The 57,671-nt window shown below is 50.8% G+C and carries 49 protein-coding genes and 1 rRNA gene (1 of these 50 running past the window's edge); 23 read left to right on the plus strand and 27 right to left on the minus strand.

Going from position 1 to position 57,671, the window contains the following annotated elements; all coding sequences use genetic code 11:
* Positions 1-104 (plus strand): 5S ribosomal RNA (rrf, locus tag ACYVJG_RS07315); the annotation flags it as partial.
* Between the two features lie 114 nt (positions 105-218).
* A complete protein-coding gene (zapE, locus tag ACYVJG_RS07320) occupies positions 219-1,367 on the plus strand; it encodes a cell division protein ZapE (protein ID WP_460430473.1) in 1,149 nt (382 codons plus the stop codon).
* Positions 1,368-1,370: 3 nt separating this feature from the next.
* Here the strand turns inward: zapE and ACYVJG_RS07325 are convergent, their stop codons facing one another.
* Positions 1,371-1,895, minus strand: a complete 525-nt coding sequence (locus ACYVJG_RS07325) for a GNAT family N-acetyltransferase (protein ID WP_460430474.1) — start codon at positions 1,893-1,895, stop codon at positions 1,371-1,373.
* Positions 1,896-1,975: 80 nt separating this feature from the next.
* Here ACYVJG_RS07325 and flgA point away from each other — a divergent pair, with 80 nt between their 5' ends.
* The 5 genes from flgA to ACYVJG_RS07350 all read left to right on the plus strand — a co-directional run bounded on the left by flgA (position 1,976) and on the right by ACYVJG_RS07350 (position 5,993).
* Positions 1,976-2,641: a flagellar basal body P-ring formation chaperone FlgA gene (flgA, locus tag ACYVJG_RS07330; protein WP_460430475.1), complete on the plus strand. Its 666-nt coding sequence runs from the start codon at positions 1,976-1,978 to the stop codon at positions 2,639-2,641.
* A gap of 140 nt (positions 2,642-2,781) precedes the next feature.
* Positions 2,782-3,087 (plus strand): flagellar biosynthesis anti-sigma factor FlgM, encoded by a 306-nt coding sequence (gene flgM / locus ACYVJG_RS07335; RefSeq protein WP_460430476.1) that lies wholly within the window; start codon positions 2,782-2,784, stop codon positions 3,085-3,087.
* Positions 3,088-3,119: 32 nt separating this feature from the next.
* Entirely contained in the window at positions 3,120-3,587 is a 468-nt protein-coding gene (locus ACYVJG_RS07340; protein ID WP_460430477.1) for a flagella synthesis protein FlgN, read from the plus strand.
* A 113-nt stretch (positions 3,588-3,700) separates the two neighbouring features.
* Positions 3,701-4,630 (plus strand): CobD/CbiB family protein, encoded by a 930-nt coding sequence (locus tag ACYVJG_RS07345; RefSeq protein WP_460430478.1) that lies wholly within the window; start codon positions 3,701-3,703, stop codon positions 4,628-4,630.
* A 46-nt stretch (positions 4,631-4,676) separates the two neighbouring features.
* Complete coding sequence (locus tag ACYVJG_RS07350) at positions 4,677-5,993, plus strand: DEAD/DEAH box helicase (RefSeq protein WP_460430479.1); 1,317 nt, start codon at positions 4,677-4,679, stop codon at positions 5,991-5,993.
* A gap of 58 nt (positions 5,994-6,051) precedes the next feature.
* Here ACYVJG_RS07350 and ACYVJG_RS07355 read toward each other — a convergent pair whose 3' ends face one another.
* From ACYVJG_RS07355 to ndk, 15 genes are all read right to left on the minus strand, one after another.
* A complete protein-coding gene (locus ACYVJG_RS07355; RefSeq protein WP_460430480.1) occupies positions 6,052-6,828 on the minus strand; it encodes a ferredoxin--NADP reductase in 777 nt (258 codons plus the stop codon).
* Between the two features lie 153 nt (positions 6,829-6,981).
* A complete protein-coding gene (locus ACYVJG_RS07360; protein ID WP_460430481.1) occupies positions 6,982-8,274 on the minus strand; it encodes an adenylosuccinate synthase in 1,293 nt (430 codons plus the stop codon).
* Between the two features lie 21 nt (positions 8,275-8,295).
* Positions 8,296-9,447: an ATP phosphoribosyltransferase regulatory subunit gene (locus ACYVJG_RS07365; protein ID WP_460430482.1), complete on the minus strand. Its 1,152-nt coding sequence runs from the start codon at positions 9,445-9,447 to the stop codon at positions 8,296-8,298.
* 98 nt (positions 9,448-9,545) lie between these two features.
* Positions 9,546-10,439 (minus strand): protease modulator HflC, encoded by an 894-nt coding sequence (hflC, locus tag ACYVJG_RS07370; protein WP_460430483.1) that lies wholly within the window; start codon positions 10,437-10,439, stop codon positions 9,546-9,548.
* Positions 10,440-10,441: 2 nt separating this feature from the next.
* Positions 10,442-11,638 carry an FtsH protease activity modulator HflK gene (gene hflK / locus ACYVJG_RS07375; RefSeq protein WP_460430484.1) on the minus strand — a complete coding sequence of 399 codons (1,197 nt, stop codon included), beginning with the start codon at positions 11,636-11,638 and terminating at the stop codon, positions 10,442-10,444.
* A 21-nt stretch (positions 11,639-11,659) separates the two neighbouring features.
* A complete protein-coding gene (hflX, locus tag ACYVJG_RS07380; protein WP_460430574.1) occupies positions 11,660-12,778 on the minus strand; it encodes a GTPase HflX in 1,119 nt (372 codons plus the stop codon).
* A 38-nt stretch (positions 12,779-12,816) separates the two neighbouring features.
* The gene (gene hfq / locus ACYVJG_RS07385) at positions 12,817-13,065 is read right to left on the minus strand and encodes an RNA chaperone Hfq (protein WP_027405211.1); all 249 of its coding nucleotides are present in this window, start codon (positions 13,063-13,065) and stop codon (positions 12,817-12,819) included.
* 103 nt (positions 13,066-13,168) lie between these two features.
* A complete protein-coding gene (der, locus tag ACYVJG_RS07390; protein ID WP_460430485.1) occupies positions 13,169-14,545 on the minus strand; it encodes a ribosome biogenesis GTPase Der in 1,377 nt (458 codons plus the stop codon).
* 9 nt (positions 14,546-14,554) lie between these two features.
* A complete protein-coding gene (gene bamB, locus ACYVJG_RS07395; RefSeq protein WP_460430486.1) occupies positions 14,555-15,709 on the minus strand; it encodes an outer membrane protein assembly factor BamB in 1,155 nt (384 codons plus the stop codon).
* 2 nt (positions 15,710-15,711) lie between these two features.
* On the minus strand, positions 15,712-16,350 hold the full coding sequence (locus tag ACYVJG_RS07400; RefSeq protein ID WP_460430487.1) for a YfgM family protein: 639 nt from the start codon (positions 16,348-16,350) through the stop codon (positions 15,712-15,714).
* Positions 16,350-17,648, minus strand: coding sequence for a histidine--tRNA ligase (hisS, locus tag ACYVJG_RS07405; RefSeq protein WP_460430488.1), 1,299 nt, complete (start codon positions 17,646-17,648; stop codon positions 16,350-16,352). Before hisS ends, ACYVJG_RS07400 begins: the two co-directional genes overlap by 1 nt.
* 49 nt (positions 17,649-17,697) lie before the next feature.
* Positions 17,698-18,963, minus strand: a complete 1,266-nt coding sequence (ispG, locus tag ACYVJG_RS07410; protein WP_460430575.1) for a flavodoxin-dependent (E)-4-hydroxy-3-methylbut-2-enyl-diphosphate synthase — start codon at positions 18,961-18,963, stop codon at positions 17,698-17,700.
* A 3-nt stretch (positions 18,964-18,966) separates the two neighbouring features.
* A complete protein-coding gene (locus ACYVJG_RS07415) occupies positions 18,967-19,947 on the minus strand; it encodes a helix-turn-helix domain-containing protein (RefSeq protein ID WP_460430489.1) in 981 nt (326 codons plus the stop codon).
* 127 nt (positions 19,948-20,074) lie between these two features.
* Positions 20,075-21,166, minus strand: coding sequence for a dual-specificity RNA methyltransferase RlmN (gene rlmN, locus ACYVJG_RS07420; protein ID WP_460430490.1), 1,092 nt, complete (start codon positions 21,164-21,166; stop codon positions 20,075-20,077).
* A gap of 75 nt (positions 21,167-21,241) precedes the next feature.
* Complete coding sequence (gene ndk / locus ACYVJG_RS07425) at positions 21,242-21,667, minus strand: nucleoside-diphosphate kinase (RefSeq protein WP_460430491.1); 426 nt, start codon at positions 21,665-21,667, stop codon at positions 21,242-21,244.
* 145 nt (positions 21,668-21,812) lie between these two features.
* Between ndk and ACYVJG_RS07430 the strand changes: the two genes are divergently transcribed.
* Genes ACYVJG_RS07430 through recG form a run of 6 tightly spaced genes read left to right on the plus strand, consistent with a single transcriptional unit; the run spans position 21,813 to position 27,517 of the window.
* Positions 21,813-22,577: an SPOR domain-containing protein gene (locus ACYVJG_RS07430; RefSeq protein WP_460430492.1), complete on the plus strand. Its 765-nt coding sequence runs from the start codon at positions 21,813-21,815 to the stop codon at positions 22,575-22,577.
* A gap of 23 nt (positions 22,578-22,600) precedes the next feature.
* Positions 22,601-23,557, plus strand: coding sequence for a molybdopterin-binding protein (locus ACYVJG_RS07435; protein ID WP_460430493.1), 957 nt, complete (start codon positions 22,601-22,603; stop codon positions 23,555-23,557).
* A 4-nt stretch (positions 23,558-23,561) separates the two neighbouring features.
* Positions 23,562-23,924: a 2Fe-2S iron-sulfur cluster-binding protein gene (locus ACYVJG_RS07440; protein ID WP_460430494.1), complete on the plus strand. Its 363-nt coding sequence runs from the start codon at positions 23,562-23,564 to the stop codon at positions 23,922-23,924.
* 12 nt (positions 23,925-23,936) lie between these two features.
* Entirely contained in the window at positions 23,937-24,605 is a 669-nt protein-coding gene (locus ACYVJG_RS07445) for a cytochrome b/b6 domain-containing protein (RefSeq protein ID WP_245556756.1), read from the plus strand.
* 17 nt (positions 24,606-24,622) lie between these two features.
* Positions 24,623-25,480, plus strand: coding sequence for a DMT family transporter (locus ACYVJG_RS07450; RefSeq protein WP_460430495.1), 858 nt, complete (start codon positions 24,623-24,625; stop codon positions 25,478-25,480).
* Between the two features lie 15 nt (positions 25,481-25,495).
* Positions 25,496-27,517 carry an ATP-dependent DNA helicase RecG gene (gene recG, locus ACYVJG_RS07455; RefSeq protein WP_460430496.1) on the plus strand — a complete coding sequence of 674 codons (2,022 nt, stop codon included), beginning with the start codon at positions 25,496-25,498 and terminating at the stop codon, positions 27,515-27,517.
* Here recG and ACYVJG_RS07460 read toward each other — a convergent pair.
* The 3 genes from ACYVJG_RS07460 to ACYVJG_RS07470 all read right to left on the minus strand — a co-directional run bounded on the left by ACYVJG_RS07460 (position 27,514) and on the right by ACYVJG_RS07470 (position 32,510).
* Positions 27,514-30,189: a hybrid sensor histidine kinase/response regulator gene (locus tag ACYVJG_RS07460; protein ID WP_460430497.1), complete on the minus strand. Its 2,676-nt coding sequence runs from the start codon at positions 30,187-30,189 to the stop codon at positions 27,514-27,516. The two genes, recG and ACYVJG_RS07460, sit on opposite strands and share 4 nt — an antisense overlap.
* Complete coding sequence (locus tag ACYVJG_RS07465; protein WP_460430498.1) at positions 30,190-30,981, minus strand: response regulator transcription factor; 792 nt, start codon at positions 30,979-30,981, stop codon at positions 30,190-30,192. It lies immediately after the preceding gene.
* 425 nt (positions 30,982-31,406) lie between these two features.
* Positions 31,407-32,510 carry an alkene reductase gene (locus ACYVJG_RS07470; RefSeq protein WP_460430499.1) on the minus strand — a complete coding sequence of 368 codons (1,104 nt, stop codon included), beginning with the start codon at positions 32,508-32,510 and terminating at the stop codon, positions 31,407-31,409.
* A 137-nt stretch (positions 32,511-32,647) separates the two neighbouring features.
* On the opposite strand from ACYVJG_RS07470, the gene pgeF reads away from it, so the two are divergent.
* The 3 genes from pgeF to ACYVJG_RS07485 all read left to right on the plus strand — a co-directional run bounded on the left by pgeF (position 32,648) and on the right by ACYVJG_RS07485 (position 36,104).
* A complete protein-coding gene (pgeF, locus tag ACYVJG_RS07475) occupies positions 32,648-33,433 on the plus strand; it encodes a peptidoglycan editing factor PgeF (RefSeq protein WP_460430500.1) in 786 nt (261 codons plus the stop codon).
* Positions 33,411-35,576, plus strand: a complete 2,166-nt coding sequence (locus ACYVJG_RS07480; RefSeq protein ID WP_460430501.1) for a SulP family inorganic anion transporter — start codon at positions 33,411-33,413, stop codon at positions 35,574-35,576. The genes pgeF and ACYVJG_RS07480 overlap by 23 nt, the downstream gene beginning before the upstream one ends.
* A 108-nt stretch (positions 35,577-35,684) precedes the next feature.
* Positions 35,685-36,104, plus strand: a complete 420-nt coding sequence (locus ACYVJG_RS07485) for a hypothetical protein (protein ID WP_460430502.1) — start codon at positions 35,685-35,687, stop codon at positions 36,102-36,104.
* Positions 36,105-36,350: 246 nt separating this feature from the next.
* On the opposite strand, the gene ACYVJG_RS07490 is transcribed toward ACYVJG_RS07485, so the two are convergent.
* Entirely contained in the window at positions 36,351-37,100 is a 750-nt protein-coding gene (locus ACYVJG_RS07490) for a LysE family translocator (RefSeq protein ID WP_460430503.1), read from the minus strand.
* Positions 37,101-37,172: 72 nt separating this feature from the next.
* Here ACYVJG_RS07490 and aroC point away from each other — a divergent pair, with 72 nt between their 5' ends.
* From aroC to ACYVJG_RS07510, 4 genes are read left to right on the plus strand one after another with little or no spacing between them, the layout of a single operon-like run.
* Positions 37,173-38,261: a chorismate synthase gene (gene aroC, locus ACYVJG_RS07495; RefSeq protein ID WP_460430504.1), complete on the plus strand. Its 1,089-nt coding sequence runs from the start codon at positions 37,173-37,175 to the stop codon at positions 38,259-38,261.
* 12 nt (positions 38,262-38,273) lie between these two features.
* On the plus strand, positions 38,274-39,329 hold the full coding sequence (locus ACYVJG_RS07500) for a microcin C ABC transporter permease YejB (RefSeq protein WP_211213682.1): 1,056 nt from the start codon (positions 38,274-38,276) through the stop codon (positions 39,327-39,329).
* A complete protein-coding gene (locus tag ACYVJG_RS07505) occupies positions 39,326-40,366 on the plus strand; it encodes an ABC transporter permease (RefSeq protein ID WP_460430505.1) in 1,041 nt (346 codons plus the stop codon). The genes ACYVJG_RS07500 and ACYVJG_RS07505 overlap by 4 nt, the downstream gene beginning before the upstream one ends.
* The gene (locus tag ACYVJG_RS07510) at positions 40,363-41,940 is read left to right on the plus strand and encodes an ABC transporter ATP-binding protein (protein WP_460430506.1); all 1,578 of its coding nucleotides are present in this window, start codon (positions 40,363-40,365) and stop codon (positions 41,938-41,940) included. The genes ACYVJG_RS07505 and ACYVJG_RS07510 overlap by 4 nt, the downstream gene beginning before the upstream one ends.
* Here the strand turns inward: ACYVJG_RS07510 and ACYVJG_RS07515 are convergent.
* Positions 41,917-43,167 carry a YihY family inner membrane protein gene (locus tag ACYVJG_RS07515; protein ID WP_460430507.1) on the minus strand — a complete coding sequence of 417 codons (1,251 nt, stop codon included), beginning with the start codon at positions 43,165-43,167 and terminating at the stop codon, positions 41,917-41,919. The genes ACYVJG_RS07510 and ACYVJG_RS07515 overlap by 24 nt on opposite strands.
* A 364-nt stretch (positions 43,168-43,531) precedes the next feature.
* Here ACYVJG_RS07515 and wrbA point away from each other — a divergent pair, with 364 nt between their 5' ends.
* On the plus strand, positions 43,532-44,128 hold the full coding sequence (gene wrbA, locus ACYVJG_RS07520) for an NAD(P)H:quinone oxidoreductase (protein ID WP_460430508.1): 597 nt from the start codon (positions 43,532-43,534) through the stop codon (positions 44,126-44,128).
* A 104-nt stretch (positions 44,129-44,232) separates the two neighbouring features.
* Positions 44,233-44,664, plus strand: a complete 432-nt coding sequence (locus tag ACYVJG_RS07525) for a DUF2147 domain-containing protein (protein ID WP_460430509.1) — start codon at positions 44,233-44,235, stop codon at positions 44,662-44,664.
* Between the two features lie 120 nt (positions 44,665-44,784).
* Here ACYVJG_RS07525 and ACYVJG_RS07530 read toward each other — a convergent pair whose 3' ends face one another.
* From ACYVJG_RS07530 to ACYVJG_RS07540, 3 genes are all read right to left on the minus strand, one after another.
* Positions 44,785-48,216, minus strand: coding sequence for a type ISP restriction/modification enzyme (locus ACYVJG_RS07530; protein WP_460430510.1), 3,432 nt, complete (start codon positions 48,214-48,216; stop codon positions 44,785-44,787).
* Positions 48,216-51,401, minus strand: coding sequence for a helicase-related protein (locus ACYVJG_RS07535; RefSeq protein ID WP_460430511.1), 3,186 nt, complete (start codon positions 51,399-51,401; stop codon positions 48,216-48,218). The genes ACYVJG_RS07530 and ACYVJG_RS07535 overlap by 1 nt, the downstream gene beginning before the upstream one ends.
* A 127-nt stretch (positions 51,402-51,528) precedes the next feature.
* Positions 51,529-53,667, minus strand: coding sequence for a helix-turn-helix domain-containing protein (locus ACYVJG_RS07540; RefSeq protein WP_460430512.1), 2,139 nt, complete (start codon positions 53,665-53,667; stop codon positions 51,529-51,531).
* A 506-nt stretch (positions 53,668-54,173) separates the two neighbouring features.
* On the opposite strand from ACYVJG_RS07540, the gene ACYVJG_RS07545 reads away from it, so the two are divergent.
* Complete coding sequence (locus ACYVJG_RS07545; protein ID WP_460430513.1) at positions 54,174-54,509, plus strand: YkvA family protein; 336 nt, start codon at positions 54,174-54,176, stop codon at positions 54,507-54,509.
* 151 nt (positions 54,510-54,660) lie between these two features.
* Here ACYVJG_RS07545 and dcd read toward each other — a convergent pair whose 3' ends face one another.
* The 3 genes from dcd to thiD form a co-directional block, all read right to left on the minus strand.
* Positions 54,661-55,236, minus strand: a complete 576-nt coding sequence (dcd, locus tag ACYVJG_RS07550) for a dCTP deaminase (protein WP_460430514.1) — start codon at positions 55,234-55,236, stop codon at positions 54,661-54,663.
* A gap of 71 nt (positions 55,237-55,307) precedes the next feature.
* Complete coding sequence (locus ACYVJG_RS07555; RefSeq protein WP_460430515.1) at positions 55,308-56,834, minus strand: fumarate hydratase; 1,527 nt, start codon at positions 56,832-56,834, stop codon at positions 55,308-55,310.
* Positions 56,835-56,948: 114 nt separating this feature from the next.
* A protein-coding gene (gene thiD / locus ACYVJG_RS07560) for a bifunctional hydroxymethylpyrimidine kinase/phosphomethylpyrimidine kinase (protein WP_460430516.1) crosses the window boundary here: on the minus strand, positions 56,949-57,671 show its 3' portion. Its footprint extends 84 nt past the window's final position; only the last 723 of its 807 coding nucleotides appear in the window; its start codon lies off the right edge, out of view; the stop codon is at positions 56,949-56,951.

A 57,671-nucleotide genomic window follows, 5' to 3' on the forward strand; every position in this document is an offset into this window, starting at 1 on the left:
CATAGCGAGTTGGTACCACCCCTTCCCTTCCCGAACAGGACCGTGAAACGACTCAGCGCCGATGATAGTGCAGATCCCTGTGTGAAAGTAGGTCTCCGCCAAGCCCCCAACATCAAACCCCCTGCTACCAAGTAGCAGGGGGTTTTGTTTTTATGATCTTTTTTATCTGTTTAACTATCTGTGTTAAATTACTTTCTTTGTATTTTGGTACATAAGATATGTCTCAGCATGCTTTCTCTCCTGATAAAAACAAGGTAACCACACCAAAAGCTTGGTATGAGCACGCATTACAAAAAGACGGGTTTATTTACGATCCTGCTCAAGCTGCTGCTATTGAGGTATTAGAAACCCTTTACAAAGAGCTTATTGCTTTTAAAGAAAAGCGAAATCGTTTTCTTGGTCGCAGTTTTCGTAGCCCAAATCCACCAAAGGGTTTGTATTTTTGGGGTGGTGTGGGACGTGGAAAGAGTTTTTTAATGGATGCATTTTTTTCTTGTGTGCCATACAAGAGAAAACGTAGGATTCACTTCCATCATTTTATGATGGAGGTACATCAAGAATTGCGCATTGTAGCGAACGAACCTGATCCATTGATTGCTGTTGCTAAGCGTATTGCTGCTAAGACACGCTTATTGTGCTTTGATGAATTTCATGTATCAGACATTGCTGACGCAATGATTTTAGGACGTTTGTTAAAAGAACTATTAGCGCGGGGTGTCATCTTTGTGATGACTTCAAATTACAAGCCAGATGATTTGTATCCTAATGGTTTGCAACGTGCTAACTTTTTGCCAACAATTGAGTTGATCAAGCAGTCAATCAATATTTACAACTTAGATGGAGGTAATGATTACCGTCATCGTGCTTTAACCCGAGAACCTCTATATATTTATCCATTAAAAGAGAGTCAGCCAAAATTATTTGCTTTATACCAAAGTTTACACTGTGGTAAAGAAATGAAGCATGAGTTACAAATTTTGGGACGTACGATTCAGTGTGTGAAACATTCTTTAGGCGTTGTATGGTTTGATTTTGCTGAGATTTGTGGTGGGCCACGTGCACAAACTGATTATTTAGAAATTGCTCGTGCTTATCATACGGTTTTAGTTTCAAATATACCTAAACTATCTGCTGCACAATCCGCAGAAGCCCGACGTTTTACTTGGTTAGTGGATGTTTTTTATGATTGTCGGGTTAAACTCATTTTAAGTGCTGAGGTTGCAGCAGATCAAATCTACACTGAAGGTATTCAAGCCAGTGAATTTTTCCGTACCGCTAGCCGTTTAAATGAAATGCAAACTAGCGAGTATTTGGCTTTGCCGCATCAATCTTTAGATGAGCAAATGGCAGGTATTACTGAAACTTGATTTTTATGGGCACTCATTGGGGTTTTCTGGTGTAAGCAGTGTTTTTTGATATAGCTCAACATCTAACCAACGCCCAAATTTAAATCCAACCTGTTTTAAGGTACCTGCGTGACTAAAGCCAAATGATTGATGTAACTTAATACTGTTTTGATTGCTGCTATCAATTGCAGCAATCAAAACATGGTAATTTTGTTTCTCTGCATATTCTATCAATGCTGCTAACAAACATTTACCTAGGCCTTGTCCCCTAAAATCTTGATGGATATAAATAGAGTGTTCGACTGTGTATTGATAAGCCGGCCAAGCGCGGAATGTGCCATAACTGGCAAAACCGGCAAGCTGGTTGTTATCTGTGATTAATCCAATTACTGGAAAGCGTTGCAGACTCTTTTGTGAGAACCAATTTTCGATGGTTTCTAAACTACGTGGTTGATAATCATATAGTGCTGTTGAGTGAACAATAGCGTCATTGAAAATGCTTTGGATTGCTGTACCATGATCGGCGAAATTACACTCGATAATACGCATATTGCCCTTATATCTAAAAACGACTGTGACAGTTGTTGAGGGGAGAAACCGTGGGGAATTTTACAAGGTATCGTGTTGGCGTGGTATGGCTTGCTTTGGGTGTGTTGCCAATCACATCAATAGCAGCACCAACTCATCATAATTTGGCTGCCCTAGAAGCACAGGCACAGCAATTTGTGCAGAATGAATGGGCAAATACGCCGCACCGAGTTGAATTTGGCAAGCTTGATAGCAAGCTAAAAGTAGCAAATTGCCCAGCACCACAGATAGACTGGCTCAATAACAAACGCTCTGGTCCAACTGCTGTTGTGTTACGTTGTAATTCGCCTACATGGTCATTGCGTTTGCCCGTGGTAATCGAGCCAAATTTGATGATTGTTGTGAGCAAACGGGCATTGAGTGCGGGGGAAGTATTGCGTGCTGAAGATTTGGAGTTAAAGCCTGCGCCTGCTGGCTATAATGCACAACGTGCTATGCTGAATGTGCGAGATGCTGTGGGAAAAGTGGTCACTTTTTCGGTGGCGGCTGGTTTGCCATTGCGCCCTGAACACTTAAAAGGGCAACAGGTGATTCGCGCAGGACAAAAAGTCAGAGTCTTGGCGCAAGATGCAGGCTTTTCAGTTTCTGCAGAAGGGATTGCCACTCGCGCTGCTATGGCAGGTGAGGTGGTTGTGGTAAAAATGCAGGGGGGGCGGACCGTATCCGGTGTTGCGCAAGCGGATGGAACAGTGTTGATTACTCTCTAAATAACGCACCACCCTTCTAATTTTATTGGAATAATAGTTTTTGTTAAAAACCGCTGTTGCTTCAACCGCGTCACTAAAGTTTTGTGAATTTTGACCGATGTTTGCTAGCAATAAACTCAATTTTTTGTATAGAAAATGCCATGAAAATTCAGTCCAATAATCCTTCGGTGGCGAATTCTGCAGCGGTGAGTAACAAAACCCGTCTTGCACCCTCCTCCACCGCAAGTGCACCCTCACAGGTGCGTCCTGTTAACGTTGCCATCAACCCACTGGCAAATCAGGTGGCAGCACTCGAACAATCGGTACAACAACAACCTGTGGTTGATTCTGGGAAAGTTGCCGCCATTAAACAAGCGATTGCCGAGGGTAAATTCAGTATCAACCCTAATGCGATTGCTGATGGTTTGATTTCGTCCGCTCGTGAATTACTCGCCGGACGGGAATAGTCCCAACTTTTTGAGAATAAATGGAAGCGACCATGCCTGCTTATGACCAAGCTTTAAGTGAACTGATTGAGCGAGAAATTCAGTTATATGAAATGCTCAATGAGGCGCTGGCTGCTGAGCAGGCGGCGTTGGTGCACCAAGCGATTGCTGACTTGGAACGCCTTGCCGTGCAAAAGCTCAATACCCTAGAACAAATTGACCAATGTGTTAAACAACGTACCGACATTCTAAGAACACTCGGTTGTCAGGAGCGCGGCGTGTTTATGCAATGGCTATCTGATAAAGCGCTGTTGCTGAAAGCATGGTGTCAGCTTGAAACACTCTGTGCCCGTGCGCAATCGATCAATCGTGTCAATGGTCAACTGATCGCTCGTCATTTGGCCGATACGCAAGAGGCATTGGATATTTTGATGGCCAGTCCTCAAAGTACTATGGCGTATAAACGTGACGGTGGCGCGCGCTCTGCTATCGCCGGTGGCCGTACACTGGGCCAAGCCTAATTTAATCCCACTGAAATTGTGCGGTTCCCTTCTGCTCAATGCTGCGAGTTAGCACGCTTTGTGCTATCGTGGCTATCCTTTTTTATTTTCTTCAGAAAGTTTTTTCTCTTGCCATGACCCTGCTCGCGATTATCCTCGCGCTTGCGCTGGAGCAAATACATCCCTTAGGTAATCGAAACCGCGTTCTATTGGTGTTTACGCGTTATGCCAACTACCTAGAGCGCCACTTAAATGCAGGTCGTAATCGACATGGCGTGTTGGCATGGTGTCTGGCCGTTTTGCCATTGGCAGGATTCGTGTGGTTGATACATGGACTGCTATACAAAGTGACGCCTGCGCTGGCCTTAATTTGGGATGTAGCGGTGTTATATCTCACGATGGGGTTCCGTCATTTTTCCAGTGCCTTGACTGAGATCTCCGTCGCTTTGGCAGAGAATCGTGTGGTCGATGCTCGCTCAGCGTTGGCTCGTTGGTCTGGTCAACCGACTTCTGAACTTGAAGTGAATGAAATCTCTCGTTTGACCATTGAACAAGGGGTGATCGACAGCTATCGCCATGTCTTTGGCACCATGTTTTGGTTTGCTGTCTTGCCTGGCCCTGCTGGTGCCGTGATGTATCGCATGTCAAATATGCTGTACCAAAAATGGGGTGGTCGTGAGGAAGTGTTAGGCGAAGCCTTTGGCCGCTTTGCGCGCCGTTTTCATGAGGCTATTGATTGGCTGCCTGTGCGTTTAACGTCGGCCAGTTTTGCGGTGATGGGCGATTTTGAAGATGCTGTATTTTGTTGGCGTTCACAAGCGATTGCTTGGGGACACTACGCTTATGGAATTTTATTGGCATCGGCTGCAGGTGCAATTGGCGTGAAGCTAGGCGATCCGCTTCGTCAAGATTATACCGTTAAGTATCGTCCTGAATTGGGCGTCGGCGATGAGGCCGATCCTGATTATTTGCGCCGTGCCGTGGGGTTGGTGTGGCGGTCGGTGGTGCTGTGGTTGGCTGTGATTTTGTTGTTAACCCTTGTTCAATGGTTATCTTTGTCTTAAATGGTGCGTGTTAAGTTGATCGCATCATCCATTTTTAGGAGTTGTTATGTCGTTTGCTGAGCTTGGCTTAAGCCCTCTTATTCTTCGGGCTGTTGAGGAGCTAGGCTACCGTGAGCCGACACCTATTCAGCGTCAAGCGATTCCTGTTGTGCTGGCAGGGGGAGATATCCTCGCTGCGGCACAAACCGGAACAGGTAAAACAGCGGCATTCACCTTGCCCGTTTTAACCCGTTTAATGGGCTATGCCAATAGTAGTGCTTCACCCGCAATGCATCCGGTCCGAGTGTTGGTGTTGACTCCAACACGAGAACTGGCAGACCAAGTAGCTGATAGTGTGCGTCAATATAGCCAACATAGCCAATTGCGTTATGCTGTGTTATTTGGTGGGGTCAGTATCGATCCACAAAAAGAGCAGTTGCGCCGTGGTATTGAAATTGTTGTTGCCACCCCTGGTCGCTTGCTCGACCACGTAGAACAAAAAACAATTCAGCTAAATCGAGTTGAAATTTTGGTGATGGATGAGGCGGATCGAATGCTCGATATGGGCTTTTTGCCTGATATCCGCCGTATTTTGACCTTATTGCCTAAAACACGACAAACGCTCTTGTTTTCTGCCACCTTCTCGCCAGAAATCAAAAAATTGGCGGCTGAGTTTATGAAACAGCCTCAGTTGATTGAAGTGGCGCGGCAAAATGCCACCAATGCCAAAATCGAGCAAACCATCTATGCCGTTGATAGTCATCGTAAACGGGCGTTATTAGTGCGCTTACTGCAACAGCGTGATATGTCACAGGTCATTGTGTTTTGCCGTACCAAACAAGGGGCAGATCAACTAACCCGTGAGTTAAAGCGCGAAAATATCTCTGTGGCCGCTATTCATGGCGATAAAGCACAACAAGCTCGCATTGAAACTCTTGCTGCTTTTAAAGCCGGCGAGGTGCGCGTGTTGGTCGCAACGGACGTGGCTGCACGTGGTTTAGACATCTCAGATTTACCATTTGTGGTTAATTTTGAACTGCCAAAAGCACCCGAGGATTATGTCCATCGGATTGGCCGTACAGGGCGGGCGGGGAGCTCTGGTGTGGCGATTTCATTGATGGCTGAGGATGAACAAAAAGCCCTTGCCAACATTGAAAAATTGACCCGACAAACGTTAAAACCTGAAATGATGACCGGTTTTTGGCCGAGTTGGATGGAACATCCCAAACCGCATCCTTCGACTTTTCATCAGGCTTTTGTCACACCGGCACGGCCTTCACCTTTGGCGCATTTAATGTCGGGTAAGGCATGGCGACATCCACTTAGCCAAGCACCGCGTGAAATTCCCGCTTTGTTAATGCCGCCACGCTACAACAAGCATTAAAAAAACAGCCAAGCAAAATATGCTTGGCTATTTTTTTGGATTGTGTCTCTATGGCTGCTTAGCTTTCAACGAAGGCACGCTCGATGACATAGTGACCTTGTTGACCTTGGCGTGCCTCTTCTAAACCATATTCTTTTAACAAGGTGCAGGTTTCTTTCAACATCGAAGGACTGCCGCATAACATGGCGCGGTCGGTATTGGGGTCAAGGCTAGGTAAACCAAGGTCTTGGAACAATTTGCCACTGCGAATCAAATCGGTTAACCGACCTTGGTTGACATAAGGTTCACGCGTCACCGAAGGATAGTAACGTAATTGATTTTTGACCATCTCGCCTAAGAACTCATGTTCTGGCAAGGTTTCGGTGATGTATTGCTGATACGCCAATTCGCTGCAATAGCGCACGCCGTGGAACAAAATGACTTGTTCATAACGTTCGTACACTTCTGGATCTTTAATCAGGGACATAAACGGGGCGAGGCCGGTGCCGGTGCCGAACAAATACAAATTGCGCCCACCCGGTAACAAGTCGTCAATAACCAACGTTCCTGTTGGTTTTTTGCTGACCAACAGATTATCCCCCGGTGTCAGATGTTGCAGGCGAGAGGTCAGCGGGCCATCGGGCACTTTAATGCTAAAAAACTCTAGATGTTCTTCATGATTTGCGCTGGCAATGCTGTAAGCACGCATCAGTGGTCGGCCATTGACTTCCAGACCAATCATCACAAAGTGTCCGTTTTCAAACCGCAACCCTGCATCGCGGGTGGTTTTAAAACTAAATAAACTGTCATTCCAATGGTGAACGCTTAGGACACGTTCAGCAGAAAAAGCGGCCATGCGAGTTCTCATTTCAAGCTGAAGAATATCAATGGCGCTACAGTACGAGAATTTTCTTTTTTGGAAAATCAGTTTATTTTTGATTTGTTTTACGGAAAAACCGTAAAAGAAGCGCAGTAAAATCCCCTGCCAAGACAGGGGATTTCTACGCGATTAAGCAAAGGGATGACGTAATACGATGGTCTCTTCGCGATCTGGACCCGTCGAGATAATATCAATTGGCGCTTCGCAGACTTCGGCGATCCGTGTCAGATACGCTTTAGCATTGGCCGGCAGTGCGTCATATTCTTTCACACCAACCGTTGAGTCGTGCCAACCGGGCATGGTTTCATAGATTGGCTCACAACCGCTCACTGCTTCTGAACCAAAGGGCAGAATGTCGTATTCAACGCCATCTTTACGATAGCCAACACACAACTGGATCTCGTCCATACCATCCATCACGTCTAGTTTGGTCACACACAAACCAGATACGCCATTGATTTGAATCGAGCGTTTCAACGCTGCCGCGTCAAACCAACCACAGCGGCGGGGACGACCGGTGACGGAACCAAATTCATTGCCACGTTTGGCGAGGTAGGCACCAGTGTCATTACACTGTTCCGTTGGGAAGGGGCCAGACCCCACACGGGTGGTGTAGGCTTTTACAATCCCCAACACATACTGCAACATCTGTGGCGCAACACCTGCACCAGCAGAGGCAGCACCGGCAACACAGTTACTCGATGTCACGAATGGGTAGGTACCGTGGTCGATATCCAATAATGTGCCTTGTGCGCCTTCAAACAACAGCGGTTTACCCGCTTTGTTGAGTTCGTACAAGGTACGAGACACATCTGCCACCATTGGCTTAATGCGTTCTGCCAATTTCAAGGTTTCTTCCAAGGTAGATTGGAAGTCTACTGTGTCAGTCTTGAAGTATTCTTTTAACAAGAAGTTGTAATAAGCCAAGTTTTCGCCGAGTTTGGCCGCAAAACGCTCTGGATAGAACAAATCTTGCACACGAATCGCGCGGCGTGCCACCTTATCTTCATAAGTTGGGCCGATACCACGGCCAGTGGTGCCGATTTTGTTCTCGCCTTTGGCTGCTTCACGCGCTTGGTCTAGAGCGATGTGGTACGGCAAAATTAATGGGCAAGACTCAGAGATCTTCAAGCGTTTGGAAACATCGATACCTGCTGTTTCCAATTCATCAATTTCTTTCAGTAAGGCTTCTGGAGAAATCACCACACCGTTACCAATGAAACACTCTTTACCGGCATGCAAAATCCCAGACGGAATCAAGCGCAACACGGTTTTTTTACCACCGATGACCAAGGTATGACCGGCATTGTGGCCACCTTGAAAACGCACAACCCCTTCGGCATGATCTGTCAGCCAATCGACAATCTTACCCTTGCCTTCATCACCCCATTGTGTGCCGATCACGACAACATTCTTGGACATGGAAAAACCTCTTCACAAAAATCAATGAAACGGGACGACTTGCCAGTCGCCGTCACGGAAAACCAATTGCCGATCACAGTTGAGTGCGGCGGCTGATTCATTTAAGTAGTCGATTACGACAATCTCGCCCTCGGCGCGCAAACGCGTCGCCGAGCTTGTTGCAGCGGCATGGTCTGCTGCGGCAAGACGAATTCCTTTTTGTGGACTGGTCTTGGGCAAAATTCGCAATAAATCGCGCAAATCTAGACTAAAGCCGGTGGCTGGACGGGCGCGGCCAAACTTGCGACCAACATTGTCATAGCGTCCACCGCGTGCTAATTCGGACGCCCATCCTTCGGCATAGACAGCAAAGATGAGACCGGTATGGTAGTGCGTACCGCGTAATTCAGTAAGGTCGTAATACACTTGAACTTGTTCTTGCTCAAGCGATTGGCCGATTTGTTCTAACTGAGCCAAGGCTTGTTCAAGTGCAGGCAAGGCAGGCAAATGCTGACGTGCAAGGCGTAAGCAATCTGGACCAAACAATTCAGGCAAACGTAGTAAAGCACTGCGGTAGGGATCAGCAACACAGGTCAATTCTTCTCGCAGACTGGCGACATCCTTGGCTTGCAGTAGCTGTAGCAGGTTGGCGATGTGTTTCTTTTCCAAGCCAGCGGCATTGACTAAGGCGTAGAAGACACCGAGATGACCAAGATCGAGTGTCAATTGATCGATGCCTACAGTACGCAAAGTCGCCAACATCAGGTGGATAATTTCCAAATCGGCGCCGGTGTCGGCACATCCATATAGCTCTGCTCCAATTTGCAAGGGCTCACGAGAGGCGGTCAAGCTATCTGGGCGGCTGTGGACAACACTGCCAGCATAACAAAGACGGGTCACCCCTTCGCGAGAGCCGAGAAGATGGGCATCAATACGGGCAACCTGTGGGGTGATATCAGCACGCAGCCCCAATTGGCGGCCGCTGAGTTGGTCATCAAGTTTGAAGGTTTTTAAATCTAATGCCGCATCGCCATCAGAAACCAGCGATTCAACATATTCAATCAATGGCGGACATACCAATTCATAGCCATGAGTTCGAAACAGTTCCAGCATACTGGCCTTGGCTGTTTCGAGTTGTCTGGCGCTGGCTGGCAAAATATCAGCAATATTTTCGGGTAATAGCCAATTACGCATATCGGTTCACGAACGCTACACAAGAAAAGGGGCGGGGAGTCATTCCCCGCCCGAGGAAGCTATCACCACCTTGACGTGCAAGGTGGCTTGCCAATTAGTTATTTACCAGTTCCTTCGGCTCCTACACGCCCATTTGGGTTTTTCAGGTAGCGGAAGAAGCTTGCGCTTGGGTCTAACACCAACACATCGTTCTTATCACGGAAGCTTTGACGATAGGCTTCCATGCTACGCCAGAAGGCATAAAACTCTGGGTTACGACTGAACGCTTCATTATACAGTGCCGAGGCCGCTGCATCGCCTTCACCTTTCAAGGCTTGTGCTTTGCGATACGCTTCAGCAATGACCACTTCACGTTGTTTATCGGCATCAGCGCGAATCCGTTCGGCTTCTGCTGCACCTTCAGAACGCAGCTGGCTGGCCACAGTACGACGTTCAGAACGCATCCGGTCATAAATCGAAGTGCTGATTTTATCTGGAAAATCGACGCGTTTTAAGCGCACATCAATAATTTCTACACCGATACGGCGCGCATCTTGGTCAGCACGGGTGCGTACACTGCTCATGATGTCTTCACGTTTACCGGAGATAACTTCAGGTATCGTTTTTTGACCGAACTTAGCGCGCAAACCATCATTGACGGTTTGTTTCAACCGTGAGACAGCAATTGCTTCGTTGCCCCCAACACTTTTGTAGTATTGCTCGACATCCACCACGCGCCATTTCACAAAACTGTCCACCAACAGGTTCATTTTTTCGCGGGTGTTGTAGAGTTCGGGCGATTCGGGGTCAATGGTCCGAATCCGGCGGTCGAAGAAACGCACGTTTTGTAAGAATGGGATTTTGAACTGCAACCCCGGTTCTTTTACCACACGGACCACTTCACCAAATTGAAACACCAAGGCATATTGCCGTTGGTCAACGGTAAACAGGCTCATGCTCAACAGCATGACACCAGCAAATAAAGCAACAACGGTGGGAATCAATCTATCCATTATTATCTTGCTCCCAAATCACGGTTGCGTACCACATCGCGGCCTGTGTTGGCAGCAGCGGGTGCGGCAGCTTCGCCTTCGTTTTGTGGCACTGTTTCGTTATTTGCCGCCGGTGCGGTCGAGGTGGGGCCCGGTTTTGCTTGTTGCATCAACTTATCGAGCGGCAGATAAAGCAGGTTTTGCCCATTTTTCTGATCGACAAAGACTTTGCTGGTCGAAGCAAGAATATCCTGCATGGTGTCGAGATACAGACGTTCCCGCGTAACTGCTGGGGCTTTCTGATATTCAGTTAACACACTGCTAAAGCGTTGTGCTTCACCCTCGGCACTGGCAATCACACGCTGTTTATACCCTTCGGCTTCTTGCATCAGACGTGCTGCCACCCCTTGGGCTTTCGGGATGACATCGTTAGCATAGGCTTGGCCTTCGTTGCGTAGCTTGTCTTTGTCTTGCCCCGCTTTGACTGCATCATCAAATGCCGCCAACACCGGTTCTGGGGGTTGTACGTTATTGATGTTGACTTTACTGATGCGAATGCCAAGTTGATAACGGTCAACGATTTGTTGAATCAACACTTGTGTATCGCTGGCGATCTTGGCGCGGCCTTCGTTGAGGACAAAGTCGACTTGATTGCGGCCAACGACTTCACGAATAGAAGACTCGGCGATTTGTTTCAGGATATCTTTACAGTCACGGTCGGCACAGGCATTTTCAAAAAGAAAATTGCGGGCACTGAGCACGTCATATTGCACTGATAATTGCACATCGATGATGTTGAGGTCTGAAGTGACCATCAATGCTTCTTCACTGACACGATTTTTATCGTTGCCACGGTAGCCAATTTCGAGGCTGCGGACATCCGTTAAACTGACGACTTCAACCTGTTCAATTGGATAGGGAATATGCCATTGCAAACCAGCATCAGCACTGCGATGGTATTCACCAAACCGAAGTACGACCCCTTCTTCGCGGGCATCAATCATATAAAAGCCGCTCGCTAGCCACAGGGCTGCAAGCACGCCACCAATCGCGACGATACCCCCTTTGAAGCCACGGCCACCGCTTGGAAAGCCATTGCCGTCTCCACCCGAATGATTACCGCGAAATTTACGGGTCACATTGCGGAAAATCTGTTCGAGGTCTGGCGGCCCGTCGTTACCACGGTTACCGCCTCCCCATTGCGGGTCGTTTTGGGACATGATTTTTCCGTGAATTTTGATCTATGAATGAGAAAGCTCGTCGTGTGGTTGAGCCAACTGTAGTCGTTCGGCAATTGCTTCACGTAACAGTTCAAGTCCGCTACCGGTTAATGCCGACACGCGGACAGCCACAACATGGCCATGTTCATCGCGTTCGATGGCAGCGTCTTGCCCTTTAATGTCGATTTTATTCCACACTATCAACTGAGGAATGGTGTCAGCCCCGATCTCTTGCAAGACCTTGTTGACTTCTTCGATTTGGCGTTCGCGGTTATCGCTGGCACTGTCCACCACATGTAACAGTAAATCGGCACGGACGGTTTCTTCCAATGTTGCACGGAAGGCTGCAACCAAGGCGTGGGGCAAGTCACGAATAAAACCAACGGTATCCGACACAATGATGGAATTGCGCCCACCTAGATAAAGCTTGCGGCTGGTGGTATCGAGGGTGGCAAATAGCTGGTCGGCGGCATAGGCTTTCGCTTTAGTCACGCTATTAAACAGTGTTGATTTGCCAGCATTGGTATAGCCGACAATTGACACGGTGGCGATGCCGGTACGCTCACGTCCACGCCGTTGCACTTGACGCTGTTTTTCGACTTGAGCGAGGCGATCTTTCAGCATCTTGACCCGTGCACCTAATAAACGGCGGTCGGTCTCGAGCTGGGTTTCACCAGGGCCGCGTAAACCAATCCCCCCTTTTTGCCGCTCGAGGTGAGTCCAACCACGGACTAAGCGAGTGGCAAGATGTTCAAGCTGTGCTAATTCAACCTGCAATTTACCTTCATGGCTTTTTGCCCGTTGGGCAAAAATGTCCAAAATCAGGCTATTCCGGTCAATTACCCGACATTCGAGGGTACGCTCTAAATTGCGCTGTTGGGCTGGTGAGAGAGCATGGTTAAAAATCACCACCGATGCCTCTTGTGCGGTTCGTTCAAGGCCAATTTCCTCGACCTTACCTTTGCCGGCAAACAAAGCGGCATCGGGGCGTTGGCGTTTACCCAACACCACACCACGCACTTCCACCCCTGCGCCACGGACCAACTCGACGCATTCGGCCACGCTATCAGCAAAATCGGGTTCGCCAAAATCGAGGCAAACCACGATTGCCTTATCACCTAAATCTGGGCGGTCAAACACAATCACACCGCTTTCGTCTCAGCTGAATAGAAGGGATGTTAGGCATCCGCATTGCCTGTTGGTGCCTCGTGTGGAATCGACACTGGGCGAGATGGCACGACCGTTGAAATGGCGTGTTTGTAAACCATCTGGGTGACCGTGTTTTTGAGCAACACCACGTATTGATCAAAAGACTCGATTTGGCCTTGTAATTTAATGCCATTGACCAAGTAGATCGATACTGGCACGTGTTCCTTACGCAGGGTATTCAGGAACGGGTCTTGTAGCATTTGCCCTTTCGCGCTCATCGCGGGGTACTCCAAAGTAGATTTAAGAGAAAAACTGCTGAGGTGGCAGCAGGTGAGGTCTTTTTACCATCTTTCTAGTCTCCTGCCCCCTCTTATTTCGCGTTTACTTGCGATTTTTACCACGTCGTTGGCCAGGATCGCTTGGACGTGCCGCCGTTTTACGACGTTCGAGGAAAGGATTCTCGGCACTGCGGTATTCCACCCGCAGGGGCGTTCCCTCTAGTTTGAACGCTTTACGGAAGCAATGTTCCATATAGCGGGTATAACTATCAGGAATTTTATCTAATGCACTGCCATGAATGATCACGATGGGTGGATTCATCCCCCCTTGGTGAGCATAGCGCAGCTTAGGCCGTACCAGACCGACACGTGGCGGTGCCTGACGCTCTTGGCTGATTTCTAGCACACGGGTTAATTTTGGTGTAGGCAGTTTCACCATCGCTGCAGCATAGGTGGCATCAATCGAGGCAAATAAATCGCTGACCCCGCGCCCCTGTAGCGCTGAAATGTAATGGAAACGTGCAAAATCCAAGAAAGATAACTTACGGGCAATATCGCGTTTGACTTGGTCGCGGCGTTCTTGATTGGTGTTATCCCATTTATTCACGGCAACAACCAAGGCGCGTCCTGCTTCGAGGGCAAAACCTGCAATACTGGCGTCTTGATCGGCGATATCTAAGCTGGCATCCAACACCAAAACAACGACGTTAGCATCTTCAATCGCTTTGAGGGTTTTCACCACAGAAAACTTTTCAATTGCCTCATCGACTCGGCTTTTTCGCCGTACACCAGCGGTGTCAATAATCGTGTACGACTGACCATTGCGCTCAAAATCGATATAGATACTGTCGCGGGTGGTGCCGGGCATATCAAAAGCAATCACCCGTTCTTCGCCCAAAATAGCGTTGACCAAGGTGGATTTCCCCACATTGGGGCGGCCAATAATGGCAAAACGCGGATGGCGGCTGGCTTCTTCTTCTGCTTCCTCGGGGAAAGGTTCTAATACGGCCTCGAGTAATTCACGCACGCCATCGCCGTGTGCGCCAGAAATTGCCCACGGATCGCCCAAACCGAGTTCGTAAAACTCGGCCGCAACCAGATCACGGCGCATCCCTTCGGCTTTATTCACCACCAGAAACACCGGCTTATTTAATTGCCGCAGGCGGTTAGCAATGACCTTATCTTGGGGGGTCATACCCGTACGAGCATCCACCAAAAAGATCACAGCATCGCCTTCATCCACCGCTTGCAAGGTTTGACGAGCCATTTCAAATAAAATACCGCTGTCGGCAATCGGCTCAAAACCGCCGGTATCGACGACCAAATACGGCTTATTACCACCACGGCCATGACCATAGTGGCGATCACGGGTTAGACCGGGTAGATCAGCAACCAGCGCATCACGACTCCGCGTGAGGCGATTAAACAGTGTCGATTTGCCGACATTCGGCCTTCCGACTAATACAACAGTTGGCTTCACGCCATCTCCTTAACGGCCTAAGGCCAAAATACGTCCATTTTCGGTTTGCAGTAAGACCCGTTGTGCCGACACATTCAGTGGGCGGCCTTGCAGTTCGTTACCACCAGTGGCAAGACGACCGACAAGGCTGCCATCTAGGCTTGATAACAGATGAGCATAACCTTCTGCATCATAGACTAGGACCTGTCCATTCAGTAGCGCAGGTGCAGACACACCACGATAGCGCAACCCTTCTTGCTTCCACATTGGGGTACCGCTGTAGCGATCAAAAGCATGGATAGTGCCATCATCTGCTGTGACATACAGCAAACGCGCATCAAAAGTTAAACCACGACTGGACGACAATTCGCGTGACCACAGTGGTGTGCCGCTTTTGGCATCTAAACATGCCACACGGCCTTGGAAAGCCACAGCACATACCATATTGCCGTCAAACACCGGTGGGCTGGCAACATCGGCAATCCGTTCTAATTCGGTGGCACCACGTGGCAGGGTGACGGCAGACTCCCAAATCAATTCACCACTGGCAAGATTGAGCACCCCCAAGCGGCCCCCTGACATGCCCAACAAAGCGACTTCACCACCGAGGGCTTGTAGCGAACCACTATGGCGGACGGTCAAAGCGGGTAGATTATGTTGATACACCCAAAGCTGGCGGCCATCGCGGCTGTCAAAGGCACTGACACGGCCATCTTGGGTTTGCACAATCACCTTATCACCCGCAACTTGGGCGGGGCTGGTGGGGAGACTCGATAAGGTGACAGTCCAACGTGCGCTGCCGTCAGCACGCAAATGTGCCATCAGTTTGGCTTGTTTGGTAATCACGTAAAAGTGATCGGCATTGGCAGCAATCCCTGCTGCCAAATCTTGTTTGAGCGTAAGACGTTGAATCACGCGTCCACTGTCGCTGTCTAACTCGAGCACCTCGCCGTTTTCACTGCTGACCCACACCCGATCGGCGATCACTGCTGGCTGAAAAACCCCTTCAGCACTGTTTTTTGCGACATCAACCCGCCATAACAATTCGGGGTTTTGTGACTGGCTGAGGGTTGTGAGCGGCGTGGGTTGTGGACGGCCATCGCCACTGAACCAACTGGCACAACCCGTTAAGGCGACACTGGCACATAAAGCAGCAGATAAAAGGCGTAAGCGAGGTGCAGTCATGTTTATTCAGCTCCTAGCGCATCGAGTTTAATCTCGGTTAAAGACCGAGAGGGCGACGCGCTTTTTTCTAGTTTTTGTAAAGCGGCACGATAGGCGCTGCGGGCGGCGGCAATATCGCCTTTCGCCACTAACACATCACCTTTTAAATCTAAAAAGCTACCTGCAAAGCCATCGGTATGCGGTTTGGCCAATTCGGCTAAAGCGCGGTCGAATTGTTTTTCATCGAGCAATACCGCCGCTAACCGCCAACGTGCTAAATCGCGAATGGCGTCTTCTTTGGTGTGTTCAATCACCCATTCCAAACTGCCACGGGCTTGTGCAAATTGGCCCGCTTCAAAGGCCAAACGGGCCTCGATTAAAGCGGCACGATTGGCGTAGGCTGTACTGCCATACTCTTGTTTCAGGGATTGAAACAAGGGGGCCAATTTATCTTGCTGGCCGCGTTCGAGATGACTTTCGATTTGGGCATAGTATTCACCTGCAGCAGCGGCCTGCTTACGTTGATACATCTGCCAACCTTGAAAGCCAAGATAACCGAGGCAAACAAAGGTCAATGCCAGTGCAATCCAGCGTCCCCAGCTGTGCCAAAAGCTACGGATTGCCTCGATTTGCTCTTGTTCTTGTAGATCAAACGCCGCCATCAGTCGGTTTCCTTTTGGGCTTGAATTTGTTGCAACAGAGTGCGAGCAGTGGTGGCTACTTCAGCAAAGGCCACAGTCTGTTGTGCTAGCCCGCCATGCAGAGGTTTTAATACCACATTGTTTTCTGTTACTTCATTGGCCCCGATAATCACTGCTCCATACGCACCGCTGGCATCCGCTTTTTTCATTTGTGATTTAAAGCTGGCCTCACCCATGTGTTGCACAACGCGCAATCCGGCTTGGCGCAATTGTTGCGCAACGCGTAAAGCATAGCGTGCGGTACCCTCGCCTTGGTGAATCACAAACCAGTCTGGCACATCAGCCGCAGGCAATAAGTTCTTCTCGCCCAATAACAACATCAAGCGTTCGACCCCCATCGCAAAACCAACGGCTGGGGTGGCTTGACCGCCGAGTTGTTCAATCAAACCATCATAACGACCCCCGCCACACACCGTACCTTGTGCGCCGAGTTCTTGTGTTACCCATTCAAACACCGACAGATTGTAGTAGTCTAAACCACGCACTAACCGTGGGTTTTCGACATACGGGATATTGGCATCGCGGATCATCTGTCGCCATTCATCGTAATGCTGGCGCGAAGCCTCACCGAGATAATCCAACAAGCGGGGGGCTTGTTCACAAATGGCTTGCATCGAAGGGGTTTTGCTGTCCAACACGCGCAGAGGGTTGGTGTAAAGACGGCGCTTGCCATCTTCATCTAACGCATCTTGATGCTGTTCGAGGTAGGCAATCAATGCTTGGCGGTGAGCGGCGCGTTCTTCACTGGAACCAAGCGTGTTGATTTGCAGTTGCAGATAGGGAGTTAAGCCTAAGCGTTGCCATAAATCAGCCAACATAATGACGATTTCAGCATCTACATCCGGACCACTGAAGCCGAGTGCTTCCGCACCAATTTGGTGAAACTGGCGATAGCGCCCTTTTTGTGGCCGTTCATGACGGAACATCGGGCCGATGTACCACAGGCGCTGTGTTTGTTTATACAACAAATTATGTTGCAGTGCCGCGCGTAAACACGAAGCGGTACCCTCTGGCCGTAGTGTTAGGCTGTCGCCATTGAGGCTGTCGGTGAAGGTGTACATCTCTTTTTCGACAATATCGGTGGCTTCACCAATCGAACGCACAAACAACCGTGTATCTTCCACAATTGGGGTGCGAATATTTTTATAGCCGTAGTCCTTGAGCCATTCACGGACGGTATGTTCAAAAAATAACCACTGATGCGAGGTGTCGGGCAGGATGTCATTCATCCCACGAATTGCTTGAATTTTTTCTGCCATGTTTCTGTATTCGTTAAAGTTACGCGAGTTGGCGTGTATCAATCAAAAATTAAATGGGTTTCAGTGGAATGACCTTGCGGCGTTTACTGCCCCCCTCGCCATAACGGGAATGAACATATTGTTCGACCAACGCCTGAAATTCGCTGGCGATTTGTTCACCTTTGAGGGTGACCGTTTTTTCACCATCCACATACACCGGTGCCACCGGAACCTCACCCGTGCCGGGGAGTGAGATACCAATATCGGCTAATTTACTTTCGCCCGGGCCATTCACCACACAGCCCATGACTGCCACATTCATACTTTCGACACCCGGATAGGCCAAGCGCCAAATCGGCATGTTATCGCGCAAGAACTGTTGAATTTGTGCAGCCAGTTCTTGGAAGAAGGTGCTGGTGGTGCGGCCACAGCCCGGACAGGCCGTTACCAATGGCGTAAACGAACGCAGCCCCATGGTTTGTAACAGCTCTTGTGCGACAATCACTTCTTTATCACGCGGTGCACCGGGTTCTGGTGTGAGCGAGATGCGGATGGTGTCACCAATTCCCTCTTGTAATAGCACCGCCAACGCTGCGCTTGATGCAACGATGCCTTTCGAGCCCATGCCTGCTTCGGTGAGACCAAGGTGAAGCGGCCAATCACAACGCGCCGCCAAAGAACGGTACACTGCAATCAGGTCTTGCACATGCGACACTTTGCACGACAAGATAATTTGATTTGATGGCAGGCCAAGTGCGACGGCTTTCTCTGCACTTTCCAGCGCCGAAACGATCAACGCTTCGCGCATCACCGCTTCAACTGGCCAAGGTTCGCTGCGGCGGGCATTTTCATCCATCAACCGAGCAGCCAAACTTTGATCGAGGCTGCCCCAATTGACCCCAATTCGCACTGCTTTGCCAAGTTCTGCCGCTGTTTTCACCATATAGGCGAATTTTTCGTCGCCTTTACTGCCTTTGCCTACGTTACCGGGGTTGATGCGATATTTTGCTAAAGCGCGTGCACAATCGGGATAGTCACGTAATAGGCGATCACCGTTAAAGTGAAAATCACCCACCAACGGTACGTTACAGCCTTGGTCATCAAGCTGTTGTCGAATCGTGGCCACTTGGGCGGCGGCTTCCGCACTGTTGACGGTAATACGCACTACCTCAGAACCGGCACGCGCTAATTCCAACACTTGGGCGACGGTGGCAGCAGCGTCTGCTGTGTCGGTATTGGTCATCGATTGAATCACAATCGGGGCATCACCCCCGACCGGAACTTGTCCCACCATCACTTGTTGGCAGGCACGGCGAGTTGGATAGTGAGAAGAAATCACCTATTGCAGCTCCAGTTTGGCAGTGGTGCCTTTTTTGATATGTTTTTTCAGATCAATGGCTTGATTGTTGTGGAACAGTTCGACTTCTGTGGCATTGCCAATGGTCATTTTGAACGGTGGTGTACCTTCGACAATCCGTTCCTTACCCGCTTTTTGCGTACCGAATACCACTCGTTCGCCTTTGCTATCCAAAATTTCCATCCACGAGTCTTGCTTCATCACTAAACGCAGTTGATGGTTGCCGTTGGAGGGAAGCGCAGGTGCCGCCGTAGCGGTTGTCGTGGTTGCCACTGGTGTTGGGGGCGTCACTGCTGGCGCTGCTGTGGTCGCGGTAACAGGGGGGGGAACAGCCGGTGTCGCAGCAGCACTTGGTGGTGGTGTCTGAGGGGCCTCAGCAGGTGGGGCTGGCGGTGTTGCTGCCGTTTCTGCCACTGGTGGTGTCGTTGCAACCGGCGCTTTTGCTACCGCTTCAGCGGGCGCTGCTGCTTCTGTATTGGCTTCAGTGGCTTCGCTGGGTTGTGACTGATACCACACGAGACCTGCACCGACGAATAACAAAGGCAGCAGCCATTTCCAGATCCCACTACCGGTATCTGCATTTGCTGTAGCCGGTGTGGCAGGAGCAGTGTCTTTTTCTTTGTGGCTCTCTGTTGATGCTGTTGTGCCTTGTGGCGTTACAGCAGCGGCAGGGCGTGCATCTGGTGCGGTGTTAGGTACTTGGCTATCTAACCACGCCATAATTGGTTCGAGGTCTAGCTCTAAAAACTTGGCGTAATTGCGCATAAAGCCACGGACAAACGTTGTCCCGGGCAGACTGCTGTAGTCGTCGTTTTCTAATGCCTCGACTTGTTTACGAGACAACTTTAAATAATCGGCGGCTTCTTGAATAGAAATGCCGCGCTTGACACGTTCATTGGACAGCAAGACGCCGGCCGAGACTAATGATTGGGATGAGCCCGGAACTTGGATTTCACTGCTCATGGAGTGTGCTCCACTCTAAAAAATAAAGGGCTTGCTTAAACAAAGAGTTAGGCATGATACCCCGTATTGCGGGGTCGCCATATCGGTTTTTACTCCGCCGCATTGTACGCTGCACAACTTTATTGGACTAGGCATCCGTGGTTGGGCGGTCTTGCCATTGTATTGTGCGACGGGTTTTATCTTGTACTTTCCCCGCTAATTGACCACAGGCAGCGTCGATATCATCGCCCCGTGTTTTACGAACCGTCACCACAAAACCGGCCGCTTGTAAAATTTCGCGGAAAGCGCGGATGCTGTTATTGCTCGAGCGCGCATAGCCAGAATGAGGAAAAGGATTAAATGGAATTAAATTAAATTTACAGGGCAAATCGCGTACTAAAGCAATCAACTCTTGTGCGTGGTGTGGACGATCATTCACACCATCTAACATCACATATTCAAACGTTACAAAATCACGAGGGGCTTTTTCTAAGTAGCGTTCACAAGCCGCCAGCAGCGTACGCAGAGGATATTTTTGATTGATGGGGACTAATTCATCGCGCAACGTATCGTTGGGGGCATGTAAAGACACCGCCAATGCGACAGGGCAATCTTCACGCAAACGGTCGAGTGCTGGGACAAGGCCCGAAGTGGATAAGGTCACGCGGCGGCGGCTAAGGCCATACGCATGGTCATCCAACATAATAGACATGGCATTGACCACATTATCGTAGTTTGCCAACGGTTCACCCATGCCCATCATCACGACATTGGAAATCACTCGTTCATTTTTTGGGGTCACGCCCATCGATTTATTGGCCCACCACAGCTGGCCAATAATTTCTGCTGTCGATAAATTACGATTAAAGCCTTGACGAGCGGTGGAGCAAAACGTGCAATCGAGTGCACAACCGACTTGCGAGGATACGCATAACGTGCCACGGTCGTCCTCTGGAATAAAGACGGTTTCAACACCGTTGCCGGTGCCGACATCTAACAACCATTTACGTGTTCCGTCATCCGAGGCTTGGCCGGTAATCAGTGCCGGGACTTTGACCTCGGCATTGGCGTTGAGCTTTTCGCGTAGGCTCTTGGCCAAATCGGTCATGGCATCAAAGTCGGCCTCGCCCATTTGATGAACCCACCGCATGACTTGCTTGGCACGAAATGGTTTTTCGCCTTGTGCTGCAAAATGATCAAGTAGTTGCGGCAGGCTAAAGTCGAGCAGGTTGGTTTTCATGGATGAATTCAGAACAGATGGGATGCAATAAAAAAAGAATAGCCTCTACCACACGGTAGAGGCTCACAGGCGGGATTAGCGGCTGTACACTTCAGAAGAAGGGAAGAAGTAAGCGACTTCGATAGCTGCGTTTTCGGCGCTGTCAGAACCGTGAACAGCGTTGGCGTCGATCGAATCAGCAAAGTCGGCGCGGATGGTACCAGCGTCGGCTTTCTTTGGATCCGTCGCGCCCATCAATTCGCGGTTTTTCGCGATGGCGCCTTCGCCTTCTAACACTTGGATCATCACAGGGCCAGACACCATGAAATCGACCAGATCTTTAAAGAAAGGACGCTCTTTGTGTACCGCGTAGAAGCCTTCTGCTTCGGCGCGCGACAGGTGTTTCATTTTTGCTGCGACGACTTTCAAACCAGCTGCTTCAAAGCGAGCGTAGATTTGACCAATGACGTTTTTTGCAACGGCATCAGGTTTGATGATTGACAGGGTACGTTCGATTGCCATAAAAGTCTCCACAATGATGAGGGATATTCAAAAATCAGGCTTTATGCTGCTGTAGCAGTCTGATGACTACTTGGTGCAAAAAAGCAAGGTAACCGAGCATTATAGCTAGAAAAATTTTTCTTTGCTGCACATTATTTGGGGTTCCATGCCAAAATCAACCACGCCCGTTCGGCCCGAATTCCCCGCAGGGGATCCTTTTGCCGGACAATTAAAAAAGCGTTTGCTGATCGCAATCTTAATTGTGCTCGCTGCAGGGGGCGCTTTGCCGCTATACCATGCCCTAACGGCTGAACCTAAACCATCGGCGAACCCTCCACCAGCGGCACCGGCTGTTGCAGAGGGGCGGATTGCACCTGCGGCTCCTCAGCCCGATGCAGCCACGCCGCCACCGCCTGTTGTTGCCGGTACACCGATACCACTTGCGCCGCCGCCACCCCCGCCGCCGCCGGTTGCTGCTGCGCCGATCGCCCCGCCGCCTCCGCCACCACCCGCGAAACCTAAGACCGAGCCGCCGCCCCCACCGCCACCAGAAGCGGCGACTAAAGCACCGCCACCTGCGCCGCTGCCTCAACCTGCATCCATCGTCCCCCCAATGGCGCCGCCTCCCGCAGCACAGAAACCAGCGGTTGCTGCACCTCCACCGCCGGTCTTTGCGCCGCCACCGCCGATTGCACCGGCTCCACCCCCCTCCCATGCTTCGGTGGGGTATCAGGTGCAACTGGGTTTATTTAGCAATCTGGATAATGCCGCCCGTTTGGTAGAAAAATTACAACGTCAAGGCATTACAGTAAAAACAGAAACGCGGGTCCACGTTGGACCATTTCAAAGTCGTGCCGAGGCAGAAGAGGCCATGACAAAATTAAAAGAGTTGGGTTTATCGCCGTTATTAGCGCCGGCTGGCGCCCGTTAATGTTGTTATAACAAGGAGAAATGATGAGTGCGATTGCCGTAGAGACGTTAGCACATGCCCTAGAAAAATTATTGTCTGGTCTGACTGTTTTGACCGCACAAGAAGATGGGATCGAAGAACGGCCACTTAAAAATTGCCGTGGTAGCGTGTTGGCACAATCAGTGGCAATTGAGGCCGAATTGTTGTCCCAACTCGGTTTTTCGGCAGAACATCAGCTACCCGCTGGTTTGTGGCTGACGCCGGTGCATACTGGCTTGGCCGCCGCCCTCGGTTTACCGACTTTACCCGTGTGGCGGCCCTTAAAAGTCTCGGTTTTTTTCAGTGGTGAGGATTTAACCGAGCCCGGTGAAGTGTTACATGCTGATCGTCGCTATAACAGCCATCGCTATTGGTTGCGTGGCGCTTTGGTGGCGATGGGGTGCGAAGTGCGCGATTTGGGTGTGGTGCCCGAGAGCGTTGCCGCGACTCGTTTAGCGTTGTCGAATGCCGCAGAGAACAGTGATTTAATCATCACTTGTGGTGGCGTAGAAGAAGACTATGTGCAACAGGCGATCACCCGTGAAGGGGTATTGCAACAAGCGCAGATTGCCATGAGTGGTTTACCGGTGTTGAGCTGGGGTAAGGTTGCCAGTGCCGACTTTATTGGTCTACCGAATGCCATGTTGCCGGCGTATCTGTTGTTCTTGTTGGCGGTGGCGCCAGCACTACAGCGGATGCGTGGTTTGGATTGTGCTCGTTATGCCAGCCCATGTTACCGTTTGCCCTTGACCACCGAATTGGCGGCACAGGAATATGAGCAGGTGTTACCAGTGCAGGTCATTAAAAATGAACAACAACAGGCTATCGCTGTCCAACTAAGCCCTGCGGCACCGCACTTGTGGTCGTGCTTACAGTCACAAGGGTTGATTCGTGTACCGGCTGGGCAGGCTGTGGCTGCGGGTGAAACCGTTGCGTTTTATACTTTTGAGCGTCTGTTGTGATGGTATGCCAGCATTGAGTTTTGTGGGAGGGGCCTTAACACAGCCCCTCACTGTCGTCGCTACACTAGATGAACCCATTTTAGATTTGGTGCGCCGTTGTGATGATTTACCCCTGTCGTGGCGTTGTGGTCGTGGCACCTGTGGTACATGTGCTGTCCGCGTCAGTCATCAGCAACAACCACAACCGCTACTGATGTCACGTAAAGAGCGCAATGTGTTAGTGCGCCATCGCTACCTGCCGCAATCTGCTTTGCAACAAGACACCTTTATTGATTCGCCTGCGCTGTGGCGGCTTGCCTGTTATTTGACGGCTAACCAGCCGTTAGTCATCTCTCTCGACCCGCCCAGCAGCGAAGACGTGTCCTAACAAAAAAGGAAAATGATGAAACAGAATGTCAGGGTATGGGATGCCCCAATCCGCTTATTTCATTGGGCCTTGCCCCCGCTAATTGGTTTTATGTGGTACTCGGGTGAACAAGGCGGTGAGTGGTTGTTGTGGCATATTCGTGTTGGTTATGTGGTTGCCACTTTATTGTTATTCCGCCTGATTTGGGGCCTGATTGGCAGCCAAACCGCACGATTTACCCAATTTATTCGCGGCCCCAAAGCGATCTTGGCCTATATGCGTGGGCAATTACCAGAAGATCAAATCCCCGGCCACAACCCATTAGGCGCGTTGATGGTGATGGCGCTGTTGGCTGCGCTGTTGTTTCAGGTGGTGTCGGGGATGTTATCGAGTGATATTGACTCGTATATGTATGATGGCCCGTTAATTCATTTGGTCGGCAGTGAATGGTCAGAACAAATCACCGTTTGGCACAAACAAGGCATTAACTATTTATTGGCGTTGATTGCTGTGCATGTTGGGGCGGTGTTGTTCTATCTGTGGGGTAAAAAAACCAATCTTATCCGCCCAATGGTGACCGGAATTAAACCGATTGACAGTGATGCCGAGTTAGACCGTGTGGAGTTTATTCCACCAATTATTGCCTTGGTCACACTGGTGGTGTCTGCTGGCGCGATTTATACGTTGGTAACGCGATTGTGAGCGCGGCACGTTTGCCTATGTTGTCACCATTATGGTCAATTCACCTTGCTGTGTTGTTGTTTGGTTTGGCTGGGTTATTTGGCAAAGCTGTGGCGCAACCGGCATGGGTGATTGTATTAGGACGGACGGTGTTTGCCGCGTTGGCGGTGGCTTTGTTGGCGGTGTGGCGACATCGTTTGTCTGTACTGTGGCAAGTCAAATCGTCGCAACGCTGGCGCTTATTGTTGGCCGGTGCAGTGTTGGCATTGCATTGGACAACCTTCTTTGCGGCGGTGCAATACAGTACGGTGGCGATTGCGCTGTTGGGGTTTGCCAGTTTTCCAGTGTTTGTCGCATTGTTAGAACCATACTGGTTTGCCGAGCGGATACAGCGGCAAGAGTGGGCGATGATTGCCTTAGTGACCATTGGTTTATTGTTAGTCGTCCCAGAATGGCGGTTTGAAGCCAGTGCAACACAGGGCTTGTTGCTAGCGGTATTGTCCGGCGCCTTATTTGCTGTATTGGCTTTATTAAATCGCAGTATCGGCGCGTTGTCGGTGTTATCCAGCACCTTTTGGCAAAATGCGGTGGCGGCTGGGGTATTGTTACCGCTGTGGTGGTGGTTGCCGCCGGTGGCCTTAACGCTACACGAATGGTCGGCCTTGCTTTTTTTGGGCGTGGTGTGTACTGCTTTGGCACATGGTTTGTTTATTGCCAGCTTGGGCGTGTTGCCGGCGCGGCAAGTTGCGGTGATTACGGGGTTAGAACCGGTGTATGGGATTGGTTTTGCTTGGTACGTCTTTCATGAACAACCAACTTGGCTGGCATTGGCGGGTGGCGCGTGTATTGTGGTGGCGACAGTTTGGGCTTCATTGGCTAAGCCAAAGCACGGTTAAACGGTGAGATTGACGATGGCGCTTGCCCCTGCAATTGAAAAAAAACTCAGCAAACTGGGTATTCAACAGCCCTCTGATTGGTTATTACACTTGCCGCTGCGCTACGAAGACGAAACGCAGTGTTTCGCTATTGCCCAAGCACCGTTGGCACAATCCGTCATGGTGGAAGGCATTGTGCAGCATTGTGAGGTGAAACAACGTGGTGGGCGGGGGCAACTGCGGGCAGTGATTGCTGATGCCAGCGGACAGCTGGTATTGCGTTTTATCCATTTTTATCCGAGCCAAATCAAACAATGTAGTGTTGGTCATCGTTTACGGGTGTTTGGTGAAATTCGCCAGAATTTTTTTGGTCAGGCGGAAATGGTGCACCCAAAATGCCGTGTGGTGGCCAGCAATACCCCGTTATCCACCCACCTTTCCCCTATCTATCCCGCCACCCAAGGGATTACCCAATCGCAACTACGTAAATGGATTGATGCTGCCCTTGAACAGATCCCACTCGATGACACTTTGCCCCCCGCGATGTTGCAAACATTGGGCTTGCCGAGTTTTTCCGAGGCGGTGTTGACCCTGCATCATCCTCCCGCTGGCAGTGAAGTTGCTGTATTGCAATCACCGCAGTTTCCGCCGTGGCAGCGGATTTATTTTGATGAGCTATTAGCACAACAGCTATCGATGCGTTTGGCTTATCGGGCACGACAGCGCAAATCGGCGCCGATTTTACAGGGAAATGGCCGGCTGACTTCGGCGTTGCTACAACAGCTGCCCTTTGCGTTAACCGCTGCACAGCAGCGAGTCTGGCAGGAAATCCAACAAGATTTACAAGGTGGACAGCCGATGCACCGCTTGTTACAGGGTGATGTTGGTGCGGGGAAAACCGTGATTGCGGCACTATCGGCTTTAGATGCGATAGAAGCCGGTTATCAAGCTGCATTGATGGCCCCGACAGAAATTTTGGCTGAACAACATTACTTAAAACTGCGGCAATGGTGGGAAAGTTTGGGTTTAACCGTGGTGTGGTTATCGGGTAGCTTGAAAAAATCACAGCGCCAAGCCGCATTAAAACAGATTGCCAATGGAGAGGCTTGTTTGGCGGTGGGTACCCATGCGCTATTTCAAGAAGACGTTGCTTTTGCGCGGCTGGGTTTAACCATTGTGGATGAACAACATCGTTTTGGTGTTGCACAACGCTTGGCACTACAAGCTAAAGGTGGCGAAACCCATCAGCTTATGATGTCGGCCACACCGATTCCGCGTACCTTGGCCATGAGCTACTACGCTGATTTGGATGTGTCAGTGATTGATGAATTACCCCCCGGACGGACGCCGATTCGTACTCGCTTGATTGCCGCAAAACGGCGGCCAGAGGTCATGGCGGCTATTGCGCGTGAAATAGAACAAGGTCGCCAAGCCTATTGGGTGTGTCCTCTGATTGAAGAATCAGAAACCTTGGAACTCCAAACGGCTGTTGCCACGCAACAAGAATTGATGCTGGCCTTGCCACAGCTCACGATTGGTTTAGTGCATGGCAAGATGAAGGCTGATGAGAAAGCAGCAGTGATGGCAGCATTTCTTGCCAATGAAATTCACCTATTGGTGGCGACGACCGTGATTGAAGTCGGTGTTGATGTACCAAATGCGACCTTGATGATTATCGAACATGCCGAGCGTATGGGCTTGGCACAGTTACACCAACTGCGGGGGCGCGTTGGACGCGGACGACATGCCAGCAGCTGTGTGTTGTTATTTGAAGAACCGCTGTCCGAGCTGGCGCGTGCGCGTTTACGGGTGATTTATGAACAGACCGATGGCTTTGAAATTGCGCGACAGGACTTGTTGATTCGCGGGCCGGGAGAGTTTCTCGGTGCCAAACAAAGCGGCACGCCAATGTTGCGGTTTGCCGACATCGAACGCGATGTGGCGTTGCTAGAGGAGGCGCGACAATGGGCGCCGCGTTTATTAAAACAATGGCCCGATGCCGCACGCGCCCATTTAGCCCGTTGGCTAGGCGGACGTGAGCATTTCCTACACGCCTAGCGCCACTGAGCTAACCACTGCGACAAGCCGTTGATGTCTGCGCGTTCGGCGTAATTTTCTACGGTCTGTGCAAACTCAGCATACTCAGGGCTATGTTCCGCCAACTGTTGTGCCCAGTCGATTAAATCCGACATCGCGCCCATGTCCAACCACTGTTGCAGTTCTGCCCGTTGTGCCGCTGGTGGTGGCACACAAGCAATTGTGGTTTTTGCCGCGTGCGTGGGGCGGTTGTTTTGTAGCGGTAAATGCAGCAATTCTGCTAACACATGGCGTAATTGCGCTAAGTTAACCGGCTTTAACAAGGCAGCATGAAAGCGTTGTACGGTATGGACAGGCGGGGGGGCGGCAGACAGCAATATTACCGGCACCTGCGGCCATAGGGTGTTGACTGCTTCCAATACCTCTAAACCATTGCTTTCCGGCATGGAGAAATCGGTCACAATCAAATCTGGCATCGCCAGACTGCCATCGCTTAGTTCATCAATAAAATCGCGTCCCTCTGCCCACGCCTCTACCTCAAATCCAAGACCTTCCAATTCATCTTGCAACAGATTGCGCACATCTTTGGTGTCTTCCAACAGCACAAGGCGATACCCACTGCCATCCAGTTCTGGCAAGGCCAATTCCCCATCAGGTAAGCGATGGTGAGGAATGCTGTCCTCGTGGGCGGTGGCAAAGCTGACATGCAAGGTAAAATGCGTGCCCTTTCCAAGCTGACTGCTGACCTCTAATCGACCTTGCATCCGCTGTACCCATTGCGCTGCAATCGCGAGGCCAAGGCCTAAGCCTTGTTGGCTGCGCCCATTATCTAAACGCACAAACGGATCGAAAATAGAGTCGATTTGTTCGGCAGCGATACCGATACCACTGTCAATCACATGAAAGCGCAGTTGGACAATACCGGTATTGGGCTGCTGGCTGACCATCTCCACCACAAAGCGGATTTCACCTTGTGAAGTAAATTTCGCCGCATTGGTCAACAGATTATCTAACACCTGTCGTAATCGTTTGCCGTCTACTTTAATCACCGGCGGTAGCTGACCAACAGTTTGGAACACAAAACGATTTTGTCGCCGCATCGCCACTTGTTCTGCATCACGGGTGATGCCTTCTAGTAAGGCATGGAAATACAGTGGCAAGGGCTGCATCCGTTCGGTTGGGCTGCCTCTGGCGTAATCAATTAAATCATCAATTAAACTCAATAAATGACTGGCGCTACGCCGAATAATTCGCCCGCGTTCTGCGTCCTCACGTCCCCCAGCTAAAATCAAATCAGCATAACCCGTGATTGAGGTGAGTGGCGTTCGTAAATCGTGACTGACCCGCGCTAAAAAATCGCTCTTGGCGCGATTGGCCTCTTCGGCAGTGTGTAGGGCTGTTTTTAATGCGTGTGTTCGTTCAGTAACAGCTTGTTCTAATTGCGAGTGTTTTAACTGTTGCGCTTCAATTAACGCTGTTTGTGCTGCTAGATGTTGTTGATGAAGGGTTTTATTGCGACTATATAGACCCATCACCATTAACAACAATAAATCTATATTCAAAGCCCATGCTAAGGCCTCTTCACTGATAAATAACCCAGTGGTACGTAGTCCATAAAAATCCATTAAGCGTAAAATATGAACAAACCAAGACAGCAAAGAGGAAATCGTAAATAGGGTGAGATTTGGAATGCCACGTTTCCAAGCAATAACAACAGAAATTGGCCAACATAGGTTAATCACAACAGAGAAAGCATTAAGAATTTGTGCTGTGATGAAATAATCAGCAAAAGCACAGCCAGCTGCACACAAAACCATCACAGCCATTAAGCCTTGATAGACCCGATTCCAGACTGGCAGTTGTTGCGGCAGTTGCAGCAATACACGCCAAGTTAGCAGAGACAAGAAGAGTGTGATACTGCCTATAGTACCGGGAGCCCTCACCAGCCATTCAGCGCCATTGGAGAAAAAATGTTGGTATAAATAGCCTTGGAAACTGATTTCATATAATACAGCGCTACAAATCAACAAACTTAAATATGAGAAAATTTGATCGCGTAGCGTGACTGCATGAACTATTGCATATAAGCCGATGGTAATCATCGACCCTAAAAAAATACCAAGCAATAATTTATATTCTGCTTCTGTTTCTCGAAACTTGAGTGGCTGCCAAAGCTCAGGTTGAATATGAATCGCTGATCTAGATTCGATTCGAATCAAAAAACGAATGGTATGGTTATCACTTTTTAGTGGAAAGATAGGATTCAGTGCCACAACTGGACGTGCAGAAAGTGGGTGGTTATTCCCTGCTAATATCGTCGATTGAATCGAGTTCTTTTCATCCAGTAAATAAAATCGCACATCTTCTAATCGAGGTGGCCCAATTTCTAGCCAATAGCCAGCCAGTGAACTTGGTAATTCACCATAAAGCCAAATTGCACTGCGGCTGTAACCGATATTCAGTGTTTTATGGCTGGCAGGTTGAAAGGCGGCTAATTGGAGAACTACCTGTTCTGCACTGAGTTGATGACTTTTATCTTCCCATTGGAAAAGATGATGGACGAGCTTAACAGGGGGTGATGAAGACGTGGGGTTGGGGAATAAGGCTACCACCAATCCCATCATCAGCGCGATGACCAAGCCAAGAATAATGAGTGAGCCTCGGTTGACCGAGGCGGGGGCGCTGACCTGCATTTACTCTTTACTGGGCTCGCCGTTTTGGCGGAAATTGCGCGGTGAGACCCCAAAGCGTTCACGGAAAGCGGTCGAGAAATTGGCTGCGCTGCTATAACCGAGTTGGCTGGCGATCAGCTGAATCTCAAGTGAGGTATCTGATAACAAGCGGCGCGCCTCTTTCAGACGTTCTTCACGCAGAAAATCAAACACAGTGACACCTGCACATTGCCGGAAAGCTTCGTTTAACCGGCGGCTGTTGGTGCCTACCGCCTTAGCGAGATCGGCAAGTTCAAGAGGATGTTCCAATTGTTGGGTAATCAACCGCCGTGCGGCGCGGAACAACACCTGATCGAGCCCCTGTCCTTCTTCTTGTGGTGTGGCAGCGTCGGCTTGTAGATCTTGGCTTTGTGTATGTTGCGTTAATCCAAGATGCACCGCGACACGTAATCGCACTTCTTCAAAGTCAAATGGTTTGGTGACATAGTCCACCGCCCCTTCGCTGAGGCCGGCTACCCGCTCTTGTGGTGATGCAGCGGCGGTGAGAAAAATCACTGGAATATGGCGTGTGCGTTCGTCGGCTTTAAGCAGGCGACACCCCACAATCCCATCGGAATTTGGCATCCGAATGTCCATCAAAATCAAATCCGGCATCACAATGAGGGATTTGTCATATGCGTCACGACCATTTTCCCCGACATATAAACGGTAACCACGTTGGCGTAAAAAGTCTGCCAGCAATAAACGATCCTCGGTGACGTCATCGACAACAAGGATGCGCGGGGCGCAGAAAAAAGGAGACGTCGCGGACATCGTGGAACGGGAAGAGAGCGTGCTGTTCATATCTTGGAAAAGGGTAGGGTTCAAGCACCCACAGGATAGTCGCTCTTAGGTCGATCTGCACTCGATAAAAAAAATAATTCCTGTGATCAAAACTTTCTTTACGTAAGTCAAAAGTTGAGTATTGCCGGTTCACAACACAGACTGCATCATGTGCTAGCATAAACATCAACGAAAAGAATTATGAAAAATTCTTATGTCATTGTTGATTGTGGCGTTTCGTGCAATCCTGTGGCACGCTTTGGTAATACAAGGAGGAAATATGAGTTTCTTGCGAAAAACAGCTCGTTCGGTGGCGCTGCGTTTGTATATGAAGCGGCGTATCTCGGCACTACAGCTGGTCAGAATGCTGCACTTGTTAGAGCGCAGCACCCATTCTTAATCTGGCTTAACCCCGCTTAGCTGGGTTGCCAACAAGGATAATCGGTGTAGCCTACGGCTCCCCCACCATAAAAAGTATTCGCATCGGGGGCGTTCAGTGGTGCTTGATGAGCAAAGCGGTTTACCAAATCAGGATTGGCAATATAAGGCCGTCCAAAACCGACGGCATCAGCTAATCCTTTCTGGATCATCTCATCTGCGCGTTGGGCATCGTAGCCACCTGTCCAGACCAAGCTACCGCTAAATTCATGGCGTAGGCTATCGCGGAAAGTATCGCTGAGGGTTGGGCCACCTGCCCAATCGGGTTCTGCGATATGGAGATAAGCAATTTCTCGTTCTTGGAATGCCCGCGCCAGATAAACCGCCATCGCTTCAGCTTCTCGGTCTTGCATATCATTGAACGTGCCAAAGGGTGATAAACGCACGCCAACGCGCTCTGGCCCCCACACTGCCACCACTGCATCCAAGACTTCTAATGGAAAACGGGCGCGGTTTTCAATATTTCCGCCGTAGTCATCCGTGCGCTGGTTGCTGCCGGTGCATAAGAACTGGTCGAGCAGATAACCATTGGCCATGTGAATTTCCACCCCATCAAACCCAGCGCGTTTGGCACGCGCAGCGGCAGCGGCATAATCCTGTGCAATCGCTGGTAATTCACTGCTATCAAGGGCACGCGGCGACGCTGTGGGAACATTGGCAGGTGTGCCATCTGGTTGGACGACAAAGCATTGTGCATTTGCAGTGATCGCACTTGGTGCAACAGGCGCGGCACCGTTTTCTTGTAACAGAGGATGGCTAATACGTCCGACATGCCACAGCTGTAGCACAATTTTGCCGCCTGCGGCATGAACTGCCTGCACCACGCGCTGCCAGCCTGCTTCTTGTTGTTCGGTATAGATGCCGGGGGTCCACGCATAGCCTTGCCCCTGCTGAGAAATTTGTGTGGCCTCACTGACGATTAAACCGGCGCTTGCACGTTGGGCATAATATTCGGCATTCAATTCACTTGGAACATCGCCGGGTTGTGCCGCCCGTGAACGCGTTAATGGCGCCATCCAAACGCGATTGTTCAAATGCAAGGCCCCGCAACGCATGGGGGACAACAAATGTGGGTAAGCCATAACACACCTCTCCTTTTGAACAAAACAAAAACATCAACAGCCCGTGTTTTGATACTGTGTTGATGATAAGCCCAAGCCAAATGAGGGCAACACCGGCTTTTGCCATCTTTTGTTTCCATGAAACAGGAAATTCCAATATGTCATCTTTTGATCCATCATGGCTCGTTCCGAATTGGCCCGCCCCTGCTCATGTTCAGGCATGTTGTACCACTCGACTTGGGGGCGTCAGCCAAGCACCGTTTGCCAGTTTCAACCTCGGCGATCACGTTGGCGATGATCCGCTGGCGGTGGCCGAAAATCGCCGTTTACTCAGTCTTGCCTTACCCAATCCACCACATTGGCTCACGCAAACCCATTCCACTCAGGTCAATATCATCACTACACCCACAGCAAATGCGGTGTTGCCTGCTGATGCCAGTGTGACGCAGATACCAGAGGCAGTGTGTGTGGTGATGACAGCAGATTGTTTGCCGTTGTTATTAACCGATCAACAGGGCACGGTGGTGGCAGCGGTTCATGCCGGTTGGCGGGGGTTATGTGATGGCATTATCGAACGCACAGTGGCAGCGATGGCTGTCCCTGCGACAACATTATTGGCGTGGTTAGGGCCGGCGATTGGGCCCAATGCGTTTGAGGTGGGGGCTGAGGTACGAGCAGCCTTTGTGGCTCAGGCAATAGAAGCAGAACAGGCGTTTATCCCACAGCAAAACGGGAAATATCTGGCGGATATTTATCAGTTGGCACGACAACGTTTGCAGGCTGTCGGCGTGTCTAACATCAGTGGCGGCACCCATTGCACGGTGACTGACAGCGAGCGTTTTTTCTCTTATCGCCGTGATGGGCAAACAGGCCGGATGGCCAGTTGCATTTGGATTTCTGCAGGCACAACTGAGTTGAATCATGACCTTTCCACAGCAAGCTAAAGGCCCTTTTGCTGCCGTTTCCAGTGGGGTGATTGCGGGCATTTTGGCGGTTACGGTCGCGGCGGCGTATGCGTCCTTGTTATATCGTGGTGTTGCTGCGGTGCATGTCGGCTTTGGTTTTAAGCTGATTTTATGCGCGTCGGCGTTGAGTGCAATATGGGTGACGTGTTACAGCCGCTTGCCCGGTTTAATTGCTGGGCCGGATGATTCTGCTGCAGTCGTATTGGCGGGATTGGCCGTCATTGTTGCGGGGCAGGTCGCAGCGGCACAGGGCAGCCCCGAGCGTGCCGCGCTCACGATTGCGGTATTGCTGGCACTGAGTAGCGCCGCCACCGCTTGTGTGTTCTATGCCGTTGGACATTTCCAACTCGGTAATATCATTCGCTATCTGCCTTCGCCGGTGATCAGTGGTTTTTTAGCCGGCGCAGGGGTGTTGCTTTTTATGAGCGGTCTGGGTTTGGCGGCGGTGGTGCCAGAATTGAGCCTAACGCATCTTAATGCTTGGCCATTACTGCTCGAGCAAGGCGGCATGATTTGGCCCGCTCTCGCTGTTGCCTTGGCCCTGTGGTACGGCTTTCGCCACATTGAACATCCACTGTTTATGCCATGTTTGTTGGCAGTGGCAGGTGGCGTGTTTTTTCTGTTGTTAGCTGTATGCGAGGTTTCCACTGCCACGGCGCGGCAATGGGGCTGGTTATTTGATTTACCGGCAGCAGGTGAGGGCTTGCCGTTGTCGGCGTGGTTAACTGGTTGGCAACAGGTGGATGTCGCGGCATTGTTGTCGGTGCTACCCGAGCTGTTATCTGTTTTGTTGGTGGTGCTGATTGCGATGTTGTTGCAAACCGGCAGTTTAGAAAATCTGTTGCAACAAGATATCGACGTCAATCAAGAGCTGAAACAAACCAGCGGTGCGAACTTTGTCGCTGCGTTGTCGGCAGGCCTGCCGGTGGTACCGTTTATTGGTGATACATCTTTAAATTTACAGCTCGCGGGGCCAAACCGCATCGCAGGTTGGGTATTGGCAGCGGTGTGTGTGCTAGCAGCGATAGTGGGCTTAGAGCTGATTCAGTGGCTACCGACCTTTGTTTTAGCCGGTATTCTGTTGTTTTTTGGGCTGTCGCTACTGGAAAACAGTGTCTGGAAAGGCTGGCACACGCTGCGGCGCAGTGATTTTTTGCTGGTGTTATTGGTGGCGTTGACGATCAATATTGCTGGATTCAGCGTCGGTACTTTGCTCGGAGTGGTGCTGGCGGCGGTGATTTTTCTGCGTGATTACAGCCTCTTGCCGGTGGTACGGATTCAATTTAATGCTGCGAATGCCCCATCGCGTATTGATCGTGCTGCAGTTGAACGGGAACGGTTAACCCAACAACCGCAATGGTTGCTGGGCTTGGAGTTAGAAGGGTTTATCTTTTTTGGTTCTGCACATCGCGTTGATAAGCAGGTCATCACCGCTTTGCAGAGCGAGGCCAATATTTCCTACCTGATTTTGGATTTCAGACGGGTGCAAGGGATTGATGCGTCGGCGGCAGTGGTGTTTCGTAAAATCATTCGCCGTGTGCAACAACAGCAAGGCACGGTCTTTTTTGCGGGTCTATCGCCGGAAGTACAACATACTTTAGCCAGTGCCCTGCCCGATTTTGAACACATTTACCTTGATTTAGACCACGCGCTCGAAGCTGCAGAGGAAGCCTATTTGCAACAACATACACTGGCCATGCCTATTGGTACACCACAGCCGGTGGTGGGTCTTTCTGCGGCGTTATTGCCTTATGGTGAATTACGCGAGGTGGCTGCAGAATCGGTGTTGATTGCCGAGGGGCAAGCGGCTTCGGGTTTGTATTTTATTGTGCGCGGCAGTGTATCGGTGCGCAGTCATGATCGGATGGGCAAACCGATTCGACTACGACGGTTTACCGAAGGAACGGTGATTGGCGAGATGAGCCACTATTTGCAGCGTCCGACCAGTGCTGCAGTGGTGGCAGACAGTGCGCTAACGGTGTTGTGTTTGTCGCCACAGGCGATTGCTACCCTAGAACAAAACCAGCCTCAGTTGGCGATTCGTTTGCATCAGGCGGTGGCAACGGTGTTGGCACAGCGTTTGTTGGCAACCAATCAGAGTTTGCAAGCGGCGATTGCCTAAGGCCATGTGTTAGGAGGGCTTCGCTAGCGGCAATCTGTGACAAAAAATGCCGCTATTTGGGGTGTTTTACGGGATTTTTTGCCGCTTTTATGCAAAAAAACACCTTAAATGGCTTGGCATATTGATTGCAATAGGCAGACTGTTTTTTTGTCTGAGATCAGGTCTATGAAAATTGAAAATCAGTCTGCGGTGAATTCAGCCGCAGCGTCACGCCGAACCACTTCGGCACAAAGTGCAGCGACTTTTCAACAGGCGATGGCACAGGCGACAACACAGCGCGATACGCAATCGACGTCCTCATCGCAAAAAACCACATCAACTACACCAACCGCGCCAACAAAAAGCGCGCGTGATGAGTTGTTTGAGTTTTTAAAAAAATCACCAGAGCAACGTTTGCGAGAAAAAATTTTGCGGGAAATGGGGCTCACTGAAGATCAGTTAGCGGCGCTACCGCCAGAGGAGAGAGAGAAAGTAGAAAAGGAAATTACTGAGCGAATTCGACAGCAGTTGTTTGCAAATCAGGCTTGATTTGACTGGGATGGTCGCCAAAGTGCAACCATCCCATTTTTTGTGATGCTCAACATGGCTAAATCCCGCTGGCAACGGCTTTTAGCGGAAAATCCAGTTTGCTGTTCTTAACTGCGATAAATAAACGTAACCTATGTACTAGTAAGATAAGCTCTATTTATGTGCTCAATGTGTTGAGTTTGCTTGATCAAGCATTGTCTTACGTGGATGTTCTACGTTTTTCCATCCTCGTTGCTGCGAATAAAGTCAACGACTGATCGCCGATTTCACAATCGTGACACCAATGATCCCCAAGATGGCGCCTGTTAGCTTATCAATATAAAAAGCCATTTTAGTAAAACGTGTTCTGATTTTGGGGGTCGATAATAACAATACAATCGCGGCATCCCACAAAAACACCACGCTGGTCATCCATACACCCAAAGAAATTTTAAAGCCAAGACTGACTTCATTTGTCAACACCACAGTAAATAAGCTCAGATAAAAAAGCAGATTTTTTGGGTTGAGAATGCCTGACATAAAACCAGTAGCCAGTTCAAAGGCAAAGGATTTGTTTTGTTGTGGCTTGTTTGACGCTTCGACTACTGCAATATTTTGATAACTCGACTTTCTGGCTTTGAGTGCTTGTATCGCCAAATAAATCAAAAACAGCCCACCAATTATTTTTAGTGCGATCATAATTGGTACTGAGCTGGCTAAAATAGAGCCGACACCAACTAAACACAGCGCAATATAAACTGCATTAGCGATAGCAATACCCAGTGCTACACCGATTGCATTTTTCGTTTTGTTGCTAATCGCGCTTTTCACAATCAATAAAAAATCTGGCCCCGGACTTAATAAGGCCAGAAAGTGAGCGAGGGCAACGGTGATAAAAATACTGGTTAAACTCATGTCCATCTCACAACTCCAAAATTTTTCGTCGATGAATCCTAACACAGGCTGTCTGTTTTGCATTTGCTTCAGCCACCACCTGCATCCAACTCGAATCCACACCGGACTTTGCCCCGTTGTCGCGGTGGCTTTGTTAGAATCGGTCTTCTATCTCTGATTTCCGGAAAGTGCCCCATGTCTGGTAATACCTTTGGTTTATTGTTCACAGTCACCAGTTTTGGCGAATCGCATGGCCCTGCGATTGGTTGCGTTGTTGATGGTTGTCCTCCCGGCATGGCCTTGTCCGAAGCGGATATTCAACACGAACTCGACCGCCGCAAACCCGGCACCAGTCGCCATGTCACACAACGCCGTGAACCCGATACCGTAGAAATTTTATCCGGCGTGTACGAAGGAAAAACCACCGGTACCCCGATTGCCCTGCTGATTCGTAACACCGACCAACGCAGCAAAGACTATGGCAATATCGCTGATACCTTCCGCCCCGGTCATGCTGATTACACCTACTGGCACAAATATGGCATTCGCGACCCACGCGGTGGTGGGCGGTCTTCGGCGCGGGAAACGGCGGTGCGAGTGGCGGCGGGGGCGATTGCGAAGAAATGGTTAGCCGAGCAATACGGTATCGTGATTCGTGGTCATATCACGCAAATCGGCGACATTGAGATTCCTTTTGTCTCGTGGGACGAGGTGAATAATCCTTTCTTTGCCGCTGACCAAAGCAAAGTCCCTGAGCTGGAAGCGTATATGGATAGCATCCGTAAATCGCAAGATTCTATTGGTGCGCGTTTGCGGGTGGTGGCGGAAGGGGTGCCGGTGGGATGGGGTGAGCCAGTGTTTGATCGTTTAGATGCTGATATTGCCTACGCCATGATGAGCATTAACGCTGTCAAAGGGGTGGAAATTGGCGCGGGGTTTGCCTCGGTGACCCAACGCGGTAGCGAACATGGCGACGAACTGACCCCCGATGGTTTTTTAAGTAACCACGCCGGCGGTATTTTGGGTGGCCTTTCCACTGGGCAGGCGATTGAAGTGTCGATGGCGATTAAACCTACTTCGAGTATTGCTCAACCTCGGCGCTCGATTGATAAACAAGGCAATCCGATTTTGATGGAAACACACGGCCGCCACGATCCTTGTGTTGGCTTGCGTGCAACACCGATTGCCGAGGCAATGCTGGCTTTGGTGTTAATCGATCATGCCTTGCGCCATCGCGCCCAATGTGGCGATGTGCAGGTTTCCACCCCACGCATTGCAGGATAACACCGCATGTCCTTGGGTCGTTATATCGCCAAACGGCTGCTGTTGATGATCCCCACGTTGTTGGGGATTTTATTGCTCAGCTTTGCCATTATCCAATTTGTCCCGGGTGGGCCAGTTGAACAACTGGCGCAAGAACTCAAAGGCGCCGCAGCAGGTGAAGCCAACAGTGGCGGCAGCGGCCTATATTCGGCGCGGGGGGGCTTGGATGAAGAAAAACTGGCGGCGTTGAAAGCCTTATATGGCTTTGACCAACCGGCCCCACAGCGTTTTTTGGATATGGTGTGGCGGTATCTGCAATTCGACCTTGGCGACAGCTTTTATCATCATCAATCGGTTTGGGAATTGATCGTTTCAAAATTGCCGGTGTCGATGAGTTTGGGGTTATGGTCGTTTTTTCTGACTTATCTTATTTCCATTCCTCTCGGCATCCGCAAAGCGGTACGCGATGGCTCGGCGTTTGATGTGGTCAGCAGCACGGTGATTTTGATTGGCTATGCCATCCCCGGGTTTGTGTTGGGTTTGGCATTATTGGTGTTGTTTGGTGGCGGCAGTTTTTGGCAGATTTTTCCGTTGCGTGGCTTGGTGTCCGACCATTGGGAGGAATTGAGCTGGGGCGGTAAAATTGTGGATTACCTATGGCACATGGTGTTACCAATTACGGCTTCAGTGGTGGGCAACTTGGCGGTGATGACTTTATTGACCAAACATACTTTTCAGGAACAAATCCGCCGGCAATATGTGTTGACTGCCCGTGCTAAAGGCCTGACTGAAAATGCCATTCTTTATCGCCATGTCTTTCGCAATGCCATGATTCCATTGGTAACCGGCTTTCCAGCGGCCTTTTTAGGGGCATTTTTTACCGGCAGCTTATTGATTGAAACCCTGTTTTCACTCGATGGTTTAGGGCTGTTGTCTTATACCTCAGTGATTCGGCGTGATTATCCGGTGGTGCTGGGGTCGCTGTACTTATTTACCTTGATTGGTCTGGTGGCGCGGTTGTTATCTGATCTCTGTTATGTCTGGGTCGATCCGCGTGTGCAATTTGAACAGGTGGGGCATGGCCGATGAATGAATTGCCGCTTTCTGTTTCCCCTTCTCGCCGTGCTTGGCTGCGTTTTCGGCAACATAAACGTGGCTATTACAGCCTGTGGTTATTCATGCTGTTGTTTGTGGTCAGCCTAGGCGCTGAATGGCTGTCGAATGACCGGCCATTAGTGGTGTATTACCAACAACAATGGTATTTCCCACTGTGGCAAGACTATCCAGAAACCACCTTTGGCAGTGAATTTGCCACGCCTACCGACTATCACGATCCCTTTGTGCAACAACAGCTGCAGCAAGCCGATAATTGGGCACTGTGGCCGCCGAATCGCTACCGTTTTGATTCGCTTGATTATTATGCTGAATACGCTAACCCTGCCGCGCCCGATGCCCGTCATTGGCTAGGGACAGATGATCGGGGGCGCGATATTGCAGCGCGCTTGTTATATGGTTTTCGGCTCAGTGTGGTGTTTGCCTTGGCATTAACTGTGGTTGGAACACTGTTAGGCATTGTGGCAGGCGCAATACAGGGTTATTTTGCTGGGCGTTTGGATTTATGGTTACAACGTCTAATTGAGATTTGGGGCTCGTTGCCAGAGCTGTATTTACTGATTTTATTTGCTTCGCTGTTTACCCCTAGCCTGTGGTTGTTGTTTGTGTTGTTGTCCTTGTTTGGTTGGATGGGCTTGGCTGACTATGTGCGGGCAGAGTTTTTGAAAAACCGCCAGATGGAATATGTCCTTGCTGCCCGCGCCTTGGGTTTATCACATCGTCAAATTATCTGGCGCCATGTTTTACCCAATTCCTTAACGCCAGTGATTACCTTTTTGCCATTTCGGATTTCTGGTGCCATTTTGGCTTTAACATCATTGGATTTTTTGGGTTTGGGTGTGCCGCCTTCAACGCCGAGCTTGGGTGAATTACTGGCACAAGGCAAAGAAAACCTAGATGCGTGGTGGATTGCTTTACCCACTTTTGCGGTGTTGACGGTGACCTTGCTACTGCTGATTTTTATTGGCGAAGGACTGCGCGATGCGCTGGATACCCGAAAGGCGGCAGGATGAGTTTTGCTGAATTGCCGCTGCTGCGGATTGACAACCTATCGGTATTTTTTGGCCAACAGCAGGTGGTTAAAGCGGTCAATCTTTGTGTGTATGCAGGTGAAAAATTGGCCTTGGTTGGTGAGTCGGGATCTGGCAAAACCCAAACCGCACAAGCGATTCTCAAGCTACAACCGGATGCCCGTTACGAAGGCGAGATTTTTTTAAAAGATGAACCTTTGTTGCGCTACAACGAAGCGCAATTGCGGACAATTCGTGGCCGACGAGTGGCGATGGTGTTTCAAGAGCCGATGACGGCGCTCAATCCATTACATACCGTCGGCGAGCAAGTGTATGAAGTCTTGCGGATTCATCTCGGTTTATCCCCTCGCCAAGGATGGGCACAGGCGATTGAGCTATTAGAACGGGTGAAATTACCCGATCCCACCACCTTGGCACAACGCTACCCTCATCAGCTATCTGGTGGTCAACGGCAGCGGGTGATGATTGCCATGGCCTTGGCGGGTGAGCCGGAGTTGTTGATTGCGGATGAGCCAACGACCGCGCTGGATGTCAGTATGCGCGGTGAAATCATGGCCTTGTTAAGTGAGTTGCAAGCCGAACGTGGGATGGCGGTATTGTTGATTACCCACGATCTATCACTGGTACAGCGTTTTGCAGATCGAGTCGCGGTGATGCAGCAGGGTGAGTTAATCGAAAGTGCCGCTTGTGAACATCTATTTCACTTTCCACATCATCCTTACACCAAAAATTTGTTGAATTGCACGCCGCAGCCGCTGGATGATGTGCCGCAGGCGAATGCCCCGATTTTATTGACGGCGAAACAGCTCACCGTCACCGTGTCACGGCGGCAGCGTTGGTGGCGGCGGGAGACAGTGCCGATTTTGCAGGGTGTGGATTTTCAGTTACCACAAGGGGAAACCCTCGCCCTAATTGGTGAGTCGGGGTCTGGCAAAACGACGTTGGGGTTGGCGGTATTGCAGCTTTTAGCCGCACAAGGCGAAGTGGTGATGCAAGGGCAGACGGTATCTGCGTTGTCAAAGCAGGCGCTACGGCAATGGCGGCGACATGCTCAAATTGTGTTTCAAGACCCCTACTCCAGCTTATCACCACGCATGACGATGAGCGAGATTCTGCAAGAGGGTTTGCAACTGCACGAACCACAGTTGGATGAATCCCAACGCTTGGCGCGGATTGTGGCGATTTTGCAAGAAGTTGGCCTGACAGCAGACATGCTATCGCGTTATCCGCATGAGTTTTCCGGTGGTCAGCGACAGCGGTTGGCGATTGCGCGTGCCTTGGTGTTACAACCGCAACTGTTGTTGTTAGACGAACCGACTTCGGCCTTGGATATGTCGATTCAGGCACAAGTGTTGGCCTTGCTGCGACAGCTACAACAAAAATACCAGCTGGCCTACTTATTTATCAGCCACGATTTGCCGGTGGTGCGGGCAGTGGCACATCATGTGTTGGTGTTAAAACAGGGCCACATTGTCGAATATGGCCCTGCCCAACAGGTATTTCACACGCCGCAACATCCCTATACCCAAAGTTTATTGCGGGCGGCTGGTTTGTGAGCTCTCGCTGATAAAGTGCTGTAGGGACACAGCCAACGCTGCCCGCGCTTGGTTGAGACGGACACGCAGGGCTTGATCGTGTGCACAGGATTCTTTATGCAAAGTTGGCATCATAAACACATCATATAAAGCATCGAGCTGGATATGATCGGGTTGCCGCAACAAAACCCAGCCCTCGTTTTGTGTGCGTGTGATCAATTTAGCATGTTCTAAACAGTCGAGAATATGACCGATTTCGTCATAACCGGTGTGGAGATGGGCGCGGAAATCCGCTTGCTTCAATTCATGGCCATGTTGCTGTGCATGGGCTAAACAGACCAGCGCATTGAGCGCATCTTGAAAGCGTTGTTGGTGTCCACCCGGACGTTGCCATGCGCGATGTTGCCAATAACCCAAACCAGCGGTCAGTTCTGCGCCAAACAATACCAAGAGCCACATCAGCTGTAGCCACAATAACAAAATTGGGAAGCTGGCAAATGCGCCGTAAATCAGTTGGTAAGAACGTGCCATCTCGACATACAGCGCAAAACCAAGTTTGGCGAAGGTGAGTAAGATGGCGGTGGTGATTGCCCCAATCAGCGCATGTGGCCACGGCACAAAGCGATTCGGAATGAGGCCATACACAATCAGCAACACCACTGCAGATAACGAGGCCGACCCCGCTAAACTCAACCATTCATCAATCCAACGCCATTTGCCGGTAAACGGTGAGCTGAGGCCATTGGTCAGCGATAAACCCAACCCCAACAGCAAGGGCCCAAGGGTTAACACAGTCCAATACAACAACATTTGTCGTGCCAATGGCCGCGATTTTTTCACACGCCAGATGGCATTAAAGGTGCGTTCAATGGTCAACATTAAACTGATGGCGGTGAGTGCCAGCATGGCCAAACCGGCAGCGGTTAATTTGCCGGCATTGTCGCTAAATTGCCGCATATAGACGGTAATAATGCGGGTGGCCGAGTCGGGTACCAGATTTTCCAATAAAAATTGCTTAAAGCTATCGCTATAGGCCGAGAACACCGGAAAAGCGGAGGCGACAATCAGCGTCAGCGTAATCAGTGGCACAAATGACAACAGCGTGGTAAAGGTCAGGCTAGCGGCCACTTCGATGCAGCGGTCGGCCAATAACCGCCGGCCAATAAAGCGTAAAAACCCGACGATCTCCAGCCATCTCAACCACAAGGCGAGGGGATAAGGTAGAAAAGAGTGGTTTGTCGTTATCATAGAACCTCCGCAAGGAAACCCGCGATGTCAATCGCGGTAGGCATTGCGGGTGCGCCAAGCGCACCCTGTGGTAAAATCAAGCCACTTGCATTCAAGTCGCTGTGTATGGCTCCCAATCCAATGGTGCGCACCGGAGTTTTCGGTGGCCGGCATCCCAGGTTACCGCAAAGCGGTGGGAGTACAGGATCTGTAGCCGTTCTCCACCGAGGCGCTAATATCGGTGGATTGGCGAGACTGCCGTCTCGCTAAGGGCTGCTGTAAACCGGCCTAATGTCGGGGATAGGCATTGTCTCGTCCTACGATAAAGCCTGCGACTTCAGTCGCGGGTTGTTTACTAAGTTTTCTTGGTAAGAAGGAATGTTTGATGGCTGATATTTTAGTGTTGTATTACAGCCGCCACGGGGCGGTGCGTGAGCTGGCGCGGGCGATTGCTCGTGGTATCGACAGCGTGCCGGGGGCACAAGCGCGTTTGCGTACCGTCCCTGCGGTGTCCACTGTGTGTGAAGCCACCGCGCCAACAGTGCCAGATGAGGGCGCGCCCTATGTCGAAGCCAGTGATTTGCAAGAGTGTATCGGTTTAGCCTTAGGTAGCCCAACTCGCTTTGGCAATATGGCGGCACCGATGAAATATTTTTTAGATTCCACCAGTGGCGATTGGATGCAAGGCAGTTTGATTGGTAAACCGGCCTGCGTCTTTACCAGTAGCAGCAGCCAACACGGTGGCCAAGAATCGACCCTATTAAGCATGATGTTACCGTTGTTACATCACGGCATGGTGTTATGTGGTGTGCCGTATTCTGAACCCGATTTATCCACCACCCAAACCGGCGGTACGCCTTATGGGGTAAGCCATGTCGCGGGGCAAGAAAACAAACCCACTCTAAGCGAAGAAGAACGCCGCTTGGCGATGGCACAGGGCAAACGCTTGGCGTTGTTGGCGTTACAGCTTATGAAGCCCTAGCGTAACGTGCAGGTGGCTTGACAGCCGATAGTGAAATTCTGCATCCTGTGTTGAATTCAAACCATCGTTTGAATGGAAAATAACAAACGAGTGAGGAACACATCATGCGTCACGCAATGAAAGCTATGGTTTTTGCTACAACGCTGTTATCGGCAGCTGTCTGGGCAGAGGCTTCGCCAGTCGGTACATGGAAAACCATTGATGATAAAACCGGTCAGGCAAAATCATTGGTGCAAATTGCCGAACAAGGCGGAGAATTTAGCGGCAAAGTGGTGAAGTTATTTCAAAACCCCGAAGCCACCTGCGACAAATGTGAGGGCGACCGCGCCAACAAACCCATTCAGGGCATGACTATCCTGTGGGGCGTGAAAAAATCGGGTGATAGCTACGAAGGGGGAAAAATTTTCGACCCGAAAGAAGGCAAAACTTATAGCGTGAAGTTTAAGCCGATTGAAGGCGGGAAAAAATTAGAAGTACGTGGTTTTCTCGGCGTGGCGTTGTTAGGCCGTACTCAAGTATGGGAACGGGCCGAATAAGCCGCATTCCCCTGCCGCCTTCTGAACCCCAGAAGGCGGGTTTACTACAGTTGCAATTACACAAAGTTGATGAAATTGGTTTCACCTCTCTAACCTATGGCATTTTGATTATCAGACCAACTATTTAAATGCCCCTGGCCAGCCGCCATGTTTGTCGATGACCTTGTCGATCTCGGCCATCAGGCGGGTGGTTTCGGTGAGGGCGACGACGATCTTCTGGTAGTGGGCGATATCGTCCTTTGAGAGCGTGCGGCCTTTGCGGTCTTTGAGCCACTTCTCGCAGACCTGGTAGCCGCCGATGTGGAAGTTCCAAACCTCCTCCGGCACCCCCTTGAAACCGATGCTCTGCGCCTTGTCGACCCAAACGGTGTTTTTCGACCACGAAGCCTTTTCAACTTCAGGATTGCGGCTGCCTATGAACTCTGTGATGGACCTGTCGAGCTTGGGTGATTCAAGCAAGTGCAGGGCGGTGAGTTCGCCGCCTAGCTTGGCCAATGCGTGGAACAGTTCCAAGGTCCCGGTTAATGGCAGACGTGGAAAATCGATCTTTAGAAACTCCGCGTAGCGGCTCCGATAGTTCGGGCTGTGAAACACTGCGTAGACATAGTAGAAAATATGTTCTGGCGTTAGGCCAACAGGCAAACCATCTTTTCCAACTTTTAGACCCAACCGACCGGCAAGTTTTGCAAGGTGCCGATGGGAAAGATTCGGACGACGGCCATCCGTTTCGGTCCCCAATAAGTCCTCATCAAATATATAAAGTGGCAGCGTGGGTGAGCCGTTTCGTCGAAAATAGTTAAGTTGGAGAATTGAGCTAACACATGACACAGCGTCCCATTCGTCACCGCTGATTTCTTGGCCAGCCTCACCGAGAACAAGGCCAAGATTTTTTCGATTGAAGAATTGATCTGAAAGGCGACGACGAAGGTGCACTGCAACAGACTTGTCGTATACCGTGTAGCGTGTATCAAAAGGCGAAGAACAGATGCGTGAAACCTTCTTTCGCCACGCTGGAGATGCCAACGTTACCTTGGCAGCCGCGTAATCCCATTGTTGGGGATTGCAAAGCGTCCCAAAAATTTGTTTTGCCTCATCTCTGCTTTTTGTCTTCAAGAACTGTCGAATCTTTTCCTCTACTTCATTAGCGGTAAAGCTGAGTGCAAAACCATCGTGCATTGTTAGCAACCCACTTTGAGGCTTGCCGTTAGGCCCAAGAGCCCCGGGCATCAATTCGAGCATCTTCATTGCGCTCTCGAACTCGGACCGTATGTCGTCAGCGACCTCATCGCGTGGTGAGTAAAGCCAATCTGGAGCAGCGGGGGTGAGTTGTTGCCAACTCGTTGTTTTCAAAGATGTGCGGGCGAGAACGTCGTACTTTCCAGTGTGGTCTTCCGTCGTTCTAGAGCCCCATAGCTCATGAAATTTACTGTCCGATGATGCACGGCACCCTTTCGCGAACATTCCAATAGCGACACCCTGCTCGATATCGAAAACATTCTCATCGATACCAATCGGTGACAACTCATGGACAACTCGATTACCGTGAAGATCTAGAATCCTAGCAAGGGGGAATTGGCTTCGCCAAAGACGCCGCATTCCCTTAAACGTTCTATTCGTTAGATACCGATGGTTGGTAATCATCGCCAAGATTCCTGCATCTGTAGGAGACAAGATGTATTGGCTTAATCGCAGAAACTTAACGTAATCGTCCTGTAGCCATTTTCCTTGACCGGGCCCTTGAAGACTTGGTTCATCTCGCGTGAAATCTTTGACAAGATTAACGATCCAGTGAATTTTGTTATTCCTAGAATGGCCCGAGTAGGGCGGATTTCCGATCACGACAGTGAATCTCTTCTGCCGCTTGATCTCATTTACAGCGGCAGCTTCATGTGCAAGGGCACCCAATTCAGGGAGCTGTAGCTGCTTGTGCCACGGTTCAAGCGCATTGGTCAGGTAGATTCGGGCGCGCTCCTCTGAACCAAAGCCGTAACCGGTTTCCGCCAGCTTAAGTCCCACCTTCATGTGCGCGATGGCATACGGCGCCATCATCAGTTCGTAGGCGTGCAGCCGTGGCAGCAGATGCTTCGGCACGTAGTCGTTCCATGCCTTGATCTGCTGGGCTTCCGTCATCCGCTGCTGCTTCCACTTGGCCTTGAGCGTGGCATGAATGACATCGATGACCTCGACAAGGAAGGTCGCCGTTCCTGTTGCCGGATCGAGAATCTGAACGAAGGGTTCTTCCGGTGGAATGGTGCGCCTCTCGCCAGGTTCGTCGGTCAGCGGGGGAAGCTTCATACCGGGATGCTTTTTAAGCATCTCGCCCCAAGTGGTGATATCGGCTAGACCATCGACAAGGCCAAACTCAGTTTGCAGCAGTTCATGGACGCTGCGAACGATGTAGGAGACCACGGGCTGTGGGGTGTAGAAGACGCCGCGATCCTTCTTGATATCCTTGTCGTATGCGGTGAGGAAGCCCTCAAAGAAGTGCATGACAGGGTCTTCGTCACGCTTCTTGTCGCCAAAGTCGAGGATTACCGCTTCCATGTTCGTGTCGTCGAGCAGTTCGACGACTTCGGAAACGCCCAGTTCGTCGAAGTCGATGCCCGGCCCGCCCGCCTTGCCCTTGCGCCCGCCGACGTGCAGGAAGGTCTGCATCAGTTCCTTGAGGAAGGGGTTGGTCTTCATGTGCGCCGTCAGGTCGTCGGCGGTGCGCGACTTCGGGTCGGCGATGCGTGCCGACAGGAGGCCGTAGGCGATGGTCTGGGCATACATGTCGGCGAAGCCGGCTTCGTCGAGATCGTGCATCAGGGCCGACTGGAACGCCTTCATCAGCTTGGTGAGTGGCCCCTTGTCGGTTTCGATGGCCAGCGCCGTGGTGATCCGGTCGCGGATGGCGCGTGCCAGGGCGGCTAGGCGAATCGAGAGATCCTTGGCAGTGTTGATCGTCTCGCGGTGGCGCAAGGTGAAAGCGGACTGCCAAGTGTTGCGCCAGCCCTCGATGTCCTTCTTGTCGTCCGGCCAGGATAGGCATTCGGCCAGTTTGGTGGCTACCAGATCGAGGTGCAGCGGCGCATCGGAATTGTCCCAGCCCAGCACCCTCAGGGTCGGTAGGTCGTTCTTGCCTTCCGGTTGCGAGAAGTGTGCAAAGGAAATGTGGCGTTCGCCGGAATCGCCGTAGGAGGAGATGAATATCAGGTCGTTCATGGCCCATGCCTGCCGCTCCGACTTGTTGGCCGATTCCCGTTTGCGGATGACCATGCTGTTGAGCAGTCGGCGCAGAGCAACCACGGGTAACTGCTTCGGCTCAAACTTGACGAAGAAGATGCCCCAGGGTTGATCGTCGGCCAGCGGACGAAGCTGCTTGAGCTCGTTGATCTTGGCGGCGCTGGCCTTGTCGATGCCAAGTTCTTCCGGCCCCCATTCGTAGGTGAGATCGTCGAAGTCGTCGACCTTGATGGGCCAGTTCAGCTCGTCGCCCAGATACTCGACCAGCGAGGGGAAAGTTTTGATCTGCCGAATGCGGTCGGCGTTGGCGGCAACAGTGCGTGGCATCAGTTGAGCTCCATCCAGGCTTTGAGGACAGGCTTGACCCCGACCGGGGCCTGCACCTGCTTGAGGTAGGTGTTCTTGATGTGCTTCTCGATCCGCTGGCGGATTTCGGTCAGCGTCGGTTGGGCGATTTCGGTACGGCGCGGCGTCGAGGCATCGCACCGCACGACGGCGTTGATCGCGGGGGCATCGTCGCTGACCTGCTCGCTGGCGATGTCGTAGAGATACCAGCGGCTGGCACCGGAATCGATTGACCAGCCATCGTCGTCGCCTTCAGTCTTTTCTGCCGGGCCGCGTGGTGCGGGCAAGGCGTAGCAGAGGAACACGCCCTTGGCACCGGGAGAGACGTTCTCTTTGCCGCTGAACACCCGCCCGGGCAGTGCGCTCAGCCGGGCCGGGAGATCCGGGTCGGCCTTCACCAGGCCCTGGAAGTCGAGGTGCATCTGCTCGACCGGGGAGGTCTCGCCTTCGTAGGCGTGGGTGAAATCCTTGAGGGCGTCGAAGTCGTCGTCCGGCGTCAGCAGCTTGCGGCCCTCGATGCCGAGGGTTTTCGAGATGCGCAGGGTCTTATGGGAGACGCTACCGTAGAGCGCCAGCAGGGTGTCCAGTTCATCCGGCGGCAGGAAGTTCCAGTAGGCGACTTTGCCGCGCAATTCCTTGACGTCGGGGTGGTCGGCGATCAACTGCTTTTCGATCTCGGGATTCATGCGCCGATCCACGCGGCCGATGCGTTGCATGAGGCGCACGGGGTTCCAGTGCAGGTCGTAGTTGATCAGGCGGGTGGCATCCTGAAGGTTCAAGCCTTCCGAGAGTACATCGGTGGCGATAAGGATGCGTGTTTCGTCGAGACCAGCCGCCTTGAGCTTGGGCGTGGAGGAATCGTTGTAGTAGGGGGCAAACTGCTTGAGCACGTCGCCACGGTCGCGCTGGTCGCTGCTGTCCACCTCGTCGATGCCGGTGATGCCGGCGGCGATGAGTTCCTTCTTGAGGTAGCGGGCGGTGGTCATGAACTCGGTGAAGATCATGACCTTGTGCTTCTTGAGCACCTTGTCTTCCTTGAGCAGCTTGATCAGCGCCTTGAGCTTGTCGTCCTGGCTGGGCTTGAGTTTCTGCAGTTCGACGAGGAACTTGGCAAGTTCATCCATGTCGAGGAAGGTCTCTGTCAGCATTTCCTCGACCTTGTACTCATCGCGGTTCAGTTCCTCGACGTCGGCCAGCATTTCCGGGGTGACGATGTCCTCTTCCTGATCTTCCGAGTCGCCGAACAACTCGCCCTGGCGCTTCTGCACGGCGCCGATCAACTCGCCATGCTGCGAAAGCCATCGGGACAGCCTCTGCTTCTCCGATGAGGTTGTGGAGTTTTTAGTCATGAACGCTAGCTGCTTGATCAGCAGGGCCTCACAGGACGTCTCGAATGCCTTTGCGGAACTCTCGAAGCGTTTGAGGAACAGGGTACGGATCAGGACAACGACCTGCTTCTGGCGGTTTTCCATGAAGGGGTCGACCGTCTTGTCCTTGCCCTTGTAGTAGGCCATCGGGTAGTACATGGCCAAAGAGAACAGCGGTGCCTTCTTGCTGAACGCCTTCTCGACCATGTCGAGCAGCTTGCCGTAGGTCCTCTTGATCGAATATCCGGCCACCTTCGGGTCTTCACGCACAGGGAACATGGCAGCAGCGATTCCATGTTGCTCTTGGCTCTTCCGCACATAGGCCCGGCTGCGCTGGACGACGAGGGCGCTGAACAGCGGGTCGCGAGACAAGATCGATTCGGCCTCGACCTCGTTAATTTCGACGGCATCGCCATTGGCCGCTGCGGTGACAGCGTCCAGGAGGTCCTTTTCCATCTTGCGGATATGCCCGGGCAGCGAGTGTATGCCCAGTGGCGCGGCCTTGAAGTAGTCCGCTTGCCGGCGCGAGAACAGCTCGATCATGTGCTTGAAGTCGAGCAGGCTGTTGTTGACTGGCGTGGCCGTCAGCATAAACAACGTCTTGCCCTCGGTGATCTGGTAGAGCTTCCAGTAGCGGGAGGGCTTGGAATCCTCGCCGCCCTGGATCTTCGAGCCGCCCGCCTTGTCGGGATCACCCCGAGTGCCGGGGTTCCTGAAATGGTGGGCCTCGTCGATGATGACCACGTCGGCCATCTCGCGCATCTTCTCAAAGCGCTCCTGAAACTCGCCCTCGCGATTCAGGTCGGTGTGATTGAAGATCACCAGATTGCTGAAATCGCCGAGCAGATGCGGTAGGTAGCGCTTGAGCGCCGCTTCCCAGACCGGCTTGCGGCCTGATTTCGGCACCAGCAGCATGACGCGCTTGCGCTCGTGCATGACCAGGCGCTCGATCAGCATGAGGCCGACGAAGGTTTTGCCGAGACCGACACCGTCGCAGAGGAATGCGCCACCAAACTGACGCGAAATCTTGATCAGCGCCTGGTAGCCTTCCTTCTGGTACTGGTCGAGCACCTTGAACATCTTCGAGTCAAGACGTTCCCATTCGCCGACAGAAATCTCACGGTTGCGGAAGTATTCCTGCAACGCCTTGGCGTAAACCTCGAAGGGAGAGTAGTCCTTCGTCTGGCGCTCGATGGTCTTGAGGATTTCGGCGGAGATGTCTTCGGCGTCCTCCCAGTGGCGCTCGTACCATTCCTGAAGAAGTTCTACCTCGCGCCGGATCTGTATGTTGAGCTCGATGTTCTGCACCAGCCCCGGTGCGGTGAAGTTGCTGGAACCGACCAAGGCCGACGACCCGACGACGGCGAGGCGGGCGTGGGTGATGTATGCCTTGGCGTGGAATTTATCCTTGGCATAGACGCGCAACTCGATCTTGCCGTCGCGGATGGCCTGCTCGACTGCGGGGACGCCGAGGAGGAAGTCATTCTTGTCTTTCTCGGACTCGATGCTGCCATCCAGTTTCTCGGCGATCTTCGGCACCAGGGTGGCCAACAGTAGCTTCTTGGTCCGAGCGGTAACTTCGTCGCCCATCAGAATCCGGATCTTTTTCAGTTTCTGCCAATGCCCGTCGAGCGTGAGCAGGGAGCCAATTTCGAAAAATCCGGTGGCGATGTCGAAGGAAACCGAGATTTCTGTCCATTCACGAAGGTAATCACGGACTTTCCATTCATTGTCACTGTTATCGACGATAAAAAGGTCACCATCCGAACGCTGAAGCGATAGATTAGGTTTTTTCGGCATTCCTGTTGTCCTTGAATCTGTCCGCGTTAAGAAAAATTTAATTTTCTAAAAAAACCAGAAATGGCGCTCAGACTGTAGAAGATCAGCACTCCAATAAAAATCCATTTTTTAGATGTAGGAACTATGCTTAAACATCATGCAACATTGCTTCAACGCGTTTCAGTGCACTTTTCCACTCTGCATCCAAAAGATCCCAAATTTCGTTGCTAATCTTCTGGTGTGAAGAATCATTAAACCAGTCAGTGGTTATTTTAGTTACCCGTTCGCGGTATCCTGAACCTTGGCCCCATTCACATTCGCATTTCTGCCAGAATTTTTTGTCACGTTTCATCTCTGTGGAGAAAAGCGACTCACCAAAGACTTGAATTTTTCTCAGTAACGAAGAAAAAGCGGTTCGCAGAACCCCCTCGCACTGAGAAATAAGCGTCTCAGCGCCTGTAAAGTCGGGATTAGTAATGAGATTTTTAGTAATTGCAGTGAAGTCGGAGACTTTCTTGTTTAGCGCTGCAGTTGCTAGTGCTCGCGCACCATGGCCGAACTGATAACCGTAGTTGAGATGCGGCCAATCTCCTTCTCTGCGAACTGCTGCATGGATAGTACTCGGATGCACCTCCTTCAGTTGATCAATGAGGCTGCGTTGAATCTGACGATTGATACTTGGCACATCCTTGTTTTGGCTTACCCAATGTTTAAGCTGAGATGCCGCGTTTCTCAGAATCGCTTGAGCTTTTTCCTTCTCATGATTTTCAATTACTTCCTGAACACTTATAACCAAATGTTCCAAGTCTGTACTGAATATATCGCGTGCTTTTGCAATACGATCCATGACAAACTGCACCAAGGTATCTCTCGAATCTTCTTTAGCGTTAAAAAAACAGATGGAAATGTTTCGGAGACCAGTCGACTCTAGAGCTATTTCGATTTGTTCTGCCTTCAGTTCATACCCCTCTTCCGGCGATTCAACATGCTCCAACGTTGCATCATCTTTCATCTTCAGGGCTTCGCCTGGATGCGGTAACACCAACAGAGCCGCATTTCTGTTCAGGCATTGGTTTCCAGCTTCTTTAGCACGCGTTAGCAACATACGCGCTTCTGTTCCTGGCGCATCATTAAATTTCGAGCAAAGTAGAGCTAATGTGTGCGTATCTTGAAGATGGATTTCAAGATCAGCACGTCCAACTGCACGATCAATACCTTTGGTATCAATGAATCTGATGTTAAGGTCTGTATCTTTTACAAGAGGCATAGCGACAACAAGCTCGATACGTCGTGGCAAACTAAAATCTGGATGAAGACCGTTATTGATCTGAAGGAAAGTCTCACGAAGCCATGTAAGGGGATTTTTACCACTCAGATTTTCATACCAAACATTCCGTGCCTCGCGTGTTTGCAACGACATTCGAGTAATAATATCAACTACAAAGTCACGCAGATTATCATAAGTAACCGCAAGATCTTTCGCATCGTCAAACCGGAGAGTCTTCCCATCAGGACCTTTTAATCTGCGTGAGCGTAATCCCGAAAGATTTCGAATCGCACGTTCAATCTCTTTCGAAACACCTTGCGATTCGACCTCTTCCCCGATGCCGATGATCTTTCCTTTTGCTGAACGCCAGATATATTCTGCAAAATCCATCACATGAGCGCGAATTTCATCTTCAGAACACGGCTCAACAATAAGTCCATATCCTGGACCAGAATAAATATGAACCTCGCATATTGTAATGCCGCCCGCACCAACCTCAAGCACTGTTTGAGAGTGAGGTGACACGTCTGCAGAACTGTCTTCTAAGCCCAAGGCTCGACAAATCGCAGTACTTTTTCCAATTCCGATGCTACCAATAAGTGCAACAGTATGCTCACGCTTTAATAATAGCCCTGCTGTTGTTTGAATTTGCTCCAAATACTCCTCGATTCGCTTTTGGAAAGAAACTTTAATCTCCCCGCTAAGAAGTTGGCGCAGGCCAGCACTAATTTTTTCTGCATTCCAAAGTAAGTCCTGCTTTGGATGATCTAGAGGAGGAACAGGTAGTTCTAACCAGTCACGACTAAGATACTCAGAAAACCTAGAGGCTTCCTCTGTTCCAATTGCGGTAAGCAATGAGTGTAATTGGTCCGATGTAAGGTGGCGATCACCACTTTCCACCCTGGACAGTGAAGGGGCACTCATGGAAAGTTTGCTTGCCAACTCTGCTTGCTTCAGACCTGCGGCCTCCCTCAGTCTGGCGAGATTAGGACCAATTTCACTTGTAGTCGGACGAGCCATTATTAAATGCCTTTGACGTATGAAAAAACTATAACAACTTTAACAATGATAGAGAAACGTTTCAATAAAAAATTGAATCGATTCAAAACATCAACCTGCCAGATGAGATAATGAGAAAAAGAAAAGACAAGGAAAACAAAAGCGCTCCGAAGGGCGCTGTTATCTGGTTTAGGCTTCGTGCATCACTTGAGCCAACGAACCGCCGATTCCCGACATTCGTTTCGACCGCGCCAGTGTGCATTTCAACAAGCGCACCTACACGCTCAAGGGTGGAACCATAAATACACCTGATCTTGGAAATGTGGATGTGGGTAACCCTGTCTGTGTTTCACAATAAAGTCTGCGAAGTTAAATCAACATCGGCATGAGCGAACTGGCTGGCAAAGCCAAGACTGGATATTGCTGCTAATAGCACCATATGCTTTCGCATGATTCCCTCCAAAATAAAAACATCATCTAATGTCTCTAGGATACCGATTAACCCTTAATTGAAAATGAAGGATGTCATGAAATCGCACACATTTTCTGACGAAAAATTATGGGAGAAAGTGAAGCGTTTTGCAGCGGCGGCGGGTAAGGAAGCGATTGAAAAAGTGCTGTGGCTATATTTTGCTTTGCAAAAACCTGATACCCCAAAATGGGCCAAGACGGTCATTGTTGGTGCATTGAGCTATTTTATTTTGCCGTTCGACAGTGTGCCCGATCTGTTGCCAGCGGTGGGGTATACCGATGATATTGGGGTGTTGGTGGCGGCATTGGCGACAGTGAGTGCTTACATTACCGATGACATCAAACAACACACCACACAAAAATTGCGCACGTGGTTTCCCAGTTGGTACTAGATTGGGTGCGAGGTGATAGAGGGGGGAAGGGGATGTGGTGCGAGGCCATTGACCCGGCCTCGCCTGGGTATCCTGCTTTGGATGGCCGACATCATGCCGTTGTCTGTTTACAGCGAGATGAAGCCGAGTTAACAGCCGGTTGAAACTTGAGTTACGGCCGTGGGAGGGTAACGCCGCGTTGTCCCTGATATTTACCGCCACGGTCGCGATAAGACACCTCGCAGATATCATCTTCATCCGCTTCGAGAAATAACACCTGAGCCACGCCTTCATGCGCATAGATTTTGGCTGGCAGTGGTGTGGTATTCGAAAACTCTAGCGTGACATAGCCTTCCCACTCGGGTTCAAAAGGGGTGACATTGACGATGATGCCGCAACGGGCATAGGTCGATTTCCCCAAGCATACGGTCAACACATTACGCGGAATACGGAAATATTCCACCGTGCGTGCCAAGGCAAATGAGTTAGGCGGAATCAAACAAAAGCCTTTGCCAGACACTTCAACGAAAGACTGAGGATCGAAGTTTTTCGGGTCAACAATGGTGCTATTGATATTGGTAAACACCTTAAATTCATCAGCACAGCGAATATCATAGCCATAGCTTGATGTACCAAAAGAAATGACTTTTTCGCCGTTGATTTCTTTCACTTGCTGGGGTTCAAAGGGTTCGATCATGCCGTGTTGTTCGGCCATTTTGCGAATCCAACGGTCGGATTTAATGCTCATTGCGGTTGTTCCATAAAAAATGCCCTCGGTGCGTTTTGTCACACCGAGGGACAAGGGGTCAGGGTAAGAAATTACGCGGTTTGAACCGGAATTTTACCGATTTTGACACGCCATTCTGCTGGGCCGGTATTGTGAACTGACGTACCACAGGAATCGACAGCAACAGTTACGGGCATGTCTTCCACTTCAAATTCATAAATCGCTTCCATGCCCAAATCACCAAAGGCCACCACTTTCGACGCTTTGATGGCTTTCGAGACCAAATAGGCTGAACCACCCACGGCCATGAGATAAACCGCTTTGTTGTCTTTGATGGCTTCGATCGCAGCAGGGCCGCGTTCGGCTTTACCCACCATGCCCAACAAACCGGTTTGTTCTAACATTTGGCGAGTGAATTTATCCATACGGGTGGCAGTGGTGGGGCCGGCTGGGCCAACCACTTCGTCACGCACAGGATCGACCGGGCCAACGTAGTAGATAAAGCGATTGGTAAAATCGACCGGCAAGGTCTCGCCCTTATTGAGCATATCGACCATGCGCTTGTGCGCTGCATCGCGACCTGTCAACAATTTGCCGTTCAACAACAACACATCACCGGGTTTCCAGCTGGCAACTTCTTCTGGCGTGATGGTGTCGAGATTGACACGCTTGCCGCTGCTGCTGTCGTAGGTGATTTCTGGCCAATCTTCCAGTTTCGGGGTTTCCAACACAGCAGGGCCAGAACCATCAAGATGGAAATGGATGTGGCGGGTAGCGGCACAGTTTGGAATCATGGCAACGGGTAACGATGCGGCATGTGTTGGGTAGTCTAGGATTTTCACATCCAACACGGTGGTTAAACCACCAAGACCTTGTGCACCAATCCCAAGCGCGTTGACCTTTTCGTACAACTCAAGACGCAATTCTTCGATACGGCTTAAGCTAGCACCGCTGGCGGCTTTGTCTTTCAGTTCATGGATATTGACGTGATCCATCAGCGATTCTTTGGCAAGCAACATCGCTTTTTCTGGGGTGCCGCCAATCCCAATCCCCAAAATGCCGGGTGGACACCAGCCAGCGCCCATCGTTGGGACAGTTTTTAACACCCAATCGACAATGCTGTCGGATGGGTTCAGGGCATAGAATTTCGATTTGTTTTCCGAACCACCGCCTTTTGCCGCACAGATGACTTCGACACCATCGCCATCAACAATTTCGTAATGCACGACGGCGGGGGTGTTGTCTTTGCTGTTTTGGCGTTTGCCGGCAGGGTCGAGTAAGACCGAGGCGCGCAAGGTGTTATCTGGATGTAGATAGGCGCGGCGCACGCCTTCGTTGATCATCTCTTGTACGCTTAAAGTCGCATCCCATTGCACCTTCATGCCCACTTTCAAGAACACCACGGCAATACCGGTGTCTTGACAGATTGGGCGGCGACCTTCGGCACACATGCGGCTGTTGATCAGAATTTGCGCCATGGCGTCTTTAGCCGCAGGGCTTTCTTCACGCAAATAGGCCTGATACAGCGCATCAATATAATCTTTGGGGTGATAACAACTGATGTATTGGAAGGCATCCGCAATGCTTTGGATGAAGTCTTCTTGACGAATCACGGTCATGGCGCAGCGTTCTCCATTGTTATTAAGCCAGTGAGGGCGGGGTGTGGCAGTCCCTTCTCGCCTCGAGAAGGCAACGACAACCGAAGAATTTTAACAGAATCGCCCTCATAAGCCCTAACCGAGCGGCCACCAACGGTGGAAATGGTGTACCGGCCCAATGCCATGACCAATCGCGAGGCAATCAGCTTGTGCCAAGGCACCGTTCAGATAAGACTTTGCCGCTGCAACGGTATTTACCCAATTATCCTGTTGTGGCCGCAAGGCGGCTAAGGCAGCAGACAACGTGCAGCCGGTGCCGTGGGTGTGGTGGGTGGGCAAGCGCATCCCCGTAAAGCAGTGCACGCCTTCGGGCTGGATTAAATAGTCTGGACTTTCTCGCCCACTTAAATGCCCACCTTTCATTAACACCGCCTTCGCGCCTAAATCTAACAGCGCTTTTCCCTGTGCCATCATGTCGTCAACGGTGGTTGCTGGCGCGGTATCGAGCAAAGCGGCTGCTTCGGGTAGGTTGGGGGTCAGTAAATCGGCGAGGGGCAACAAGGTATCGCGCAAGGCAGAGACTGCTTCTGGTGCAAGTAAGTTGTGGCCGCTTTTCGAAATCATCACTGTGTCGAGTACCACATACGGCGGTTGCCAACGCTGTAGCGCAGCGGCACACGCATGAATGATCTCGGCGTTAGCCAGCATCCCGAGTTTGACCGCGTGGATGTTTAAGTCGCTGAAAACTGCATCGCATTGTGCAGTAATAAAGCTGGCCGGTGGGGTGTGAATGGCGCTGACGCCTTGGGTGTTTTGTGCGGTGAGCGCGGTAATCACGCTTGCTCCATAGACGCCTAA

It is taken from the genome of Aquaspirillum soli (genome assembly GCF_054781915.1).

Excerpts from the sequence above, each read along its gene's own strand:
- zapE (WP_460430473.1), top strand. The coding sequence starts at position 219 with ATGTCTCAGCATGCTTTCTCTCCTGATAAAAACAAGGTAACCACACCA.
- ACYVJG_RS07325 (WP_460430474.1), bottom strand. The coding sequence starts at position 1,895 with ATGCGTATTATCGAGTGTAATTTCGCCGATCATGGTACAGCAATCCAA.
- flgM (WP_460430476.1), top strand. The coding sequence starts at position 2,782 with ATGAAAATTCAGTCCAATAATCCTTCGGTGGCGAATTCTGCAGCGGTG.
- ACYVJG_RS07340 (WP_460430477.1), top strand. The coding sequence starts at position 3,120 with ATGCCTGCTTATGACCAAGCTTTAAGTGAACTGATTGAGCGAGAAATT.
- ACYVJG_RS07345 (WP_460430478.1), top strand. The coding sequence starts at position 3,701 with ATGACCCTGCTCGCGATTATCCTCGCGCTTGCGCTGGAGCAAATACAT.
- ACYVJG_RS07350 (WP_460430479.1), top strand. The coding sequence starts at position 4,677 with ATGTCGTTTGCTGAGCTTGGCTTAAGCCCTCTTATTCTTCGGGCTGTT.
- ACYVJG_RS07355 (WP_460430480.1), bottom strand. The coding sequence starts at position 6,828 with ATGGCCGCTTTTTCTGCTGAACGTGTCCTAAGCGTTCACCATTGGAAT.
- ACYVJG_RS07360 (WP_460430481.1), bottom strand. The coding sequence starts at position 8,274 with ATGTCCAAGAATGTTGTCGTGATCGGCACACAATGGGGTGATGAAGGC.
- ACYVJG_RS07365 (WP_460430482.1), bottom strand. The coding sequence starts at position 9,447 with ATGCGTAATTGGCTATTACCCGAAAATATTGCTGATATTTTGCCAGCC.
- hflC (WP_460430483.1), bottom strand. The coding sequence starts at position 10,439 with ATGGATAGATTGATTCCCACCGTTGTTGCTTTATTTGCTGGTGTCATG.
- hflK (WP_460430484.1), bottom strand. The coding sequence starts at position 11,638 with ATGTCCCAAAACGACCCGCAATGGGGAGGCGGTAACCGTGGTAACGAC.
- hfq (WP_027405211.1), bottom strand. The coding sequence starts at position 13,065 with ATGAGCGCGAAAGGGCAAATGCTACAAGACCCGTTCCTGAATACCCTG.
- bamB (WP_460430486.1), bottom strand. The coding sequence starts at position 15,709 with ATGACTGCACCTCGCTTACGCCTTTTATCTGCTGCTTTATGTGCCAGT.
- ACYVJG_RS07400 (WP_460430487.1), bottom strand. The coding sequence starts at position 16,350 with ATGGCGGCGTTTGATCTACAAGAACAAGAGCAAATCGAGGCAATCCGT.
- hisS (WP_460430488.1), bottom strand. The coding sequence starts at position 17,648 with ATGGCAGAAAAAATTCAAGCAATTCGTGGGATGAATGACATCCTGCCC.
- ACYVJG_RS07415 (WP_460430489.1), bottom strand. The coding sequence starts at position 19,947 with ATGAGCAGTGAAATCCAAGTTCCGGGCTCATCCCAATCATTAGTCTCG.
- rlmN (WP_460430490.1), bottom strand. The coding sequence starts at position 21,166 with ATGAAAACCAACCTGCTCGACTTTAGCCTGCCGCAACTACTTGATCAT.
- ndk (WP_460430491.1), bottom strand. The coding sequence starts at position 21,667 with ATGGCAATCGAACGTACCCTGTCAATCATCAAACCTGATGCCGTTGCA.
- ACYVJG_RS07430 (WP_460430492.1), top strand. The coding sequence starts at position 21,813 with ATGCCAAAATCAACCACGCCCGTTCGGCCCGAATTCCCCGCAGGGGAT.
- ACYVJG_RS07435 (WP_460430493.1), top strand. The coding sequence starts at position 22,601 with ATGAGTGCGATTGCCGTAGAGACGTTAGCACATGCCCTAGAAAAATTA.
- ACYVJG_RS07440 (WP_460430494.1), top strand. The coding sequence starts at position 23,562 with ATGCCAGCATTGAGTTTTGTGGGAGGGGCCTTAACACAGCCCCTCACT.
- ACYVJG_RS07445 (WP_245556756.1), top strand. The coding sequence starts at position 23,937 with ATGATGAAACAGAATGTCAGGGTATGGGATGCCCCAATCCGCTTATTT.
- ACYVJG_RS07450 (WP_460430495.1), top strand. The coding sequence starts at position 24,623 with ATGTTGTCACCATTATGGTCAATTCACCTTGCTGTGTTGTTGTTTGGT.
- recG (WP_460430496.1), top strand. The coding sequence starts at position 25,496 with ATGGCGCTTGCCCCTGCAATTGAAAAAAAACTCAGCAAACTGGGTATT.
- ACYVJG_RS07460 (WP_460430497.1), bottom strand. The coding sequence starts at position 30,189 with ATGCAGGTCAGCGCCCCCGCCTCGGTCAACCGAGGCTCACTCATTATT.
- ACYVJG_RS07465 (WP_460430498.1), bottom strand. The coding sequence starts at position 30,981 with ATGTCCGCGACGTCTCCTTTTTTCTGCGCCCCGCGCATCCTTGTTGTC.
- ACYVJG_RS07470 (WP_460430499.1), bottom strand. The coding sequence starts at position 32,510 with ATGGCTTACCCACATTTGTTGTCCCCCATGCGTTGCGGGGCCTTGCAT.
- pgeF (WP_460430500.1), top strand. The coding sequence starts at position 32,648 with ATGTCATCTTTTGATCCATCATGGCTCGTTCCGAATTGGCCCGCCCCT.
- ACYVJG_RS07480 (WP_460430501.1), top strand. The coding sequence starts at position 33,411 with ATGACCTTTCCACAGCAAGCTAAAGGCCCTTTTGCTGCCGTTTCCAGT.
- ACYVJG_RS07485 (WP_460430502.1), top strand. The coding sequence starts at position 35,685 with ATGGCTTGGCATATTGATTGCAATAGGCAGACTGTTTTTTTGTCTGAG.
- aroC (WP_460430504.1), top strand. The coding sequence starts at position 37,173 with ATGTCTGGTAATACCTTTGGTTTATTGTTCACAGTCACCAGTTTTGGC.
- ACYVJG_RS07505 (WP_460430505.1), top strand. The coding sequence starts at position 39,326 with ATGAATGAATTGCCGCTTTCTGTTTCCCCTTCTCGCCGTGCTTGGCTG.
- ACYVJG_RS07510 (WP_460430506.1), top strand. The coding sequence starts at position 40,363 with ATGAGTTTTGCTGAATTGCCGCTGCTGCGGATTGACAACCTATCGGTA.
- ACYVJG_RS07515 (WP_460430507.1), bottom strand. The coding sequence starts at position 43,167 with ATGATAACGACAAACCACTCTTTTCTACCTTATCCCCTCGCCTTGTGG.
- wrbA (WP_460430508.1), top strand. The coding sequence starts at position 43,532 with ATGGCTGATATTTTAGTGTTGTATTACAGCCGCCACGGGGCGGTGCGT.
- ACYVJG_RS07525 (WP_460430509.1), top strand. The coding sequence starts at position 44,233 with ATGCGTCACGCAATGAAAGCTATGGTTTTTGCTACAACGCTGTTATCG.
- ACYVJG_RS07530 (WP_460430510.1), bottom strand. The coding sequence starts at position 48,216 with ATGCCACGCACTGTTGCCGCCAACGCCGACCGCATTCGGCAGATCAAA.
- ACYVJG_RS07535 (WP_460430511.1), bottom strand. The coding sequence starts at position 51,401 with ATGCCGAAAAAACCTAATCTATCGCTTCAGCGTTCGGATGGTGACCTT.
- ACYVJG_RS07540 (WP_460430512.1), bottom strand. The coding sequence starts at position 53,667 with ATGGCTCGTCCGACTACAAGTGAAATTGGTCCTAATCTCGCCAGACTG.
- ACYVJG_RS07545 (WP_460430513.1), top strand. The coding sequence starts at position 54,174 with ATGAAATCGCACACATTTTCTGACGAAAAATTATGGGAGAAAGTGAAG.
- dcd (WP_460430514.1), bottom strand. The coding sequence starts at position 55,236 with ATGAGCATTAAATCCGACCGTTGGATTCGCAAAATGGCCGAACAACAC.
- ACYVJG_RS07555 (WP_460430515.1), bottom strand. The coding sequence starts at position 56,834 with ATGACCGTGATTCGTCAAGAAGACTTCATCCAAAGCATTGCGGATGCC.